The sequence below is a fragment of the Synechococcus sp. CCY 9618 genome, from assembly GCF_019038415.1.
GTDB lineage: Bacteria > Cyanobacteriota > Cyanobacteriia > PCC-6307 > Cyanobiaceae > Cyanobium.
Genome location: NZ_JAFKRG010000047.1, coordinates 1 through 56,270 on the forward strand (window position 1 = coordinate 1; position 56,270 = coordinate 56,270).

Here is a 56,270-nt window from a genome sequence, read left to right on the forward strand (position 1 = left end):
CCGGCGGGATCGAGGGACGGCCAGCCTCGGGGTAGAGCTTGCAGAAGGATGGATTCAGCCGATCCAGCGCTTGGTCGGCCAGCCGCCTTACGTGACGCAGCGGATGGGCCTTGGGAATCCGCTCCTCCGTGGAGATGTAGGAGAACAGGGGACCGGTCCGCTCCTGCCGGCCGCGCATGCACTCAGTGCCGTTGCGCCATTCTCCCGTAGCTGGATGGGTTTTTCAGCGGCCTCCTAAACGCTGCTTGATGTAGAGCGACCCGAACGCTAGTCGCACGGGCTTGGCAGGAGCACCTACATTTGCACTGAACTGAGGGGCATAAGCCTTCTCAAGCTCTTGCCAGGGGATAAGATCAGCGAGCAGCACCCAGCGGTTGTCAGGGTCAAGTGTGCCGCAAAACGGCACGTGGAAGTCATTGATTGAAAGCTGACCGTTATGCTGCTGTCGGTACATGTGCGGCCATCGTCAGTGGCGACAATCCGCGATTGCCGCGTTCCCTGCCAGTTTATCGGCTTCCAAGCGCTGAGACCAGCTGCGGCGCAGTTGATTTGCCTTTTTCATGAGTCCCCATGTAGAGATCTGCAATGAATAAAGGCACCAATAAAAACAACGCAGGCGATAATCCTACAAAAAGGATGTAGCTAGATTATTGTAAAGCTGCAGGAAATATGAATCGATCATCTGATCTGCCGATCTGATGATTGGCGCACTTGAGGAGAGTGGTCCGTTATGTTTGCTGGGAATTGAGCTGCCAACCTCCAGAGCTAGAGACAGAGACTTTGCAGAGATTGAATCACTATGGAGCTCAACGGTTCCATACTGATTTAACAAATAGAACTGGATAAGGTAGCTACATAATTCATGCAGTGCATACACTGAGGCAGCATCATTCGTAAGCAGTTGCTCAAGATCTGCGATCGTCTTTGGGGCCGCCTCAGCATGATCCTTGATCCAATAGTTCATTATGCCCTTATCCCGTGCCAGCACGATCGGCTTTATTCCCAGCAGAGAGACTTCAAGGGCCATCGTACCTCGGAATGAAATGACCTTATCTCCGATAATTGCAAGCTCATAGGAATTGACGCGTTCCCAAGGCTCGACAATCGTAATAACCCCAGGATACTTAAGTTGCTGTTCTTGAAGCACTCGAGACAAGAACGCATAAGTAGATGAGACAAATTGAGAACGCTGCTCACACCAAAGACGGGGATGCTGTCTCACAACAAGACATGCATTCAATTTATGGGCCAACTGGGTGATAATCGTTAATGCCTCGACTTCGTCTCGCAAGAAGCCTGAATCATACCAAGGAATTAAGCCTGACATCCCAGAAGAGCGGTAGGCGTGGGCGATGCTAACCAGTTCATCAGGCGAATTCGTATAATATATCCAGAGGGGCCTTCCAGAAGCAATCTGAGATCCCGCAAAAAGTGCCGCTAAATCCCCAGCCTCTGTCTTAAGCGGCGAATAAGTATGATTAGAAGAGAGAGAAAGCCGCGCATGAATGTACTTTTCAGCGTATTGGATTGAGGCCGGCAGTAGCGCATAGTCGCTAGCACAACATGCTTGGACTTGTCTTCTCAAAAACAAGTCTTCGGGCACTGATCTATAGATCTTACAGGAGGGTTGAGCTCCATTACTTAGCATCTGAACAAACACATGGCGGCAGCCGTGATCAAGGATAAATTGCCTGCTAAGCCAATCCAATGAATAGACACTTGTACTGATGAATTGGATGGGTGTATTCTTATGTCTCTGAAAAAAGCATCGCAGGGCCTCCAAAACGAGCAAGGAATGAAATGCAAGACTTCTGAGAATGGCATCTTGCGGTGTATTAGCACAGATATCATCCAGTAGAGTCTTGCAATCTAGTGAGAGATCAACCGACCAATGGGACGCAAGCTTGGTTCCATATAGCTCTTTCTCTAGGATTTCAGTCAGGTCAGCTAATTCGACCTGCTCTCTGATAGTGGACAAAAACCCCTTTGCAACCAATGCATACGCAGAGATAAACTGAATCTGGGGATAGTGCTTAAGCAGGCTAGGAAGAGTAGCGCGTGAAGGCGCAGTTATCTGATTAACAACATGCCGAAACGAGTAATAGATCCGCTTGCGGCGGGAAAGGCGAGGTTCACCTTTCATTTGATCAAAAGTGACCTGAGACAAGATATGATGCTTCTCTTGATAGTAAGTTGGACAAGTCAGCACTATAATCTGCTCATTTTCTACTGCAAGGGTTTTGAGAAATGCAAGATTGGCTGCAAGGTGGGGCCTGTAGTATGCGTCCCAGAGTAATACGATTATAAGTTTGTTCATCTGGCAGTTCTCGTGATTACAAAAGCAAAATGTGCAGGAGATCTAATGGCCGCAGAAGAAAAGTCCAATATTGTTGAATTTGTTAGGTACCTTTTCAAAGACCCCCGATTGACATCTTAAGATCATGTTATCTTCCAGAGTTTGATTGAAGATCATAGCATTGGCTCCTACGCAGGAGTTTGTACCCAACTCACACGAGCCTATAGCCAAGGAGTGGGCATACATAACCACGCCTTCATGTAAGGTGGGATAGCGATATTGGCGATCGCCACCAATAGTTACCGCTTGGTAGCAGACAAAATAGTTTCCATAAACAGCGTTGCCCAACACAGCCCCAAGCGGGTGCTCAAGGTGAAATATGTCAGGCATACTTCTTGTGTAAAAACAATCAAATCCGTTCATGCGGCGATTGATCAAGTAGGCGCTCTCCGCCAGATCAAGCTGATTCTCTGAGTATGCCGCAGCGGCCAGAAATACCAAAAAACTCGTATACTCATCTGCAGACGCGATAAGATCAGAAGGATGATGCTTGAGCTTTTTATGGCGCAGGCAATTCATGTATCGATCTGTAGCCATGCCATAAATTGGCGCAAAGTCTTGTAGCTCAATCTCCAAACTTCCAAACAGTGATGAGTGTCGCCTAAAAGCTGGAATAACATTGTCAAACAGACTGGAGGACAACATCTGCTGAGGGGTGGGAGTTGTTAACCTTTGTAGTTCCATCAACAGTCCACAAAAGCGAGTGTTGAATGTTCAATGCATGAATGTGGAAAGATTAAGCCTGCGAAAGTGAGGATCTCAACAGACTCGAACGCCTCTGACAAGATTACGTCTCCAACAAAAGAATACGAAAGATTTGCTTTGATGGACTGGGATAGTCCCATTTACTGAGAGTCGGCTCATTAGAGGACTTTTCCGCAAGAAAGTCATTAAGCACGCGACCTATATCCGTCTCTACTGGTGCAACATCATAGACTTGTCCGAAGCGCATACGCCCCCTCTGGCGATCACCAATATTCAAGACTTTAGTGCCAATCAAAGGCGCTTCAATAACTCCACTAGAAGAATTACCAACCAAAGCATCAAACCAATGCAAGGCCGCAATGTATCGCTGTTGACCTAATGAAGGAACAAACCAACATTGAGATGAATATTTCTCACAAAAAGACTGAATTAAGGACGCGATTTCGTTTCCACCCTCGTCGGCATTGGGATGGGTGAACAACAGATGAGGTGGACTGGGATGTTGTTGAAAGATTGTTTCCAAAGCCTCAAGCAAGGCCACAAGACCAAGTTTACCAAGATCGGCAGCCAATGTCTCTGGGTGATAAGTCAAAAGGATATTGAACGAACCAAACTCAAAACCTGTAGACGCCTCAAACTCTTCACGAGTAAGAGTCAGTGGCTCCTGAAGTGCGTCAAGAATCAGAGGCCCAACACAATGGCACAGCATAGGATTGGCACCCATTGCCAATATCCGCTGAAGATAAGGCTCAGCTGCAGTGAAATGCCACGACGCCATCTGTGTAATGGAATGGCGCAAAGCATCATCAATTGCACCTTCGGTAGTTTCGCCCCCATGAAGGTGAGCTATGGGAATCCGGGCGAAATGAGCCGCAACTGCAGCCGCAAATACTTCATAGCGATCACCGAGGAGAATGACAGCATCTGGATGCAGCTTCTCAAAAGACTTGGCAAATCCGATCAAGGCTTGAGCAGTAAGTTCAGCGATGCCAAGATTTTGCTCAAAATCCAAGGATACATAGTCAGCAATCTGAAATCCATCGGATTCAATTTCTTCGATTGTATAGCCATGCCTTGGGCTCAAATGAGTTCCAGTAACCAGAATGAGAAGCTCATGCTGAGAAGATTCAAGGATTAATCTCAGCAGATTACGAAGCAACCCATACTCTGCTCGGCTTCCTGTTACAACAAGAATGCGGCGAAGACGAGGATTCATTGCAGAGACTCCTCAATCATGTCATCAGCGCGATAGGAGTAGCTTGCCCTACGGCCAAGAAGCTGATCCCAATGCATCGGAGAAATGCCATGGCCTGGCCGCTTACAAGCCAAGTTTATAGGCGTTAAGAGTTCTCCAGGTTTAATGCATTGTGCCGCCACTATTGAACGGCGAGCAGCAACTCTCGTTTCAAGTTCCTCCTTGGAGGGTTTCTTGATGCCATCACCCATGGCGAGTTCAACGGCCCGGATTGATCGAACCATGGCTTTTAGTTGATCTGGTTCAAGACTGGCCCGATGATCAGGGCCTGGAAGATCTCTGCTGATGGTGATATGCTTCTCAATCACCGTTGCGCCAAGAGCAACGGCTGCAATCGTGATTTCGTCTCCGAGGGTATGGTCTGAATAGCCAATGGCCACCCGGCATGCTTCCTGGATGGACAGCATGGCTCTGAGGTTGACAGTCATCGCAGGAGCTGGATAGAGGCTGGTGCAATGAAGCGCTGTGATTCGATCCGGGGGGCATCCAGCTTCCTCAAGAGCGTTCAGGCTGGCCTTCACTTCATCGAGATCGGCCATTCCTGTTGACAGCAAAATCGGCAGACCAGAACGGGCAGCAACCTTCAATAGTGGCAGATTCGTGAGATCTCCCGATGGTATCTTAATTCGCTGCACTCCGATACTGATTAAAAACTCCATATCCTCGATGCTAAAACCAGTGGACAAGAATTCAATTCCGTGATTCGCACAATCGCCCTTTAGGATTTTATGCTGCTCCCAGTTTAGCTCCAAACGTTTGAGCATCTCAAACTGGCTACCAGCCCCATCATTGATTTCCTGATAAGCTGCTTTAGCCGCATCTTTGGTAACCAATGCCTCTGCAGAAAACGTCTGGAACTTAACGGCATCACAACCTGCCTCAGCAGCGGAAACGATCAGCTGCTTTGCCAACTCCATATCTCCGTTATGGTTGACACCAGCTTCGGCAATGATAAAAACGGGCATCATTTTGATTCTTTGGATAAAGGCCATCCCATCACCCGCTTGCCAGCGCCAACTATTGTTTCAGATGGCAACACAAGACCCTCCCGAACGATAGAACCGCTACCAATAAAGCTAGCAGCACCGATGCTAACTCCTCCATTGATAAGTACGCCAGTGCTGATGTGACAATGATCACCAATAATCGCATCATGCTCAATCAATGCCTTGCTATTGATGATGCAATGACTTCCCACGCTTGCACCGGCATTGACAATCGCTCCATGCCCAACCGTCGTGCCGGGTCCCAGCGATGCATGACGACTGACAAAGCCATGCGCTGATACGATTACTGGCGTGATGAAGTCAAGCGCTTGAAGACGTAACGCCAGATCTTGTCTCTTCGTTGCTGACCCTAGATGCCCCATTGCAAGGATTGCCCCATCCGCAAAGCCGCGAAGATGGTCCAGATTTTCGTCGGATCCAAGGACCGGATATCCGAAAATTTTGGCTCCAATCTCAGTTGACTGACCCACAAGACCGACAATCCGCCAATCAGAAGCAGACTCAATGATGTCAATCAAAGCGCGAGCATGACCGCCGGAACCGATCAGCAAAAGCCGATTTGAGTTTCTCTCTTTCAAGCTTAAAGTGGCCAACTTGGCAATCATCCGACTCTAGCTTCGCTGGGGGCATTGAGAATGGGTGAACAAAATTAACTTCATTACTTTGCCTGGGATCCAATCGCTTCCGCTGTATTCCAGCTCTTGCAATCGACAAGAATAAGATCTGCCTGGACTGAGCAGGCGTGCGGTCCAAGCGCGAATCACAGATCGATTACAAGCACATTGACCTGCACCCCGAACACCACCCAGGGCATCGAAACGGATCTTGCCGCCCGTCGCAAAGCCTGCCTCAGCCATGGCTGATCAGCAGCTGCGGACTGCTGGGCAGATTGATCAGGCGCTCCGCTGCCTCGAGGGCCCGATCCAGGGGGCCAGCCGGGGCTTCGCGATACATCGGCAGCGTGGAGAGCGGCTGCCATACCGGCCGTAGCAGCAAACCCTCGGCATGGGCACGTTCGAGCAGAGCCAGACGCTGGCGGGAGGCCAGCGCAACATCCTCGGCGGTGAAGCGAAGCGTGGCCAGCCAGTGATTGACCCTGCAACCGGCGGGGGCCTCCAGCAGCTCCACGCCCTCCAGGCCCCTGAAGGCCTCCCGATAGCGCTCCTGGAGCAGCCGTTTGCGCTCCAGGCGACTGGCCAGCACCTCGAGCTGGGCAACGCCGAGGGCCGCATTGAGGTTGGGCAGGCGATCGTTCCAGCCGACCGCATCGTGCTGAAACTCCCAAGGATGGGGCAGCTTGGCTGTGGTGGAGAGGTGGCGGGCCCGCTGGGCCAGGGCTTCGTCGTGGGTGAGCAGGGCGCCGCCGCCCCCTGTGGTGATCAGCTTGTTGCCGTTGAAGCTCAGAGTTCCCACGCTGCCGAAGAGCCCGCAGTGGGTGCCGCCCCGCCAGCTTCCCAAGGCCTCGGCCGCGTCCTCGATCACCGGCAGCTCCCAGGCCCTGGCGATGGCCAGGATCGGCTCGATCTCGGCCGGCATTCCGAACACATGCACCGGCAGGATCGCGGCGATGCGGCGGCCGCTCTGGCAGTTGATGACCGTGGAGCCCCGGCGTTCCGCCAGCTCCTCCAGGCGGATCCGGAGGGCCTGGGGCGAGAGGCCCAGGCTTTCGGGCTCAATGTCCACGAAGTGGGGAATGGCCCCCAAGTGCGCTGCGGCGTTGGCGGTGGCCACGAAGCTGATCGGTGGCATCAGCACCTCATCGCCCGGACCCACCCCCACCAGATTGAGCGCGAGCCGCAGGGCCACGGTGCCGTTGGCAACGGCCACCACATGGGACGCGCCGGTGGCGGCAGAAAGCTCCCGCTCGAACACCTCCACCCAGCGGCCGGCCGTGCTCACCCAGCCCGTGTTGATGCAGTCCTGCACGAGCTCCGCAGCGCGCGTATCGCTGAAGTCCGGTTCATGGAGGGCAACCACCGCTTTCCTGCTGAAGGGTCCGATCACCGTGCGGATGCGCTCCAGCACCATCACGGCAATGGTCTGGGGATCGCTGGTCATGGTCTTGCTCCCATTGCCGCGGCCTCAAATGGCATAACGACCCGGCCGATAGCGGCCCAAATGGCCAGGATCGGCAAACCAGGCCGCGGTGGCCGCCAGGCCCCGACGGAAACCCTCGGGCCCGCCATAGGCCGGCTCCCAACCGGTGAGCTGGCGCAGCCGGGTGCTGTCGCCGAAGAGGCGATTCACCTCGGATCCCTCCGGCCGGAGCCGCTCCCCTTCGGTGGCGATGGTGATCTCCACCCCCATCACCTCGGCGATCAGGGCGGCGGTGTCGCCGATCGAGATCTCGAAGCTGCTGGCCGCATTGAGCACCTGACCCACCACACCGCCCGAGCGCTCAACCGCCAGAAAGGCGGCGCAGGTGTCGCTCACGAAGTTGAAATCCCTGGTGGGGGTGAGGGCCCCCAAGCGGATGCTGCGCTGACCGGCGACAATCTGGGTGATGATCGTGGGGATCACGGCCCGGGCGCTCTGGCGTGGTCCGTAGGTGTTGAAGGGACGCAGCACCACCACGGGGGTTTCAAAACTTCGCCAGTAGCTGAGGGCCAGCTGGTCGGCCCCGATCTTGCTGGCGGCGTAGGGCGACTGGCCCACCATGGGATGGTCTTCCGTGATCGGAACGAACTGGGCGGTGCCGTAGGTCTCGCTGGTGGAGGTGTGGATCACCCTTTCCAGGCCAAGATCCCGGGCGGCCTGCACCACGTTCAGGGTGCCATGGATGTTGGTGTCGACATAGCTGGAGGGCGCCACATAGCTGTAGGGAATCGCGATCAGGGCCGCCAGGTGGAACACCGTGCCGCAGCCCCGCATCGCCTCCCGCACGCAGAGCGGGTCCCGGATGTCACCCAGCACCAGCTCCAGGTCTGCCCCGGGATCGGCCGGAAGCGTGTCGAGCCAGCCGTGGCTCCCGATCGAGTTGTACTGGCAGAACGCCCTCACGGGTCTCCCCTCGGCCAGCAGGGCTTCCACCAGATGGGAACCGATGAACCCATCGGCTCCGGTGACCAGGGCCCGTGGGGTCATGGTGATCAGAGGGTCCAGCCATCATCCACGATCAGGTTCTGCCCGTTGATGGCCCTGGCCCCCTCCGAGAGCAGGAACACGATGGTGGCAGCGACATCAGCCCCCTCGAGCATGCCGATGTTGGTGCAGTCGGCCCGGTAGCGCTCCAGAAAACCAGCCGGCTGCTGGTCGAGGATGCCGCCGGGGCTCACGCAATTGACCCGGATCCCCTGGTCGCGGTGGTACTTCGCCAGCCAACGGCTGATCGCGATCACTCCGGCCTTGATGGCGGCGTATTCCACCGGGGAGCCCATGGCGGTACCGGCGTAGTGATGAAACTTCGGGGCCGCAACCCCCTGGATCGAGGCCACGTGGATGAGGTCGCCGCCGCCGCAGGCGGCGAAATGGCGCAACAGACATTGGGAGAAAAGGATGGCCCCCCCCAGCTGGGCCTGCAGATCCTCGGCCAGATGCACCTCAGAAAGCTGCTCGAAGCAGGCCCCCCACCCCGCGGAGCGTGGATAGGCCGCATGGACGGCCGCCTCGACCCCGCCAGCGGCCGCAAGGGCCGCATCCAGACACGCCTGGATGCCGGCAGCCCCCCGCAGATCCGCCACGATCCGGTGGTGCGGCCAGCCCGCCAGGCATTCGCCCACCCGTTCCAGGGCGGCCGGATCCAAATCGGCCACCAGGGGGATGCCGCCGGCCCGGGCCACCGCCAGCGCCGTTGCGGCGCCGATCCGACCGGCGCCGCCGCTGATCAGCACCCTTCGGCCGGCCAGCAGGGATCCGTCGGAAGCGCCAAGGGGCGGTTCGGGCATGGTCATGGCCGTGGCCGCTGTGGTGAGGCGAGGAGGTGTGGCGCCTGCTCCATAAGGAAGGTGGCAATGCTGAAATCCAGGGCATCATCGATGTCGATGGCCCGGGCCACCGGCACCTCCACCCCCCGCACCACCCCAGCCCAGAGTCCGGTGGCCTCGCGGATGTAGGTCGGTCTGGTCGCGTAGGCCACCGTGGCCAGATCGAACACCGCCGAGGCATCCTGACGGCGGCTGACCCCATCGCCGGCATTCACGGGCCTCACACACCCCTCAGGATCGGCAACAACCATGTTGAACCAGGGGTTGCGGCGGGCTGCCGACATCGTGAGCACCAGATCCGTGGAAGCCGTGAGGGCCGCCAGGCAGCGCTGCGCATCGACCGCCGAGCGGAGCGGAGCCGTGGCCGGCAGGCTCAGGAAGCGCTCAAAGGGCCCCACCTCCGCCTCCACCCAGGCCACGGCATGGCGCCAGGCCAGCCACTCCGGCGCGGTATCGGTGGCCAGCTCCGCGGGGCGCTCGATCACCCGGGCCCCATACTCTCTGGCCACGGCAGCGATCTCACCATCCTCGGTGGACACGAAGATGCGATCGATCTCCTCGAGGGCTGCCGCCACCCGGATGCTGTGGGCCACCAGGGGCAGCCCGGCCATCGGCAGCAGGTTCTTGCGCGGCAGGCCCTTGGAGCCACCCCGGGCGAAGACAAACGCATGGGTGGTCATCGGCGGGAAGCCCGGGCCTGACGCACGAGCTCCAGAACGGCCAGCCCATCCTCCACGCTGACCAGCGGCTCGGCTTCTCCCCGGCAGCAGGCCAGAAAATGCTGGAGCTGCCGCCGGTAGCGGTCCTCACCCCCATGGGGGAAAGACTCCTCGTGCACCACACCGTGCCGATCCACCCAGCTCAGGCAGCCCCTGATCAGATCCCAGTGGATCTCCCCCTCACTGCCCCGCAACACCAGCGACCGCGCTGAAGGGCGCGTGCAGAAATCCAGATGAAGACTCGCCGGTTCCCCGGCGCCCGTACGGAGCAGCAGAAGCGCCCGATCTTCCACATCGATCTCCAGCAGGCCCGAGCAGGACAGATCAGCCGCCGTGACGGTGAGCGGGCCCAGCAAGGACCGCAGCAGGTCGAGGTCATGGCTGAGTTCGAGCAGCACCCCTCCGCCCAGCTCGCGCCGGGCCGACACGCCCCTGCAGTAGTCAGTCCCAGGGCGCCAGTCGGGCAGCCAGGTGCCGCAGCGACCATGGGCACTCACCCAGGTGCCGATCCTTCCGGAAGCCAACCAGGCCTGGAGCACCGCCAAGGCCGGATCGTGGCGCAGCACGTAGCCCACCAGGATGGGGAGGCCGTTCTCCGCAGCGGACTGCAGTGGCAACCAGGCCGCCAGGGGTTCCTCCCCCGTGCCCAGCGGCTTCTCGATCAGGAGCGCCACTCCGGCGGCGGCCAGCTGCACGGCCTGGGCGCAGTGAAGCGGAGCCGGGCTGGCCACGATGGCCGCCTCCGGCTGCCAGGCCAGAGCCTCCGCCAGGCTGCTGAACTGGGCAACGAGAAGGTCCTCCTCGGGGCAGCCAGGTCCATGGCCGGAACGCCACGCGGCCAGCTCAGGCGATGGATCCAGCTCGTGCAGGAGCCGCAGGTGCCGCCGTCCGATGCTGCCGAGGCCGCAGACGAGGATGCGCCTCGGCGGGGCCATGGTCAGGACAGCTCCTCGATGCGGGCCCAGTCCTCATGGGCCTGCTGCAGGGTTTCGGGCCGGCCGATGTCGCACCAGTACTCATGGATCGGGCAGACCGCCACGCGTTGGTGGGCGGCGCGGGCTGCCAGCAATAGGGAGGGCATGTCCATCGCTTCCCCGGGGGGAATGAGATCCAGGAGTGAGGGCTCCAGCACATAGATGCCGGCGTTCACCTGATGGCGCAGCACGGGCTTCTCTCGGATCCCCACCAGATCCACCCCTTCGGCCTCCACCACCCCGAAGGGAATCACCACGTCATGGCTGCGGACGCACATGGTGGCCGCAGCGCCATGGCTGGCGTGAAACTCCAGAAGTTGGGCCAGGTTCAGGCGGGTGAGCACATCACCGTTCATCACCAGCAGAGGACTCCCCCGGCGGGCTTCCTCGGGCAGCAGTTGGAGGGCACCGGCCGTGCCGAGGGGCGTGGTCTCCTCAATGTACTGAATTCGGACCCCCCACCCGGATCCGTCCCCGAAATGGTCGCGGATCTGTTCCTTGAGGTGGTTCACGGCGAGATGGAAATCCTGCAGGCCCGAGGCGATGCACTGCTCCAGAATCGACTCGAGAATCGGCTTGCCCGCCACCCTCAGCATCGGCTTGGGACAGTGATCCGTGAGTGGGCGCAACCTGGTGCCCCGCCCCCCCGCCATCAGCACCACGGGATTGGGCAGCCCTGCGGCCTGCTGGTCCAAAAAGTCGTCGAGCAGATAGAGGCCGACGAGGTGGCCGCCCCCATCGATGACCGGGAGCTGATCGATCGAATGGCGCCGCAGCAGGGCCATCGCCTCTGTGTGAAGCATCGATCCCCTGGCCGCCTGAAACTGGCGCTGCACGGCTCCGCTGGCGGGGCTGGCGAGATCCATACCCCGCAGCAGGCAACGGCGGATGTCGCCATCGGTGAGGGTGCCGACCAGGCGCCCCTTGCCATCCACCATCAGGGCGATCCGCACCCCACCCCTGTCGATGGCCTTGATGGCTTCGCGCAGACTGGCCCCGGTGGCAATGCGGCAGGCGTCGAGCTGGGTTCTCATCGCCGATCAGCCCTCCACAGGGTTCGATTCTCCAGCCTGGGAGGCCCCTGCCATTCGTCGGAATCCGGGGCTTGTGACCTGCAGTTCGGCATAGGTGCCGATGCCATGGATCTGGCCTCCCTGAAGCTCGATGATCCTGTGGCAACGCTCCAGCGTGCTCAGGCGATGGGCCACCATCACCAAGGTATGGTCCTGGCCGAGCTGCCAGAGCGAATCGATCACCGCCTGCTCCGTAAGGGTGTCGAGGGCACTGGTGGCCTCATCGAGGATCAGCACATCCGCCTGCTTGTAAAGAGCCCTGGCGATGCCCAGGCGCTGGCGCTGGCCGCCGCTGAGGCGCACGCCCCGCTCTCCTATCGGAGTGTCGAATCCCTGGGGCAGGGCGGTGATGAAGTCTTCTGTCTGGGCCGAGGCCGCCGCCCAGGCCAGGCGGTCGCGGTTGATCGTCTCCGGGGCGACACCAAAAGCGATGTTTGCGGCGATCGAGGCATCGGCCAGAAAGATGGTCTGGGGCACGTGGGCCAGGTGACGCTGCCAGGCAGGTCGCCGATCGATCGAACCAACCCGTTCCTCCAGGGGCAGCCCATCCACCAGAATCTCACCCCGGCTGGGAGACAGCAGCCCCATCAGCAGATCCAGCAGGGTGCTCTTGCCACTGCCCGTGGCCCCCACCAGGCCGATCCACTCCCCGGGACGGATGGTGAGATCGATCCCTTGGAGCACGGCAACGCCGCCCTGGTGGCAGAAATCCACCTGGCTGAACTCCAGACTCTGCTCAAACGGCAGGGCTTCGGGCAGGACAAGGGGGCAGGCTGGTCTCGAAAACTCCTGGGGGAGTCGAGTCTGCTCCAGCAGCTCAAGCCCGCCGGCCAGCGCATCTCGGTAGGCCCCCAGATAGGTGGAGGCCCCATACATCTGCTGCACTGCCGGCAGCAGCCGCTGGAAGCCCAGGGCGATGACCCCCACCGCCGGCAGGGCCGCCACCAACCCGCCGCGGGGCAGGAGCCAAAGCACCGATCCGGCGATCGCCACCACACCTAACGCTTCAAGCGCAAACCGGGGCAGGCCGGCAACGGTGTCGGCTTCGGCCTGCAGCAGCATCATGGGGCGCTGGACCCGGCGGTAGGTGTCCACAAACAGCGGCTGGCTGCGATCCAGGAGCACATCGCGGATGGCGCCGAGGCCCTCCTGCTGGGTCTTGAGCGAGCGCTGGCTGTAGTGGTCCGAAAGTACGCTGATGCGATGCAGACGGCGGCGATTCAGCCCGGCTATGGCCCCATAGGTGGCCAGGAACACGGCCGCCAGTCCCAGGGCCAGGGTTGGCTGGAACGCCAGCAGTCCCGCCACCAGCACCACCGCCACGATCAGGCCCGAGAGGCCCTGCATCAGAGGAGCCAGCACACCCCGGCTGATCGCCCCCAGATACCCGAGACGCGTGATCACCTCGCTGCTGTTGCGCGCCAGATGCACGGCATAGGGCTGCTCCAGGGTGCGGCGATAGCCCTCCACCCCTAGGTCGCTTCCGATCAGTGCGGAAAGGCGGGCATTCACGTAAAGGTTGGCGGCACGGATCGCTGCGCTGCTCACGCCCGCCGCCATCAGCAGCAGGGTGATGGGCAGGATCAGCTGCTGAGGGCCACTGAAGCCCAGGGCCTCGGCCACGCTGCGCACCCAGGGCTGGCGCCAGAGCCCGGACGGATCGGAGAGCACCACCAGGAAGGGCACCAGGCTGGCCACGGTGAGCAACTCGGCGAAGCTGCTCAGCAGCATCAGCGCCACCAGCAGGGCCAGCTGGACCCTGCGCCGGGGCTGCACATGGCCCCAGAGCAGGCGCAGCAGAGTGGGGTAGCGCGTCTGGCTGAGGTCGGGGGGGCTCACAGGGCCAGGGCCTTCATCAGGCTGCCCACTTGAAGGGCCTGCCAGTGATCACTCCAGCCAGGATTGGTGCTGATCCCGACCACCAAGGCTTGGATCACCTGCGTTCTATCGATGCTGCAAGAGACGAAAGGACTGTTCATCCCGCTGCACTTGCCTACTAAGTCGAGATTTTGCTGGCACCGAGAAAGCACCCAACAGCGGTGCCCTTGACCAGATCGTTGTACGAGATGCCTGGCGTGGCCATAGGTATTCCAGCAAGGGTCGGCGGTGCTCCGTTCAAAAACCGCCAAGACCTCACACCACCAGCAGGCTCATCCCCCAGTTGACCAGCACCAGAGCCACCCAGGCGGCGCCGCCGAGCAGGATCAGCCGGTTGGAGCGGCCGCTGTCCTCGCTGCTGGCGTAGAGCACCGGCACCGCCACGATCAGGGCGAAGGAGAGCACCACCAGGGCCAGAACGGTGAGGGTGTTGAGGATCTGCATGGGCGGGGAGGCTCGAGGCCGGATCAGGCAGCGTGGGGGATCCTGCCACGCGGGGCGGGGACTGACCCGGTGCCGCTGGCATCCTTCACACGTTGTGGGGTGACGGATCGTGGGCACTGAACAGATCCCCGGCCGCCTCCAGGGCCTCCAGGCCTAGGGCCCCGGCGTCCTTGGGGGCCAGCAGGGGTTCGTAGGGAGCCGGAAGCTCCTGGAGGGGCCAGTCGATGCCGAGGGCCGGATCATTCCAGGCCAGAGTGCGTTCGCACTCCCGGCTCCAGTACCCGGCGGTCTTGTACTGCACCTCCGCCACCGCGCTGAGGGTCAGAAATCCATGGGCGAAGCCCACCGGAACCCAGAGCTGGCGGCTGTTCTCGGCGCTGAGCCGCTCCCCGACCCACTGGCCCAGGGTGGGGGAGCTCTGGCGCAGGTCCACCACCACGTCGAAGACCTCCCCCAGGGTGCAGCGCACGAGCTTCCCCTGGGGATGGGGCTGCCGCTGGAAATGGAGACCCCGCAGCACCCCCTGAATCGAACGGGAGTGGTTGTCCTGGACGAAGTCGGGGGCGTGGGCCTCCTCACACCCAAGCACCTCGGCGAAACGGCGCCGGTTCCAGCTCTCGCTGAACCAGCCCCGGTCGTCGGCATACACCGCCGGCGTGAGCAGCAGGGGACCCTCGATGGCCAGGAACTGCACGTTCATCGTTGGGGCTCCAGGGCCAGGTGGTCGCTGGCGGCTTCCTGCAGCAGCCGCAGCAGGTAGTCGCCGTACCCGGACTTCTTCAGGGGCAGGGCCAGCCGCTCCAGCTGGTCGTCCTCGATCCAGCCCAGCCGCCAGGCCACCTCCTCCGGGCAGCCCACCTTCAGGCCCTGGCGCTTCTCCAGGGTGAGGATGTAGCTGGCGGCCTCGTGCAGGGAATCGGGGGTGCCGGTGTCCAGCCAGGCCATGCCGCGGCCCATCAGTTCCACCCGCAGCAGGCCGTCATCGAGATAGAGCTGGTTGAGATCGGTGATCTCGAGTTCCCCCCGGGGGGAGGGCCGCACCTGGCGGGCCCGCTCCACCACGGTGTGGTCGTAGAAGTACAGCCCCGTGACGGCATAGCGGCTGCGTGGCGCCGCCGGCTTCTCCTCGATGCTCAGCACCCGGCCGTCCTCGCTGAACTCCACGACCCCGTAACGCTCGGGATCGCGCACCGGGTAGGCGAACACCGTGGCACCGGGCCGTTCGCCGTTGGCCCCCTGCAGCTGGGGGATCAGGTCGTGGCCATGGAACAGGTTGTCGCCCAGCACCAGGGCCGCCGGGGCCCCATCGAGGAAATCGGCCCCGATCAGGAACGCCTGGGCCAGCCCGTCGGGGCTGGGCTGCACCGCGTAGCGGATCGTCATGCCCCAGCCGGAACCGTCGCCCAGCAGCCGCTCGAAGCAGGGCCGGTCGGTGGGGGTGGTGATGATCAGCACCTCGCGGATCCCCGCCAGCATCAGGGTGCTGAGCGGGTAGTAGATCATCGGCTTGTCGTACACCGGCACCAGCTGCTTGCTGACAGCGGTGGTGAGGGGCGCCAGCCGGGTGCCGCTGCCACCCGCGAGGATGATGCCGCGTCGGTTCATGACTGCGGCGGCAACGAGCCCATCAGGCTGCCCATCTCCAGGGCCTGTAGGCCGTAGCTCCAGCCCAGGTTGCTCTTGATGCCGGCCCGCTCCAGAGCCTGCTGCAGGGTGTCAGTGGTGAGCACCCCGAAGATCACCGGAACGCCCGTCTCGCGAGCGACGGCGGCCACCCCCTTGCTCACCTCGGCGACCACCACGTCGAAGTGGGGTGTGTCGCCGCGGATCACCGCCCCCAGGGTGATCACCACCTGGTAGCGGCCGCTGGCCGCCAGCCGCTGGGCCACCAGGGGGATCTCGAAGCTGCCCGGCACCCAGGCCACGTCGAGCTGGGCGCTCTCAGGGGTGACGTCAATGCCGTGGCGGGAGAGGGAATCCAGGCAGCCGCTGAGCAGCTTGCCGGTCACCAGATCGTTGAACCGGGCCACCACCAACGCGATGCGCAGACCCGCGACATCGGTGAAGCGACCTTCGAAAACCGTCAAGGGGTCAGACCACGAACAAGCTCATACCCCAGTTGAGCAGCACCAGGGCCACCCAGACCAGCCCCCCGAGCAGGATCAGTCGGTTGGAGCGGCCGCTGTCCTCGCTGCTGGCGTACAGCACAGGCACCGCCACGATCAGCGCGAAGGACATCACCACCAGGGCCAGCACCGTCAGGGTGTTGAGGATCTGCATGGGAGGAAGTGCAGGCTCAGACTGGGCTGGACCCATCTTCCCATGGGGGATTGAGGCCAAGGCGAGGCCCCTTACGATCAGCAGGCCCCGGTGGACGGTCCGATGGCCAGGGAAGTCCAGCAGCAGCTGACGCTCGCGGACGACCCGGGCCTGCAGGGGGACCTGTTCGGGGACGAGGTCTCCGGGGTCGCCGTCGAACCGGCGGCGCCGGAAGGCCCTGAAGGCAGCGCCCTGGACGAGCAGGCGCTGCTGGCCGACGCCAGCGCCCGGCCCCGGCGGCGCCGGCCCAGTGGCAAGAACGGGCTGGAGGGCGACCCGGCCTCCAGGCCGCCGGCCGAATCGGTGGCGGAGGCGCCCATTGGTCCCGGGGAGAGCAGCGAGGACGACCTGCCCCGCTGGCACCACCATTCCCTGGTGGATCCGGCTGCCCTCACCCCGGTGCTGCGCCACTACGTGGAGCTCAAGGCGGCCCATCCCGACCGGGTGCTGCTGTATCGCCTGGGCGACTTCTTCGAGTTCTTCTTTGAGGACGCGATCCTGCTCTCGCGCCTGCTGGAGCTCACCCTCACCGGCAAGGACGCCGGCAAGGCCCTGGGACGGGTGCCGATGGCCGGCATCCCCCACCACGCCGCCGAGCGCTACTGCGCCGACCTGGTGCGCCGCGGCCTGAGCGTGGCCCTCTGCGACCAGCTGGAGGCCACCCCCGCCAAGGGGGCCCTGCTGCGCCGGGGCATCACCCGGGTGCTGACGCCCGGCACCGTGCTGGAGGAGGGCATGCTGGCCGCCCGCCGCAACAACTGGCTCTGCGCCGTGGTGCTCGAAGGGGACGGCAGCCACGCGGGCCGCTGGGGGCTGGCCGTCGCCGATGTGAGCACCGGCGAGTTCCGGCTGACCGAACGCGGCGGCAGCGGCGCCCTGCACCAGGAGCTGCTGCAGCTGGAGCCCGCCGAGGTGGTGTGGCCGGGCCACGCGGAGCCGCCCCCCTGGTGCCCCGAGGGCCTGCGGCTCACCCCCCTGGCCCGCACCCCCTTCGAGGCACCGGAGGCAGGCGCCCTGCTGCGCCGCCGCTTCCGCCTGGCCAGCCTCGACGGCCTGGGGCTGGGGGAGGCCCCTCTGGCGCTGCGGGCCGCCGGGGGCCTGCTGGCCTACCTGGACACCACCCAGGCCGAACCTGCGGCGATCCCGCTGGAGATGCCGAAGCTCTGGCACGCGGGCGACCAGCTGGTGCTCGACGCCCAGACCCGCCGCAACCTGGAACTCACCCGCACCCAGCTGGGCGGCTCCCTGCAGGGCTCCCTGCTGTGGGCCCTCGACCGCACCGCCACCGCCATGGGCGGCCGCTGCCTGCGGCGCTGGATCGAGGCGCCCCTGGTGGAGCGCGCGGCGATCCTGGAGCGGCAGGAGGCCGTGAGCGAGCTGGTGGCCCGGCGGCCCCTGCGGCTGGGCCTGCGCCGGCTGCTGCGACCCATGGGCGACCTGGAGCGGCTGGCGGGCCGGGCCGGCGCCGGCAGCGCCTCGGCCCGCGACCTGGTGGCCCTGGCCGACGGCCTTGAGCGGCTGCCCCGGCTGGCGGCTCTGGTGGCCCCCTGCCACAGCGCTCCACTGGTGGCCCTCAAGGGTCCCTGGCCCGAGCTGGCCGCCCTGGCGGAAACGGTGCGCCACCAGCTGGTGGAGACGCCGCCCCTGTCCCTGAGCGAGGGGGGGCTGCTGCACGACGGGGTCGACCCGGTGCTGGACGGGCTGCGCAACCAGCTCGACGACCAGGAGCAGTGGCTGGCCCGCCAGGAGGCGATCGAGCGGCGGGCCAGCGGCAACCCCAACCTGCGCCTGCAGTACCACCGCACCTTCGGCTATTTCCTGGCCGTGAGCCGGGCCCGGGCCGCCGCCGTGCCGGACCACTGGATCCGGCGCCAGACCCTGGCCAACGAGGAACGCTTCGTCACCCCCGAACTCAAGGGCCGCGAAGGGCGCATCCTGCAGCTGCGGGCCCGGGCCTGCCAGCGGGAATACGACCTGTTCTGCAGCCTGCGACACACGGTGGGGGAAGCGGCCGGGGCGATCCGGGCCGCCGCCCGACGGGTGGCGGAACTGGATGCCCTGGCCTCCCTGGCGGAGGTGGCGGCCACCGGCGGCTACTGCCGGCCCGAGCTGGGCGAAGGGCGGGAGCTGGTGATCGAGGCCGGGCGCCATCCGGTGGTGGAGCAACTGCTGGTGGAGGCGAGCTTCACCGCCAACGATCTGCACCTGGCGGCTCCCGGCCCGGACGGGGAACCGGCACCGGACCTGCTCGTGCTCACCGGGCCCAATGCCAGCGGCAAGAGCTGCTATCTGCGCCAGAGCGGCCTGCTGCAGCTGATGGCCCAGATCGGCAGCTGGATTCCGGCCCGTTCGGCCCGCCTGGGCATCGCCGACCGCATCTTCACGCGGGTGGGGGCAGTGGACGACCTGGCCAGCGGCCAGTCCACCTTCATGGTGGAGATGGCCGAAACCGCGAACATCCTCCACCACGCAACCCCCCGCTCCCTGGTGCTGCTCGACGAGATCGGCCGCGGCACGGCCACCTTCGACGGCCTCTCAATCGCCTGGGCCGTGGCGGAGCACCTGGCCGACGGCATCGGCGCCCGCACCATCTTCGCCACCCATTACCACGAGCTCAACGAACTGGCCGAGCTGCTGCCCAACGTGGGCAACGCCCAGGTGCTGGTGGAGGAGACCGGCGACGACCTGGTGTTCCTGCACCGGGTCTGCCGGGGCGGCGCCAGCCGCAGCTATGGCATCGAGGCGGCCCGGCTGGCGGGGGTGCCGGCCTCGGTGGTGCTGCGGGCCCGCCAGGTGCTGGGCCGCATCGAGGCCAACAGCCATGTGGCGGTGGGCCTTCAGGGAGGGGCGAGGGCGGCCTGATCCAGCCAGGCCCGGCGCAGCAGGGCGTTGGCCGCCGCAGCCACCAGGCCGGCGCCCCCCTTGCTCCCCTCCAGCCGGATCTGCATCAGGGGGCTGGCAGCCAGATGGCGCTTGCTCTCGGCCACCCCCACAAAGCCCACGGGCATGCCGATCACCAGCGCCGGTGGGGTGATGGCTCCGGCCGCGCTCAGCTGCAGCAGCCGCTCCAGGGCGGTGGGGGCGCTGCCCACCAGCACCACCGCCCCCGGGTGTTCCGCCAGGGCCCGGGCCATGCCCGCCGCCGCCCGGGTGCCGCCGGGGGGGGCGACGGACGGGGCCAGGCTGAGCACCGAATGGACCGGATTGGCGAAGGTGCGCCCGGCCATCGGGGCCACGGCGGCCGCCGCCATGGCCGTGTCGGTGAGGATCGGCGCCCCGGCCGCCAGGGCCGCCATACCCGCGGCGCAGGCGCCGGGGCCCAGGCGCAGATCGGCGGCGATGGCCAGGTCGCCGCTGCTGTGCACCAGCCGCTCCAGCAGCTCCTGCTCCACCCCCACCAGACCTGTGGGCCCCAGCCAGCCGCGGATGCGCCCCACGCTTTCGCGGAAAATCGGGTGGTCAAGGGAGGAATCGAAGCCGTCCATCGCCCGCGGCGCGTCCAGAGCTGGCCCTTCCCCGGCCCGGCCTGCGGGCCCGCCGAGGAGCGCGTGGAGGCTAGACGATGGTCCGACGGCCCCTGCTGGGCTGGACGGATGGACTGGTCGGATGGACTGGACTGAGTGGGCAAGGGGCGGTGGTCAAGGGGGCGGTGGGCGCAGGCGGGTGGCGTAAGGGTGGCTGGCGGCAGATAACTGGTGGCCGGTGGCTGGTGGCAGGCGGCAGGTGGCAGGTGGCAGGTGGCAGGACGATCGCCGGCGGCAGCCCTCTGGCAGCCAGAAACCGGATCTGTACATTGTGTACAGACTCCTGTTCAGCGCCGCTAGCCATGGAAACCCTCGGCGTCCTCGAAGCGCGGCGGCGCTTCCCCGAACTGCTCGACCGGGCCCGCGGGGGCGAGGAGACCCTGATCTCCCGCCACGGCCACCCGGTGGCCGCCCTGGTTCCCCTCTCCCGGCGCCACCGCCCCCAGCGGCAGGCCCTGCTCTCCCTCAAGGGCTCAGGGCGGGCCTGCTGGCCAGAGGTGCCCGTGCAGCGGGCCGGCAGGGCCGGGCTGGTGCAGTCCCTCGGGAGCGGCGCCACCCTGACCCTCGGTGCAGCCGTGGCGATCGACGCCACGGTGCTGATCGCTTACTTGCGCGGCGAAGCCTCCCGCCGCCACGAGGAACCCCTGATTGAGGCGATTGCAGCCGGCCAGTGGCGGGGTGTGCTGAGCATGCACACCCTGATGACGCTCGTTCAGGGGCCGCTCCGGCAGGGGGACGGGGCCCTGGCGGCCCGCTATGAGGCCGTGTTCAGCGATCCGGCGGCCTGGACCCTGGTGAGCCTCACTCCCCAGGTGGCCCTGGCGGCGGCCCGGCTGCACGGACCTGACCCGGCGTCGGCCCTGGAGTCCGCTACGGCCCTGGAGCTGGCCGCAGCCCTGCAGGGGGGCGCCACGGCGATGATCAGCCGGGACCCGCGCCTGCTGGCCGCCCTGCCCCTGCCGGCGCACCCGCTGCACCCACCCCTGTCCTGATGCCCATCCACCTCTACTGGGGCGACGACGAAGCGGCCCGCAACCGGGCCCTGGCCACCCGGATCGAGGCCCTGGTGGATCCGGCCTGGGCCTCGATCAACCTCAGCCGCCTGGATGGCAGCGACCCGGCCCAGGCGGTCCGGGCCCTGGAGGAGGCCCGCACGGCTCCCTTCGGCGCCGGCGCCCGCGTGGTGGTGCTGCAGCGCAGCCCCTTCTGCCAGGCCTGCCCCGCCGAGCTGGCCGCCCAGCTGGAGGCCTCCCTCGAGCTGATCCCCGCCGACGGCCACCTGTTCCTGATCAGCGACGGCAAACCCGATGCCCGCCTGCGCAGCACCAAGCGGCTGCGGGCCATTGCGGAGGAACACAGCTTTCCCCTGCCCGCCATCTGGGACGGGGCGGGCCAGATCGAGCGCGTGGAGGCCGCCGCCCGGGAGCGGGGGCTGACCCTGGCGCCGGCGGCGGCCGAGGCCCTGGCGGAAGCGATCGGCAGCGACGGGATGCGGCTGGCCAGCGAGCTGGAGAAGCTGGCCCTCCATGCCGGCCCCGGCGGCGGAGCGATCACCGCCGAGGCGGTGGCCGCCCTGATCGGCGGCCAGGTCACCAGCAGCCTGGCGGTGGGCGAGGCCCTGCTGGCCCAGCGTCCGGCCGAGGCCATCGCCCTGGTGGACGCCCTGCTGGCCGCCAACGAGCCGGCCCTGCGGATCGTGGCGGCCCTGGCCAGCCAGATCCGGGGCTGGCTGTGGGTGAGCCTGCTGGAGCGCAGCGGCGAACAGGACGTGGCCGTGATCGCCAAGGCGGCGGGGATCGGCAATCCCAAGCGGATCTATGTGATGCGCAAGCAGATCCGCGGCCGCTCCCCGGACCAGCTCCTGGCCCTGCTGCGGCGCCTGCTGGACGTGGAGGCCGCCCTCAAGCGCGGGGCAGCGCCCGGCGAGGCCTTCCGGGACGGCTTCCTGCTGGCCGCCCTGGCCCGGGGCGGCACCGCCACCCGTCGATAATCGGGCCCGACGCGCCGGCGACGAGGGAATGGCCCTGCTGATTCAGAAGTTCGGGGGAACCTCGGTGGCCGACACCGAGAGGATCCGGGCGGTGGCCCGCCGCATCGCCGCCAGTCGGGAGGAGGGCCACGAACTGGTGGTGGTGGTGTCGGCCATGGGGCACACCACCGACCAGCTCACGGCCATGGCCGCCAGCCTCTGCAGCGATCCCCCCCGCCGGGAGATGGACATGCTGCTGGCCACCGGCGAGCAGGTGTCGATCGCCCTGCTGTCGATGGCCCTCCATACCGAAGGGGTTCCCGCCGTGTCGATGACCGGCACCCAGGCGGGCATCATCACCGAATCGGCCTACGGCCGGGCCCGGATCCTGGAGGTGCGGACCGAGCGGTTGCGCCGTCTTCTCGAGGACGGCTACGTCGTCGTCGTCGCCGGTTTCCAGGGCACCAGCAGTGGCCAGGCCGGCACCCCGGAGATCACCACCCTGGGGCGGGGCGGCTCCGACACCTCCGCCGTGGCCCTGGCGGCCGCCCTCGGCGCCGACGGCTGCGAGATCTACACCGACGTGCCCGGGGTCCTGACCACCGATCCCCGCAAGGTGAGCGACGCCCAGCTGATGGCGAGCGTCAGCTGCGACGAGATGCTGGAACTGGCCAGCCTCGGCGCCGCGGTGCTCCACCCCCGGGCCGTGGAGATCGCCCGCAACTACGGCGTGCCGCTCACGGTGCGCTCCAGCTGGAGCCAGGCCCCCGGCACCCTGCTCACCAGTGGTCCGGCCCGCCCGATCGGCAACGAAGGTCTGGAACTGGGCCGACCCGTGGATGGGGCGGAACTGGAGCAGGACCAGGCGGTCCTGGCCCTCTCCCACGTGCCCGACCGGCCGGGGGTGGCCGCCATCCTGTTCGAGGCCCTCGGCGCCGCCGGACTGAACGTGGATCTGATCGTGCAGGCCATCCACGAGGGAGCCAGCAACGACATCGCCTTCACCCTGGCGGCCACGGAGATGGACATCGCTCGGCGGGTGTGCCGCGAGGTGCTCGCCGCCATGGGGGCGGAGGCGGCCCAGCTCACTGCGGAGGCGGGCATGGCCAAGCTGAGCATCGCCGGGGCCGGCATCCTGGGCCGCCCCGGCGTGGCCGCCCGCCTGTTTGACACCATGGCGCGCCTGGGCATCAACCTGCGCCTGATCGCCACCAGCGAGGTGAAGGTGAGCTGCGTGGTGGACGGCTCCCAGGGAGCCAAGGCCCTGCGGGCCGCCGGGGAGGCCTTCGAGCTCTCCGATGAGCAGCTGCGCCACGATCCACAGCCCTGCCACGCGGGCGATCCAGCGGTGCGGGGCGTCGCCCTCGACCTGGACCAGGTGCAGGTGTCGGTGCGGCGGGTGCCTGACCGGCCCGGCGCCGCCGCGGCCATCTGCCGGGCCCTGGCGGACGCCGGCATCAGCCTCGACGCCATCGTCCAGTCGGAGCGCACCCACGGCGGTCCCGACGACCGCCGCCGTGACATGAGCTTCACCCTGCGGCGCGACGACCGTCCGGGGGCGGAGCGGGCCCTGGCGCCCGTGCTGCGGCACTGGGAGGGCGCCTGTTTCGAGGAGGGCGCGGCCATCGCCAGGGTGAGCGCCGTGGGCGCCGGCATGGCCTGCACCGCCGGCACGGCAGCCCGCATGTTCCGCTCCCTGGCCGATGCGGGCATCAACATCGCCCTGATCGCCACCAGCGAGATCCGCACCAGCTGTGTGGTGGCTGAGGCTGACGGGATTCCCGCCCTGCAGGCGGTGCACCGGGCCTTCGGCCTGGGTGGCACGGCGCGCCACGCGGCCCAGGGCACGGAAGCCCCGGTCTGAGCGGCCCCTCTCGCCAGGGCAGGACGGGAGCGATCCCGCTCCCTAGGCTGGGCTGAGCGCCGGGGTCGCGGCATGTTGGTTCGGTTCTGGGGCACCCGGGGGTCGATCGCCAAACCCGGCCGGGACACCTTCCGCTTCGGCGGCAACACCTCCTGTGTGGAGGTCCGCTCCGACGGCGGCACCCTGCTGGTCATCGACTGCGGCACCGGAGCCCATGGTCTGGGCCAGGCCCTGATGCGGGAGCGCCCTGAGGGCATGGAAGGGTCCCTGCTGATCAGCCACACCCACTGGGACCACATCCAGGGCTTTCCCTTCTTCGCCCCCTTCTTCGCCCCCGGCCACTCCTGGGACGTCTTCGGACCCAGCGGCCTCTCGGGGAGCATCCGCGGCGTGCTCTCCGGCCAGATGCAGCACACCTACTTCCCGGTCACCCTCGACCAGTTTGCGGCCACAGTCCAATACCACGACCTGCTCGAAGGCACCTTCCGCATCAGGGAGGTGACGATCACGACCCACTACCTCAACCATCCCGCCCTGACCCTGGCCTACCGGCTCCAGGCCGACGGAGCCACGGTCGTCTACTGCTGCGACCACGAACCCCATGCAGCCGAGCTGGCCAGCGGCATCGGGCCCGTGGCCGGCCAGGACCGGCGCTATGCGGAGTTCATCGAAGGCGCCGATCTGGTCATCCACGACGCCCAGTACACCGCCACAGACTTTCCGGCCAAGCTCGGCTGGGGCCACAGTTCGGTCGAATACGCCGTGCGCATCTGCGAGGAAGCGGGGGTGGCCCGGCTGGTGCTCACCCACCATGACCCGCTGCGCAACGACGCGGCCATCGACCTCATCCTGGCGGGCGTGCGCGCCGACCTGCGGGACCGGGGCTCCCCCCTCGAGGTGATGGCCGCCTCGGAGGGGCTGACCGTGAGGGTCTGCGGTGCACAGGCCGCCGAAGGCCGCAGCACCGACACGGAGGCCGGCTCCGCCCGTGCGGCCCTCACGAACGATCACGCCGCCCTTCCGGTGCTGGTGCGGGTGGCGGATCATGATCTGGAGGCCGCTCTCACCACGGCTCTGCGCCTGGAGGGCCTGCCCTGCGCGGTGGCCGACAGCGAAGCCGCGCTCACGGACCTGCTCGCGCGCGGGGGCGCCTCCCTGCTGCTGCTGGAGCAGGCTCCCCCCGGGTGCGACGGGACCCAGCTCGCCCGTCGCCTGCGGGAGGGCGCCGGTGCGGCCGCGGCCGGCATTCCCATCCTGATGCTGGCGCGGCAGGAGAGGCTGGCCCGGAGAGAGGATCCCCTGGTGGGGGAGTGGCTGGTGCTGCCCGCCTCGGAGAGCTACCTGCGCGCCAGGATCCGGGCCTGGGCCCTGCGCAGCGCCTGCCGCTGGGAGCGGGCCCGGCCGCCGGAGGATGAGGAACGACGGTTGCAGCGGCTGCGGCGACTGGGCCTGCTGGATACGGAACGGGAGGAACGCTTCGACCGTCTGACCCGCATCGCCGCTGCCGCCTTCGACGTGCCGATCGTGCTGATCAGCCTGATCGACGCGGAACGGCAGTGGTTCAAATCGTGTCAGGGCCTGGCCCGCCGCGAGACCTCCCGTGATCTGGCCTTCTGCTCCCATGCCGTGCGCCGCAAGGCCGACCTGGTGGTGGCGGACACCTGGCTCGACGACCGCTTCGCCGACAACCCCCTGGTGCTCGGCGAACCCCGGATCCGGTTCTACGCCGGCGCACCGCTGATCCTCGACGACGGCACCTGCCTGGGCACCCTCTGCCTGATCGACACCCGTCCGCGCCAGCTCAGTGCCGAAGAGCTCACCCTGCTGCACGATCTGCGCGATCTGGTGCTGCTGGAGATCAGCCGCCGGCCCGCTGAGCCGGAGCGGCAGGCCCTGGCCATAAAGGGCTGAAACCGGAGTGTGTCGTCCATGCCCCTGTACCTACGCACGATCCTGAGCTGCCTGGCCCTGACCGCCCTGGTCCCTCTCCTTGGCGGCTGCCGGGACGCCGCAGGGCCCTCCCCGGGCAGCACGCTGCCGGTCCAGGTGGCCCCTTCCACCCCGGCGGTGAGGGTGCGTGCCGTGCCGGTGGTGCAGGGGCTGGAGCACCCCTGGTCAGTGGCCTGGTTGCCGGGGGGCGACCTGCTGATCACGGAACGGCCGGGAAGGCTTCGCCTGGTGCGCAGCGGTGTGCTGGAGGCGCAGCCGATCCCGGGGGTGCCGGAGGTGTTCGCCGTGGGCCAGGGAGGGCTGCTGGATGTGGCTCCCCATCCCGATTTCGCCAGCAACAGGCTCCTCTACCTCACCTACTCCGCCGGCAGCGGTACCGCCAATCACACACGGCTGGCCCGGGCCCGCTTCGAGGGACGGACCCTGTCGGACCTGAAGGTGCTCTACGCGGTTCCCCAGCTGAAGGGGGGCGCCCAGCACTTCGGCTCCCGGCTGCTGTGGCTGCCTGACACCACCCTGCTGATGGCCATCGGCGATGGCGGCAACCCCCCGATCCGGCTGGGGGGCGAACTGATCCGCAACCAGGCCCAGAATCCGGCCAGCGCCTTCGGCAAGATCCTGCGCTTCAACGCCGACGGCACCCCCGCCGCGGACGGCCCCTTCGCCGCCACCCCCGGTGCCCTGCCCGGACTGTGGAGCCTCGGCCACCGCAACATCCAGGGCCTGGCGCTGGACCCGCTCCATCTCCGGGTGTGGGCAAGCGAACACGGCGCCCGGGGCGGCGACGAGCTCAACCGCATCGAAGAGGGGGAGAACTACGGCTGGCCGAAGGTGACCCACAGCCGCGAATACTTCGGTCCCGCCATTGCCGAAGCCACCAGCGCGCCGGGTCTGCGGGATCCGGAGGTGGTCTGGACCCCAGCCATCGCTCCCTCCGGACTGACGCTGTACACCGGCGATCGCTACCCCGGCTGGCGGGGCGACCTCTTCGCCGGAGGGCTGGTGTCGCGGCAGGTGCACCGCCTCGTGCTGGATCAGCAGGGAGCCGTGCGGGACCAGCAGACGATCCCCATCGGTGCCCGGGTGCGGGACGTGCGCCAGGGTCCGGATGGTTTTCTCTATGTGCTCACCGATGGGGCTGGCGATGGTGCACTCCTGCGCCTTGAGCCCCTGCCGGAGGGAACCGCCCCCTCTAACGCCTCCCCGTGAGGAGGATCTGCTGCAGTGAGGCCCTGGCTGGGGTGGCACCTGATGGCTATTCGCTATCGGCGTGACAGCGCTCATTAACCTGACCCAGCGACGTCAGCCCGTGATCCTGATCGTGCAGCGGCGGTTTCGATGATCCAACCCGAGGAGATCGCGGAGGGCCTGGCTCGAGGGGAGTTCTTTCTGGAATACCTGCCGATCCTTTCCCTCGATGACCTGCGCTGCATCGGTGCGGAGGCGCTGATTCGCTGGCGGCGACCGTCCGGCCTGGTCAACCCCGCCGATTTCATTCCGTTGATCGAGAACACGCCCGCCTCCGGGGTGCTCACCTACTGGGTGATCGAGACAGCGGCAGAGGAACTGAGGGCCTGGCTGCTGGCTCACCGTGAGTGTCATCTCGCCATCAATGTGCCTCCGGAGATCCCCGGGCGGGGCGGGCTCTACTACGCGGCGGTGAAGGCCGGGCTCCTGGACCTGGCGAGCCAGATCATCCTGGAGCTCACCGAGCGGGGGCTGCCGGATGGCCTGGCTCTGCAGGGACTCGCCGGAGCCATGCAGCTGGGCACCAGGGTCGCCCTCGACGACGTGACCCTCAGGGGGGGCGCCAATCTGGCCGTGCTCAGCCGCTGCCCGTTCGACACCATCAAGCTGGACCGGAGCCTGATCGCCCAGATCACACCGGATGAGCCGCGGCCGGAGTGGCTCGAAGGGATTGCCGCTCTGATCTGGTCGTCCCAGCTCACGGTGATCGCCGAAGGTGTCGAGACGGCGCACCAGCTGCAGGTTCTGTTCGATGCCGGCGTCCAGGCGGGCCAGGGGTTCCATTTCTCCCGCCCCGTGGCCGCCGCCGGACTGATCGCCTTTCACCGCCAGGCCAACGGGCTGAACAACGCCGAAGAGCCCCTGGCCAGCGGCTGAGCGGCTGGCCGGAGAAACGGTCGGCTTCGATCAAGAACGGCCATCCGGGGCTGCCATGGCCCGCGGGCATTATTAGCAATGGAATCCTTTCCCCAACGAAACCGATGGCCCGAAGCGGTAAAGCGTCCTTTCTGAGCGACTTCAAGGCGTTCATCAACAAGGGCAACGTGGTCGATCTGGCGGTGGCCGTGATCATCGGCGGCGCCTTCGGGAAAGTGGTTGATGCGGTCGTCAGCCTGGTGATGACGACGGCGCTGGAGCCGGCCCTGAAGGCGGCGAACGTGGATTCGATCAACGCCTGGCCCGCCGGTGCCGTGATCGTGGCCCTGATCAACTTCCTGGTGATCGCCTTCGTGGTGTTCCTGATCGTGCGGGCGATCGAATCGATGAAGCGCCAGGAGGAAGCCAAGGCCGCCGATGCGGGCCCCGATCCCCAGGCCGAACTGGCGGCCGCGGCCAACCGGCTGGCCGAGGCCCTCGACAAGCGCGGGCTGTAGAACTCAGGGCCTGCCCACCAGCTTCTGGCGCAGGGTCTTGATGCGATCGCGCAGGTTGGCGGCCTCCTCGAACTCCAGGCTCTTCGCCGCCGCCTTCATCTTCTCCTCCAGCTGGGTGATCAGCTCGGGCAGGGCATCGAGGGACACCTCGTTGTGCTCGGCCTGGTCGACCGCCACCTCCAGCTGGTCGTCAGTGAGCCGGCGCGAGAGCTCGAGGAAGGTGAGGATCGAGTTGCCCGCCCGCTTGCCGGCTGGGGTGGGGGTGATGCCGTGGCGTTCGTTGTAGGCATGCTGGATCACCCGACGACGTTCGGTCTCGGAGATCGCCCTGGCCATGGAGTCGGTGAGGTTGTCGGCATAGAGGAGCGCCACCCCGTCGATGTGGCGTGCCGCCCGGCCGATGGTCTGGATGAGGGAGCGTTCCGCCCGCAGGAAGCCCTCCTTATCGGCATCGAGAATCGCCACAAGCGACACCTCGGGCAGGTCGAGGCCCTCCCGCAGCAGGTTGACCCCAACAAGCACGTCGTAGACGCCGTTGCGCAGATCCTGGAGAATCTCGATCCGTTCGATCGAATGGATCTCTGAGTGCAGGTAGCGCACCCGCACCCCGTTCTCGGCCAGATAGTCACTGAGGTCCTCCGCCATGCGCTTGGTGAGGGTGGTGACCAGCACCCGCTCCTGGCGATCGGCCCGCACACGGATTTCGCCGAGCAGATCGTCGACCTGACCCTCGGAGGGGCGCACCTCCACGATCGGATCGAGCACGCCGGTGGGGCGGATCACCTGCTCCACCACCTGGCCCTGGCTCTGGGCCAGCTCCCAGGCGCCCGGGGTCGCCGAGACGAAGATGGTCTGACGCGCCTTGGTCCAGAACTCGTCTCCCTTGAGAGGCCGGTTATCGGCGGCGCTGGGCAGACGGAAGCCGTGCTCGATCAGCACCTGCTTGCGGCTCTGATCGCCGTTGTACATGGCCTGCAGCTGGGAGCAGGTGACGTGGCTCTCATCCACCACCAGCAGCCAGTCGTCAGGGAAGTAGTCAATCAGGCATTCAGGCGGGGTGCCGGCCTCCCGGCCCGCCAGGTGGCGGGCGTAGTTCTCGACCCCGTTGCAGTAGCCCACCTGCTCCAGCATCTCCAGGTCGTAGGTGGTGCGCTGCTCCAGGCGCTGGGCCTCCAGCAGGCGACCCTGGCCGTTGAGCACGTCGAGCCGTTCCCGCATTTCGGCCCGGATCGCCTGAATCGCCCCCTGCAGCCGCTCCTTGGGGGTCACGAAGTGCTTGGCCGGGTAGATGTTGATGGTCTCCATGCTCTGGAGAATCTCACCGGTGGTGGGGTCGACATAGCGGATCGCCTCCACCTCGTCGCCGAACAGCTCGATCCGCACCAGCCGGTCCTCATAGGCCGGACCGATCTCCAGGACATCGCCCCGCACCCGGAACCGGCCCCGGCTGATCTCGATGTCGTTGCGGGAGTACTGGTTGTTGACCAGGTCCCGCAGGGAGCCGCGCAGGTCGAGCTTCTCTCCCACCTCGAACTTGACGGCGGCCTTGAGGTATTCCGAAGGGATGCCCAGGCCGTAGATGCAGCTGATCGAGGCCACCACGATCACGTCCCGGCGCTCGAACAGCGAACGGGTGGCCGAGTGCCGCAGCATGTCGATCTCCTCGTTGATCGAGGCGGTCTTGGCGATGTAGGTGTCCGAGACCGGCACATAGGCCTCGGGCTGGTAGTAGTCGTAATAAGAGATGAAATATTCGACGGCGTTGTGGGGAAAGAACTCCCGCAGCTCGTTGCAGAGCTGGGCCGCCAGGGTCTTGTTGTGGGCCAGCACCAGGGTGGGGCGGCCCGTCTGGGCGATGACGTTGGCGATCGAGAAGGTCTTGCCCGTGCCGGTGGCGCCAAGGAGGGTCTGGAAGCGCTCCCCGCCCTTGACGCCTTTCACCATCGCTTCGATGGCGGTGGGCTGGTCACCCTTGGGTTCGTAGGGGGCGTGAAGCTGGAAAGGCATCCGACCATTCTGGCGCCGAAGCCGGGGCAGCGTCCTGGCGGAGCGAGCCGCTCAGCCCAGGCCTGCCGCCGCCCCCATGGCGCGGGTGAGCGGGATTTCAAGGCCGATGAAGCGCAGCACGACACTGCTCAAGATGCTGTAGGCGAGACCCCCGAGGATGGCGCTGACCAGCCCGTTCTGCAGGCGGAAGCCATCAATGAGCCAGGCGGCAAGGCCGAACAGGACGATGGTGATCAGCCAGTTGAACAGGAACGACACCGGGCTGATCAGCCCGCCCAGGGAGCTCACGAACCAGACGGGGCCGAGCAGGAGCTTGAGTGGAACGATCAGCAGGGTGCCCAGCAGACCGATGACGATGGCCGACAGCAGGGCGACGGGGAAACTCGCCATCTGCATCCCCACGGGCAGCTTGGCCACCAGCAGCAGGATCAGGGCCCGGACGGGCCATTGCAACAGCCAGGCGAACGAGCCCATGGGGAAGGATGCGGCAGCAGCACCACCCTACTGAGGTCGATCGCCATGAACCATCGCAATCCGCGGCATCGCTTCCCGCAGGGCACGGACCACCGCCACCATGGCGAGCTCGTCATCGAGCCGATTGACCGCGGAGCCGACGCCCACCCCGGCGGCACCGGCGGCGAGGGCCATGGGCAGCGTGACGGCCGACAGGCCAGAAGCACAGAGCACGGGCACCGCCACCGCCCGGCTGATGGCATGGGCAGCCGCAAGGGTGGGCGCTGCCTTCTCGATCAGGCCCAGGGCACCGGCACTGAAGGGCCGGGCGCTGGTGCCGCCTTCGGTCTGGATCAGGTCGGCGCCGTCGGCCACCAGATCCACGGCCAGCCGCTCCTGGCCATCGAGGGGAAGGGTATAGGGCACGGTGACCGACAGCACCGTTTCCGGCAGCAGCTCCCGGGTGCGGCGGGTGAGCTCCCTCACCTCGGCGGCCCCGAAGACCCGGCCCCGGGGGTAGAAGCTGTCGTAATTGCCGATCTCCACCATGGCCGCGCCGGCGGCCACCGCCGCCGGGAACAGGGCGGGATCCACCGCCGAAACGCAGATGGCCAGGCCCGGCGCCGTCGCCGCCACCAGGCGCACCAGGGACGGATCACAGGCGATGTCGACCAGATCGGCGGCGCCGGCGGCCGCGGCCTTTGCCACCCGCGCCACGCAGGCCGGATCGAAAGTGTCGAGGCCTGCGATGACCTTCAGCAGCCGCCGCTGGCCGATGGCCTGCTGCAGGGCGGTGGGCAGGCTGGAGAGGCGGGTCATCGGCGGGCGCAGGCAATCGTGACGTGATTCTCCCATCCGGCCACGGACACCAGCGGCGTCCCTGGGGCGCCGACCAGGACCGGCTGCACCGGCACCTGCTGCGGCGGCCCTGCCTGCTGCCTGCGGGGGGCTCCCTGCTGCTGGCGGTGTCCGGGGGGCAGGATTCGATGGTCCTGACCACCCTGCTGCAGGATCTGCAGCCCCTGCATGGCTGGCGCCTGCAGCTCTGGCACGGGGATCACGGCTGGCGAGAGGAGTCGGCGCACCAGGCCGCGACGCTGGCCCTCTGGGCCCGAAGCCAGGGGCTGCCTCTGGGGCTCGATCGGGCCGAGCCGATCCCCGCCAGCGAAGCCGCTGCCCGCCGCTGGCGCTACGACCGGCTGGCCGAGGCGGCGCTCCGGCTGCGGTGCAGCCGGGTGATCACCGGTCACACGGCCAGCGACCGGGCCGAGACCGTGCTGCTCAACCTGGCCCGCGGCAGTCACCTGCGCGGCCTGGCCAGCCTCGGGGCCAGCCGGCCCCTGTCCAGGGGGGAAGGCTGCGGCCAGGGCCCCGGGGGAGGAGCCCCCCACCTGTTGCTGGTGCGGCCCCTGCTGGTCTTCGACCGGGAGGACACCGGCCGCATCTGCCGGGAACGGGACCTGCCCGTCTGGCACGACAGCAGCAACGAGGATCCCCGCTTTGCCCGCAACCGCCTGCGGGCCGAGGTGATCCCGGTGCTGGAGGCCCTGCATCCGGGCGCCAGCCGAAGGATCAGTGCCCAGGCCGAACGGCTGGAACGGCAGTCAGAAGCGGAAGCGGAGGTGCTGGAACTGGCCCTGGAGGGACTGCTGCTGGAGGGGGCCCGGGATCGGCTGCAACGGGGGCGCCTGGTCAGGCTCGCCGCGGCCAGCCAGCGCCGGCTGCTGCAGCACTGGCTGCGCGGATGGCTGGGCAGGGATCCGGGATCACGCACGCTGGAGACGCTGGTGGGCCGGCTGGCGGGCAGCGCGGATCCCGGACGTCTGGATCTGGCCGGAGGATGGCAACTGCACTGGGATCGCCGCACACTGTGGGTCCGATCCCCCGACGTGCTTCATGGCTGAGCCCGCCGCCTCCGATACCGCCCAGCGCTACGCGGTCATCGAACAGGCCTACTCCCGGGAGGACTGGGCCACGGTCCGCCGCGACGGCGAAGGGTTGCTGCGGCAACTGCGCCAGGCGGGCAACCCCCAGTTTCTGGGACTGCGGATGCGGTTGCAGCTGCTGCTGGGCCACACCCAGCTCTACGGCTTCGCCGACAAGGCCGAGGCGGCCCGGTATTACGAAGCCGTGGCCAGAGACAGCGGTGAAGCCGCCCTGGCCAAGATCGCGGAGCAGGGTCTCAAGCAGTGCGTCGAGAACGAGCCTGCCGCCCCTGTGCCCGCCCCCGAACCGCAGGTGAGCCCCCCGGAGGCCGTCGGTCAGGTGGTAGCCCCGACGAGCGCGCCGCCGTTCAGCGGTGCCGCCGGCGGATCACCGTTCGCCGCACCGGCTCCGGCTGCGGCAGCCGCTGCGCCCCCTCCGACTGCGGTCAACCAGGCAGCCCCCTGGCTGAGCGCAGCCGCAGCAGCATCCCCACAGACTCCGGCTCCGGCTGTGACACCGGTGGCCCCGACGGGGGAGGAACCTGCCGCCCCCTGGAGCCAGGAATCCCTGATCCCGGAAGTGGTCGAGGAGCCCGAACTGATCGAACTGCACCAGGCCGACCCTGCCCTGGCCGAGGAGCTGGAGCTCACCTGGAAGGAGCCGGCCCCGGGCCCCACCGTGGCCAAGGAACCACTCAAAGCGGACGACGAGGAACTGCTCAGCGGCCTGATGCTGGTGCGGATCGGCTGAGGCCCTCCGGGGGCCTCAGCCGGCGGAGGCGGCGGAGCGCCGGCGACGGGTGCGACCGGTCGGTTCCTGCTCCTCGGGGGCGGTACTGACCGGGGCAGTCACAGGAGCTGGGGCCGGCGCGGCGGAGGCGGCCGGCGCCTGGGAGGCCACCGTCACCAGCTGGCGCTGGGGCACGACGGCGGCAGCCTGACGGCCACCACCGTCCCGACCGCCATCGCGACGGCCACCGCGGGGAGCCGGACGGGTGTCGGGTTCGGCATCGGCCCGGCCCTTGTAGGCCGGCGTGCCGGCGGGGGCGGGCTGCACCAGACAGATGATCAGCGGATCCACCTGCAGTTCCCGGCGCAGGCGGCGCTGCAGGCCCAGCTCCACCTCCCGCTGCACACCCACCCAGTCGACGTCGGGGGCCTTGCCGCCCGTGTTGCGGGCCAGCTGGTTCCAGCGGTTCTCCAGCACCCAGCCGATCTCCCGTTCCGCCCAGACCGAGAGCTTGCGGGCATCGGCGGCGGTGACCACTCCACGCAGGTTCACCCGCGGCGGCGCCGCCATCACGCCGTCGGTGGTGATCACCGCCAGCAGGGTGATGACACCGTCCTCGGCCAGCTGCTGGCGCTCCTTGAGCACCCGGGCGTCGACGATGCCGTTGCGGGAGGCATCGAGCAGTTCGATGCCGGCCTTCACAGGCTCACCTTTGTTGATGGTGTCCGGGGTGAGTTCCACCACGTCGCCGTTGTCGATGATCAGAATGTGATCGGCCGGCACACCCATCGACTGGGCCGTCTTGGAATGGCAAACCAGCATGCGGTGCTCGCCGTGCACGGGCACGAAGAATTTCGGCTTGGCCAGCGCCAGCATCAGCTTGTGGTCCTCCTGGCAACCGTGGCCGGAGACGTGGATGCCCTCGCCCTTGCCGTAGACAACCTTGGCGCCCATCATCATCAGCCGGTCGATGGTGTTCACCACCGAGATGGTGTTGCCAGGGATCGGGCTGGCGGAAAAAATGATCGTGTCTGAGGACTTCACCTGAACCTGAGGGTGCTCGCCGCGGGAGATGCGACTGAGAGCAGCCAGGGGCTCGCCCTGGCTTCCGGTCATCAGCAGGAGAGTTTCACGATCGGGAAGATCACGGATCTGCTTGATGGGAACGAACAGATCATCGGGGGCACGCATGTAGCCGAGCTCCCGGGCCTTGGCGATCACGTTGAGCATGGAACGGCCCAGCAGCCCAACCTTGCGACCGTTCTTCATCGCCAGTTCGAGAATCATCGAGACACGATGAATCGAGCTGGCGAAAGTGGTGATGATCACCCGGCCTTCCGCCTGGCTGATGTGGCGATCCAGGTTTGGGAACACGGACCGTTCCGGAGGGGTGAAACCGGGGATCTCGGCGTTGGTGGAATCGCTGAACAGGCACAGGACGCCCTGCTCGCCGTAGTGAGCCAGACGCTGGATGTCGAAGGTTTCACCATCCACCGGGGTGTGGTCGAACTTGAAGTCACCGGTGAAGATGATCACGCCGACCGGCGTGGTGATGGCCAGCGTGAAGCTGTCGGCCATCGAGTGGGTGTTGCGGATGAACTCCACCTTGAAGTGCTGGCCGACGTGGACCACATCGCGGGGGCCGACCGTCTGGATGGTGGTGCGGTCGGTGACACCGGCCTCCTCCATCTTGCCCTGCAGCATCGACATGGCCAGCCTGGGGCCGTAGATGATCGGGATGTTGAAGTTCTTGAGGTGGTGGGGGATACCACCGATGTGATCCTCGTGGCCGTGGGTGACGACCATGCCGCGGATGCGCTTCTGATTCTCGCGCAGGTAGCTGGTGTCGGGCATCACCACATTGACGCCGTGCATGCCGTCGCTGGGGAAGGCCAGGCCCGCATCCACCAGCATCAGCTCATCGCCGTACTCGAAGACGCAGGTGTTCTTGCCGATCTCGTGGAGGCCGCCGAGGGGAATGACTTTCAGGCCCTGGTGGCTGGTTTTGGCACCCTGGCCGTTGCGGACGATGGGATTGGCGTTCTGACTTGTCATGAAGGGGGAAAGATGGGTGGGAAAAGGACGGTTGAAAGGGTCCGGTGGAGCTGGTCGCGGTGAAACGGAGTCGTGAAGCGGAGTCGTGAGGCGGAGGTGACTCTGGACATCAGCCTTGGCGTCAGGTGGGACGCAGGGCGGCCAGGATCGAGGAGAGGCGTTGTCGCACGGATGTGTCGGCGGAAAGCAGGGGAAGACGGGGGGCGCCCACGGGCCAGCCGCTGATCTCCAGGGCGGCTTTGACGGGGATGGGGTTGGTGGTGCAGAACAGGGCCTTGCACAGGGGCAGCAGCTGCTGGTGCTCGTCCAGAGCGGCGGCGACGTCGCCGATCAGGAAGGACTGGAGCATGGTCCGGATCCTGGGACCCACCAGGTGGCTGGCCACGCTCACCACACCCACGGCACCCACGGCCAGCATCGGCAGGGTGAGGGCGTCGTCGCCGCTGTAGATGGCCAGACGGTCGCCGCAGAGGGCCCGCAGCTGGCTGACCTCGTCGGTGCTGCCGCTGGCGGCCTTGAAGCCCACCACGTTGGGCACGTCGAGCAGCCGGGCTGTGGTGTCCGGCGCCAGGCTGCAGCCGGTACGACCAGGAATGTTGTAGAGCATCAGAGGCAGCTCCGGCGCGGCCTTGGCCACCGCCCGGAAATGGGCCTCCAGCCCGTCCTGGGGCGGCTTGTTGTAGTACGGCACCACCACCAGGGCGCCATTGGCGCCGAGGGCCGCCGCCTCATGGGTGGCCTCCACCGCTTCAGCGGTGCAGTTGCTGCCGCTGCCGGCCACCAGGCTGGCCCGGTTTCCCACCGCTCCCTTGACAGCGGCGAACAGCTCGTGCTGCTCCTGCCAGGTGAGGGTGGGGGATTCGCCGGTGGTGCCGCACAGCACCAGCCCATCGGACCCATTGGCCACCAGGTGGTCGGCCAGGCGGGCGGCCAGGTCCAGATCGATGGCCCCGTCCTGGCGGAAGGGGGTGACCATCGCGGTGAGCAGCCGTCCGAACGGGGCCTCCGGAGAGGGAGCGGTGCTCGGTGCCGGCAGAGTGGCTGTGCTCAAGCGGCACCTCCAGGAGCGGGGGCCGACGGCTCCTGAAGCAGTTCGGCGATCTGGATGGCGTTGAGGGCGGCTCCCTTGCGGATCTGATCGCCGCAGAGCCAGAGCTCAAGGGCGTTGGGGTCGCTGAGATCCTGGCGGATGCGGCCCACGGCCACCGCATCGCGGCCTGTGACGTCGGTGGGCATGGGAAACCGGTTGGCCCGGAAGTCCTCGATCAGCTCGACCCCGGGCGCCGACGCCAGCAGGGTGCGGGCCTCCTCCACGGGGAAGGGTGCTTCGAATTCGATGTTGACGGCTTCGGAATGGGCCCGCAGGACCGGTACCCGCACACAGGTGGCCGAGAGGCGCAGCTCCGGCAGACCCATGATCTTGCGGGTTTCATGAAGCATCTTCAGCTCCTCCTCGCAGTAGCCGTTGGGCTGCAGCGGCGAGTTGTGCAGGAAGAGGTTGAAGGCCAGGGAGTGGGGCAGCACCTCACTCACCGGCTCGCCCCCCTCGAGCACGGTGCGGCTGAGGCTGCGCAGTTCCTCCATGGCCCGGGCGCCAGCACCGCTGGCCGACTGGTAGGTGCTGAGCACCACGCGGCGGATCGGCCGACGGGCGGCCAGGGGTGCCAGGACCACCGTCAGCAGGATGGTGGTGCAGTTGGGATTGGCGATGATCCCGCCGTGGTCGAAGGCGGCCTCGGGGTTGACCTCGGGCACCACCAGGGGCACGGCGGGATCCATCCGGAAGGCGCTGGAGTTGTCGATCACCACCGCTCCGGCGGCGACGGCCACCGGGGCCCACTGTTTCGAGACGGAGCCCCCGGCGGAGGCCAGGACAAGATCGACGCCTTCGAAGGACTCGGGCCCGACAGGCAGCACCTCAAGCGGTTCTCCCTGCCAGGCCAGCTCCTGGCCGGCCGAGCGGGGCGACGCCATCGGCAGCAGCTCGGCGACGGGAAACGCCCGCTCCTGGAGCAGGGCGATGAGCTCCTGGCCCACGGCACCGGTGGCGCCGAGGATGGCGATGCGCAGGGGCCGCCGCGGCAGATGGCGCGGAGGGGAGGAGAGGGTCGCTGAGACGGTCAACGGGGGGAGAAGGGACAGGTGGCGGGTCGGGAGAGGGGCGGCGATCTGGAGACTGGGCCCGGAACGAAGCCTTGCGCAGGGATCCGGAGAAGGAGCGGGAAGCTGAGAGGTGGGTGGAGCTCGGGAGAAACGCTGAATCAGAAAGGATGGCTGACCCGAACCTCCGGCTCGCTGGCCGGAAAGGACGGATCTGATTGGGAATATGGGCGCGCCGGTGCGTCGATCGCACAATACGTGGTGGAAGCCCGGAACGGCCAGTTTCTAGGATGGGGGACTGTCCCGCGCGAGCCCTGTTTCATGAGTCCTGCCGCCAGCACCGCCAGCGCCGATGCCAACCTCCGGGTGACCACCTCCCCGCGGCCAGGAAGTCGTGTGGCGGTGGAGGTCGCCGTGCCGGCTGGACGCAGCCAGAAGAGCTACGACACCGCCCTGGAGAAGCTCAGCCGCAGCGTCAAGCTGCCCGGCTTCCGCAAGGGCCGGGTGCCCCGCCCGGTGCTGCTCCAGCAGATCGGAACGCTGCGGATCCGTGCCACAGCGCTTGAGGACCTGGTCGACGCGGTGGTGCGGGAGGCGATGCAGCAGGAGGCCATCGAAGCCATCGGCCGCCCCGTGCTGAGCGAGGCCTTCGAGCTGGTTCTCGAGCGCTACACCCCGGGGGAGGAACTCACCATCACCCTGGAGATGGACGTGGAGCCGTGCCCCAGCCTGCGCAGCACCAGGGGGCTCACGGCGGAGGCCGAACCCGTGCCCTTCGACCCCGCCCGGGTGGATGAGCTGATCGAGCAGTCCCGCCGTCAGCTGGCCACCCTGGTGCCGGTGGAGGACCGGACCGCAGCCGAGGGCGACGTGGCCCAGATCGCCTTCAGCGGCACCTTCGTGGACAGCGGCGAAGCCATCGAGGGCGGCAGCAGCGAGGGGATGGAAGTGGAACTGGAGGAGGGCCGCATGATCCCCGGCTTCGTCGCCGGCATCCTCGGCATGGCCGTCGGCGAGACCCGCGAGGTGTCCTGCCGTTTCCCGGACTCCTACCCCCAGGAGACGGCAGCGGGGCGGGAGGCCCGCTTCTCCATCACCCTGCTCGAACTCAAGACCCGGGAACTGCCCGCCCTGGACGATGGCTTCGCCCAGCAGGCCAGCGACAAGTCGACCCTGGCCGAGCTTCGCGCCGACCTGGAGGAGCGCCTGCGGGAGGAGGCCGAGCGTCGCCATCGCTCCAACCGCCACGAAGCCCTGCTGACGGTCCTGGTGGAGCAACTGGAGGTGGAACTGCCCGAAACCCTGATCCAGCAGGAGGTGCGCAACCTGATCGAGCAGACCGCCGGCCAGATCTCCCAGCAGGGCATGGATGTCAAGAAACTGTTCACCCCCGATCTGGTGCGCAGCCTGATGGACACCTCCCGGCCCGAAGCCGAACAGCGGCTGCGGCGCACCCTGGCCCTCAAGGCCCTGGCTGCGGCCGAGAACATCGAGGTGGCCGCAGCCGATCTGGAGGCCAGGCTGAGCGAGATCCGCCAGGGCCTGAGCGACAGCGCCGCCATCGACCCTGAGCGCCTGCGGCTGGCCGTGGCCGAGGATCTGCTCAAGGAGACGCTGCTGGAGTGGCTGGAGGCCAACAGCACGATCACCGAGAAGGCACCGGACGACAGCGAAGCGGAGGCGGCCGGCGCCGGGGAGCAGTCGGAGGCGACCCAGCCGGCGGCGAAGACCAAGGCGAAGACGAAGAAGGCGGCCGCGGAGGAGGGAGACGCCGGCGCTCAGGAGGAAGCCGCCCAGCCATAGATTGAGGCCACTCCCTGTCCGCCTGCGAGACCGCGTGATCGATGCCCGACCGCCCCTGACCCCCCCCGGGGTGCCCCCAGCCGTGGCGGGCCCCGGAGGATCCCGGCGCCACCCCGTCAGCAACCTCTGGCAGGGACCTCGCCCCTGGAACGCCATGGAGGGCCACGGTCCGTCGGCCGCTCCGGGGGTGCTTCCCACGGTGGTGGAGCAGTCCGGCCGCGGCGACCGCGCCTTCGACATCTACTCCCGCCTGCTGCGGGAGCGGATCATCTTCCTGGGCACCGGCATCGACGATCAGGTGGCCGATTCCCTGGTGGCCCAGCTGCTCTTCCTGGAGGCCGAGGATCCCGAGAAGGACATCCAGATCTACATCAACTCCCCTGGGGGGTCGGTGACCAGCGGCCTGGCCATCTACGACACCATGCAGCAGGTGTCTCCGGACGTGGTCACCATCTGCTATGGCCTGGCCGCCAGCATGGGAGCGTTCCTGCTCACCGGCGGGGCCCACGGCAAGCGCCTGGCCCTGCCCAACGCCCGGATCATGATCCACCAACCCCTGGGGGGTGCCCAGGGGCAGGCGGTGGACATCGAGATCCAGGCCCGGGAAATCCTTTTCCTCAAGGACACGCTCAACGGTCTGATGGCCGAGCACACCGGCCAGCCCCTCGACAAGATCGCTGAAGATACCGACCGCGACTACTTCCTTTCGCCGGCAGAGGCGGTTGAATACGGACTGATCGACCGGGTGGTCGATGACGCTCCCGACCCCGCCGTCACCTAGACGCCGTCCTTCCGCCACCGGTCCGATCCTCCGAGACGACTGACAAAACGGCGGTTGGGGTCGATCCTGGGGGACGGACTCCCGTCCCGATCACGTCCAGGACGCCCAACGCCGCTCCCGCCGCCTCCTCGCCGATGGCCAAGTTCGACGCCCATCTGAAGTGTTCCTTCTGCGGCAAGTCCCAGGAACAGGTGCGGAAGCTGATCGCCGGACCGGGCGTCTACATCTGCGACGAGTGCATCGATCTCTGCAACGAGATCCTCGACGAGGAGCTGGTCGAGCACCACGGCCATGGTCCCCAGAGCCGTCCCACGGCGGATGGAGGTCGCAAGGCGCCGCCGAAGAAATCCCCCAGACCGGCCCCCACCCTGGCCACCATCCCCAGGCCCCAGGAGATCAAGTCCTTCCTCGACCAGCAGGTGGTGGGCCAGGAGGAGGCCAAGAAGGTACTGGCGGTTGCGGTCTACAACCACTACAAGCGGCTGGCCTGGCAGGGGGATGGCAAGGGCGAGACGGACCAGACAGCCACCCGACTGCACAAATCGAACATCCTGCTGATCGGTCCCACCGGCTGCGGCAAGACCCTGCTGGCCCAGTCCCTGGCGGAGATGCTCGATGTGCCCTTCGCCGTGGCCGATGCCACCACCCTGACCGAAGCCGGCTACGTGGGCGAGGACGTGGAGAACATCCTGCTGCGTCTGCTCCAGAAGGCTGACCTCGACGTGGATCAGGCCCAGCGGGGGATCATCTACATCGATGAGATCGACAAGATCGCCCGCAAGAGCGAAAACCCTTCCATCACCCGCGACGTCTCCGGTGAGGGAGTGCAGCAGGCCCTGCTCAAGATGCTCGAGGGCACGGTGGCCAACGTGCCCCCCCAGGGGGGCCGCAAGCACCCCTACCAGGACTGCATCCAGATCGACACCAGCCAGGTGCTGTTCATCTGCGGTGGAGCCTTCGTCGGACTGGAGGACCTGGTGCAGAAACGGATGGGTCGCAACGCGATCGGCTTCCTGCCCACCGATGGCCGGGCCAGGGTGCGGCCCGGCAAGGACCGCCACTCCAGCGAGGTGATGCGCCATCTCGAACCGGAGGACCTGGTGCGCTACGGGCTCATCCCCGAATTCATCGGTCGGCTGCCGGTGAGCGCCGTGCTCGAACCCCTTGACACCTCCGCCCTCGAGGCGATCCTCACCGAACCCAGGGACGCCCTGGTGAAGCAGTTCCAGACCCTCCTGAGCATGGACAACGTGCGGCTCGACTTCGAGCCGGGCGCGGTCGAGGCCATCGCCGCCGAAGCCCATCGCCGCAAGACCGGCGCCCGGGCCCTGCGGGGCATCGTCGAGGAACTGATGCTCGACGTCATGTACGACCTGCCCTCCCGCCGGGACGTGCAGAGCTTCACCATCACCCGGGAACTGGTGGAACAGCGCAGCAAGGCCAAGGTGCTGCCGATCAACGCCGCAGCCGAACTGGACGGCCACCGGGGCGAACAGGCCACGGCCTGAATCCAGCGCCGGGCAGCCCGGCGGGAGCGGCCATCCGTACCGGCATGGGGCTGAAGAGACCGCCCCGGTGGCGCGAGGCTGGAACCCTTGCCTTCTCCCCCGCCTTGTCCGCCGCCGACCACCTGCAGGCGTCCCGCCAGCACGGCCTGTTCCTCCACCACGGCATCGACCTGGGAGACGGGACCGTGGCCCATTACCTGGAGGGCCGGGAGATTCTTCGCAGCAGCCGCGATGACTTCAGCCGGGGGGAGACGATCAGCACCGTGAGCTATCCGGAGGGGAGCTGCTCCCCGGTGGGCGTCACCCTGCGCCGGGCCATGGGACGCATCGGCGAGCAGCGGTACAACCTGCTGTTCAACAACTGCGAGCACTTCGCCCACTGGTGCAAGACCGGGCGCCATCGCAGCGCCCAGGTGGAGGGCTGGCTGCACACCGGCAGCCTCGGCGCCCTGGCCCTCGGCCAGTTCGTACCGGCGGCCCTGCTGAGCGGGGCAAAGGTGCTGCTGCGCCAGGGCCAGGGTCTGGCCGAGACCCTGGCGACGGGCCTCGACCCGGAGCAGATTGCCCGGGGCCGGGCGCTCGCCCTGCAGACCCTGGAGCAGCTTGATGGCCTCCGGCAGCGACTGATGGAGCGGCTGGAGGAGGAACTGGCCAGGGCAGAACGGCGCTGGGGGGACGGAACCGGAGTGATCACAGTGGCCAGCGATCCGCTCACAAAGGCGCGGCTGGCGGCCCAGAACCTGGCTGACCAGCTGACGGCGGTGGAGGAGATGGAAGAGCGGCTGCAGCGGCTGCTGGAGCCGGGGGATGATCCCTAACCAGCTGATCTGCCTTGCCCGCCAGCCATGGTTCTGCGGAGGCGATGCAGCGGCGAGCGCACGATCCGGCTGATCAGAAACAGCGAGGACTTCAGCGGATGCGGACGACAGCGGCATCCCAGGGCCAGACGATCGAGGGACAGAAGCAAGAACGCTCGCCAGCCGTAGTAGTCGATGACATTGGCCTCCTTGTCGGCCATGAAGAGGGCATCGCTATGGTTCGCCGAGAGACCATCACAGCCGAAGCTGGCGATCACCTGTGGAACATACAGAAACGGACCAAGGGCAGACAATCTGAGATTCATGTCCCAGTCGGCGTAGATTCGATACTTCTCATTCAGGCGCAAGCCATGGCGACGAAACGTCTGCAGTCGGTAAAACGCGGCCTGATGACTGAAGTTTTTCAGCATCAGTCTTGACAAGGGAAACGCTCCGCCGAAGACATAGCCAGGCCTTTCGACCCAGATGTCACCATGCACAACATGCTGAGAGGCCTTGATCAGGTGGCCTGAAATCTGCTCCAGCGTGTCGTCCGCCATCAGGCGGTCATCGGAACCGATGAAGTAGACCCAATCACCCCGGGCGAGCTGCAACGCCTCGTTCATGGATGCATAAATGCCGGCTCCTGCTGAAATGATTGCCCGCACCGTCACACCGGCAGAGGCGAGATGCTGGATGGCATGATTCAGCGTTCCATCGGCAGAGCCCCCATCGGCCAGGATCACCTCGAAGTCTCGAAAGGTCTGGGTCAGGATTGACGTCAGAGCCTTATCGATGATGTGGGCACAGTTGAGCGTTGGAAGAATGATGGAAATCAGAGGCTGTCGGCTGATCCCGGAAGTCATGACCATCCTGGCCCAGTTGCGAGAGGAAGAAGGCGATCGACGCTGGAGTCCGCTGGTGGGTGCATCAAAGGTCGCCATCGCAGGTTAGGCGCTTGAGCATCGAAACGAGCTTCGCCCATCATTCGATGTCGGAGAATTCATGGGGATAGGTGTTCAGCCAGAACGCTTTGTCATGCTTTTCCCAGGCATGGCATCCCAATGGTGTGGAGGGACTGATTCGGGCATGGGTAGCACGAGGATTCGTTTCAATCGAGAAGCAGGCTGCCTCCCAAAGCCCTGGAATCAGCATCCATGGATAAACATGAGGTGCATAAATCCCAAAGAAATGATCCTCCTGAACCTGGCAGTTCACGTAATGGCGCAACGTGTTCCTCCAGCCGCAGGACATGGCAAAGAAAGCGCCCAGACGCTTCAGGAACAGAAGCGGTCTACGGCGGACAGGGAAATCCCCATAACGCGTGAAAAGCTTCAGGCGAAAGGCCAGGTCCGACGACCGAAAAACGGGGCTGGAGTGAAAGGCCCGGGAACGGAGGATCCTGATCATTCCATCGACAGCTCGCAGGGAAAGACCTCCATTTCCCACACCCGTATCCGGCGTATCTTCTCCCAATTCACCAGTCCAGGGAGCCCCAACATAAGTGTAACCTTTTACAAGCCAGTCGCAGAGGCTGTCATTGAATATCCAGGCATCCAGCTGGAACACAAGAATATAATCCCAGGCGGCGAACATCTCATAGAAGTCCGCTCGCATCAGCAGCTGATTGTAAGCAGCAACGGAAGCCAGATCCCCATCGGGAACCGAACGCGTGCTGACGCGCAACTGGGCGGAGGCTGCGATGGAGAGGTCCTTCAGAAAGCCTGCAGGAGATTGACTGGCTTTGTGTAACAGAATGAACTCAAAGTTCTTCAGCTTCGAAAAGGCATTCAACAGCGCGCGTGTTTCATTGCGCGGAAGCTGGAACGTATGGAGCGGGACGACGACGACACAGGAGGGAATCGGCGTCGACATGGAAGCTGGCCTGGAAGATGCGAATCTGCCCGAGGTGAAGCGAGAAGTTGCCAGGGAATGACTCGTCGGTGATGGCTACCGGCGAGAGCGCAGCTCTGGCCATCACCGTCGGTTACAAGATAGCATTGTTCGGCCACAGACACTGCGGTGGCCCCATGAGCCTGAGCTGGGAAAGCCCGTGGGCCTCGGGTGGTGACCTACCAGTCATTGAACCTCAGAGAGGTGCATTCCCGCCGCATTCTTCTCATTCAACCTCCTCATCATCGCACTCCCTTCATTCATCCAGTCCCCATCTTCCCCTGGCCAGCCCCAGCCCGATTCAGCGGCTGATGCACCGGCCTCCCCTTGTCACAGCGCCTGCTGGCCGATCATGAAAAGCCTGGCGAAAGGATCTCACCCTGCTTCCCGACCAACCGTTTGACCCGGGACCCGAAATCCGAAGACCATGGCACAGCCCTACCAGCCCCTGCATCACAAGTACCGGCCTCAGCGCTTCGACCAGCTGGTGGGGCAGCAGGCCGTCACGGCCACCCTCATCCAGGCCCTGCGTCAGAACCGCATCGCCCCGGCCTACCTGTTCAGCGGCCCAAGGGGCACGGGCAAGACCTCCAGCGCCAGGATCCTGGCCCGCTCGCTGAACTGCCTGGCCAGCACCGGCCCCACCCCCGAACCCTGCGGAATCTGCGAGCTGTGCACGGCCATCGCCGCGGGTAACGCCCTCGACGTGATCGAGATCGACGCCGCCTCCAACACCGGTGTGGACAACATCCGCGAGCTGATCGAGCGCTCCCGCTTCGCCCCGGTCCAGGCCCGTTGGAAGGTGTATGTGGTGGACGAGTGCCACATGCTCTCCACCGCCGCCTTCAACGCCCTGCTCAAGACCCTGGAGGAGCCGCCGCCGCGGGTGGTGTTCGTGCTGGCCACCACCGATCCCCAGCGGGTGCTGCCCACGATCCTGAGCCGCTGCCAGCGCTTCGATTTCCGGCGCATCCCTCTGGAGCCCCTGGAGGGGCACCTGCGCTGGATCGCCACCGAAGAGGGCATCGGCATCACCCCGGAGGCCCTGCAGCTGGTGGCGCAGCGGGCCCAGGGGGGTCTGCGGGACGCCGAAAGCCTGCTCGACCAGCTGAGCCTGCTGCCGGCGCCGATCGGCGCCGGCGCGGTGTGGGACCTGCTGGGGGTGGTGCCGGAGCTGGAGCTGCTGCAGCTGGCCGAGGCCATGGCCGCCGCCGATCCCCTTCAGGTGGTGGAGGGCTGCCGCGAACTGCTGGATCGGGGCCGGGAACCCTCCGCCGTGCTCCAGGGACTGGCGGGCCTGCTGCGGGATCTGCTGCTGGCCGGGGTGGCGCCGGACCGGCTGGAACTCACCGGGGTGTCGCCGGAACTGCGGCCCAGGCTGCCGGAGGTGGCTCGCCGCATCGGCAAGGAACGCCTGCTCCGCTGGCAGGCCCAGCTCAAGGGCAGCGAGCAGCAGCTGCGTCTCAGCGTGCAGCCGCGGCTGTGGCTTGAGGTGCTGGTGCTGGGACTCCTGGCCGAGCCCGCCGCCACCGCTCCGGCAGCGGTGGCCCAGCCCCAGGCCAGGGGGGAGGCCCAGGCTCCCGTTCGCAGATCCGAGCCCGTGGCGGTCGCGGCGGCAGCCCCGGCTCCCTCCGCCGCCTCCGATGCGACCGCTCCTGCGGTGCACGCGGTGCCTTCGCCAGCACCTGCACCAGAGGCCGCCCCGCCCACCGCGATGCCCGCGGCAGAGAATCTGGCGGAGCTGTGGCAACAGATCCTGGCCGGGCTTGAGCTGCCCTCCACCCGGATGCTCCTCTCCCAGCAGGCCCAGCTGATCCGCCTCGACGAACGGCGGGCGGTGGTACGGGTGGCCGGCACCTGGATGGCCATGGTGCAGAGCCGACTGCCCCTGCTGGAGAAGGCGGTGGCGGGCGCCCTCGGCAGCCCCCGCCAGGTGACGCTGGAAGCGGGGGGCGAAGCCCAGCCGGCGCCGATGCCCGCGCCGCCGCCCCCTTCCGTTGAATCCAGGGGGGCCGGGCCGCCGGCCCATGGGTCGGCGGCGCCCAGCGCCGGCCAGCCCCCTGACCCGGTTCAGGCCACTCCGCCCGCGGCACCGCAGCCGCCCGCCGCAGCTCAGCCGGCGGCCCCTGGCCCAGCCGGGCCGGCACGGCCCACCCCCCTTGATGAGCAGGCCCGCCGGCTCGCCGATTTCTTCAATGGCGAGGTAGTCAGTGGCGAGGTGGTCAGTGGCGAGGTGGTCAGCAACGGGGCTCCGGATTCGGTCTGAGCGGATGGCCCTCGGCAGGTCTGGGCCGGGCCTCAGGCCTGGCTGCCCTCGGTGGCCAGATCTCCCGTCTCCGGGTCCGTGCCAAGGGACGCCACCCCCTCGACGACCGGGTCACCGTGATCGGCGCCGAGGTGGAGGGTCTTGACCCAGACGAGGCGCTTGGGCAGCACCGCCATCTTCAGGGTGACCCAGGGGATCACCAGGAACCAGTGCACCAGGTAGAGGATGCCCAGGGCGACGCTGAGCGGATGCATCGCCGGCAGGGCAGGACCTTCGGCGGGCCGGCGACAGCCGGTGACGATGGCCACCCCCGAAAGGGCCAGGGCCACGATCGAGAACGGCCACATGGTGGGAGCCGTGCGGGTGAGCACACTGCCGATCAGATCGGCGCTCGCCACCACCGGCAGCACGTACTGCAGCAGGAAGAAGGCCGCCAGATCCAGCTTCTGACTGAAGCGCAGCCGCCTGGAAAGAAGGCCGGGGGTGTAATCGAAGAAACGTTGCAGGCCTCCCTCGGCCCAGCGCTGGCGCTGGCGCCACAGGGCCCGCAGGGTCAGCACCGCCTCCTCCTGGACAGGGGGATCCCAGAGCACACCGATGGACAGGCCCTCCAGCAGGAGGCGGAAGCTCAGATCGAGGTCGTCGGTGACGGTGTCTTCGTTGAAGCCGCCGGCGCTCAGCAGTGCCTCGCGCCGCAGCAACTGGCCATTGCCCCTCAGCTCGGCCACCCCGCCGCTGGCCAGACGCCCCTCCTGCACCACCGCGTCGAAGGCCATCTCCATCGCCTGGGCGCTGGTGAGCAGGTTCGCCCTGGAATTGACCACGGCCTTGCGCAGCTGAACCGCAGCCCAGCCGCCGGTTTCGGCCAGCGGAACCACACGCTCGAGCACGTCGGGCTGGAGATCGGCATCGGCATCCAGCACCAGCATCCAGCGGCCGGTGAGCTGCTGCAGCACCAGGTTGAGCGCCCCCGACTTTCCCCCGCCCGCATCCCTGGGGCGGCGCAGCACCCGCAGGAAGGGATGGCGGCCCTGGAGTTCGGCCAGCAGCTCGGGGGTGCGGTCGTCGCTGCCGTCGTCGACCACCCAGAGGGTGAGCTGGCCCTCGGGCCAGCGCAGGCCGGCGATGCGGTCCACCAGACGGGCGATCACCGCCTGCTCGTCCCGGGCGGCGACCACCACGTCGACGGCCGGGGAGGGGCCGACCGGGGGGGGTGCCACGGGGGACAGCCCAGGGCGTCTGCGGCGGAAGGCCTGCAGCAGAACCGTCCTCAGGCTGTAGCCCCCGAGCAGGGTCGCCAGGGAAAGAGCGGGCACGAGACTGCGCCCGGGGGGCAGCCAGTGGGGAGCGATCCCGGCCAGGCCGCAGCAGGCAAGGAACAGGGCCGCCTTGGCACGGCGGCGATCGCTGTCACTGCCGCCGGCAGCCATGGAGGTCCTCATGCAGGTGCCGACTCTAAGGGGAATCCCCGGCCGTACCGAGGGGCTTCAGCTCGGTGCCGGGGTAGTAGTGCGAAAGGATCCGGGGACTGCTCCAGCCGCGGCGGGCCAGATCGATGGCCCCCGCCTGGGACAGGCCGGCTCCATGACCGAAGCCGCCGCCCTGCAGCTGCCAGACCCCCGGGCCCGCCGCCTGCACCACGAAGAGGGTGCTGGGCAGGCTGCGCAAGGTGCGGCGGATCCCATCCAGCCGCAGCACGGTGCGGCCCCCGCTTCCCTGCACCTCGAGCGCCAGCACCCGGCCGCTCGGGCCCCGGGAGAGCACCTTCAGGGCCGTGGGACGGCCCACATCCCGCTCTGCTCCAAGGGCGGTGGCGATCTGGGCGGCGGTCAGACGCCGCTGCCAGCGAAAGACAGGGTGGTCGGCCCCCCAGGCCGCCCGACCGTCCCGCAGCAGCTCCGGCAGGGCGGCCGGGGCCAGGGGCACCGGGTAGCGGACCTGGAACGGGGCGGGGCCGTCGCTGAAGGGGCGCAGATAGGGCACCGGCGCGCCGCTCCAGGCCTCCTCGTAGCCGGCGCTGATGCCGCCGTTGCTGGCGTGGTACACGGCGTGGATGGGCCCGCCGCCGGCCATCAGCACGCCGAGACGAGTGGCGACGATGGCCTGGCGCACGGCAGGCCCCGCCTGGCGGGGATCGCTGTACACCTGGCACTGGGTGTCGGCGCAGAGGTGGTAGCCGTCCACGACGAAGCGGTGCTGGTTGCGCACGGCCCAGGTGCGGGCGAGCACGGCCTGGGCCTCCAGCGCCGCCGCCGGGACCCCGGCGCCGATTTCGTGGGGCACCACCCCCTCCAGATAGCGCTCCAGGGGCACCTGCTCCACCAGGCTCCAGCCCCCGTGGGCATCGGCCAGCAGCTGGAAGGGCCCCGCATAGGCCCCCTGCTTCCAGAGCAGACCCCCCGGGGCCTCGATCCGCAGGGGCGAGGGCAGGGGCACCACTCCCTGGGCGCGGCGCAGTTCCAGACCGATGCGCTCGCTCACGGTCTGCTCGAAGCTGCTCAGCCGCACGGTTTCGGGGAGGGGCGAGGGATCGGGGGCATCGACCGGGGCCCAGACCTCCCAGTCCCGGGGCCTGGCGATCTCCGCCGCCACCCCCATGGATCGCCAGAGGCCCGCCGCCTGTTCGGCGCTCTCGAAGCTGGCGAAGGGCCCCAGCACCCGGCGCCGCAACGTGACGGGCTGGGGCAGGGGGACGCGGCGCCAGTGCAGCACCAGTTCCGGAGCCTGAAAGCGCTGGCCGGCGGCGTCGACCAGGGTGAGCAGGCCGCTGCGGCTGCGCAGCCGCAGGGGGGCGGCGTCAGCGGCCTGGCCGGGCGCCGGACCCAGCCGGGCCGCCAGGGCCACCAGCAGCACCGGGTCGTCCGCCGTCAGGGGTGCCGGCCTGGCCACGGGCCAGTGCAGCAGGACCGGAGCGTCGGGGGCCGGCGGCGGGGTCAGGGAAGCCGGTGGAGGCGGTGCCGGCGGGGCAAGGGGCCCCTGATCAGCCCGGCAGCCCGCCGGGAACAGCAGCGCCGTCGCCAGCAGCAGCCGGGGCAGGACAGGGAGACGCAGCGGCATTGCGGAGGAGGGGGTCGAGGGCAGGGGGGTTGGAGGAGGGTGCACCCGCGTCGTAGTGTGCTTGTTTGTGCCTGCGCCTACCGAGATGCCGAAGCTCAAGACCCGCAAAGCGGCCGCCAAGCGGTTCAAGGCCACCGGCACCGGCAAGTTCATGCGCCGCCGGGCCTTTCTCAACCACCTGCTGGATCACAAGAGCCCGAAGCGCAAGCGCTATCTGGGCACGATGGCGGTGGTCGACGAGCGCGACCACGACAACGTGGCCCACATGCTGCCCTACGCCGGCTGAGGGCGGCCGAGCTCTCTCCGCAGTCTCCGCTTCCCTGTTTTCCCACCCCCAGATCACCTCCCATGGCCCGCGTCAAGAGGGGCAACGTCGCCCGCAAACGCCGCAACAAGATCCTTCGCCTCGCCCGAGGCTTCCAGGGGAGCAACGGCAGCCTGTTCCGCACCGCCAACCAGCGGGTGATGAAGGCTCTCTGCAACGCCTACCGCGACCGTCGCCGCCGCAAGCGTGATTTCCGTCGCCTCTGGATCGCCCGCATCAATGCGGCCGCCCGCCTCAACGGCCTCAGCTACAGCAAGCTGATCGGCGGGCTCAAGCAGGCCGACGTGCGCCTGAACCGCAAGATGCTCGCCCAGCTGGCCGTGGCGGATCCCGGCAGCTTCACGGCCGTGGTCACCGCGGCAAGCCGCTGACGCCCCGGTTCCCGCTCCGACCGTACGGCCGGCCCCGATGAACGATCTGCTGCCCCAGGCCTACCTGCTCGGCCTGATCGCGCTCCTGGGTGTGGCCGCCGTTGTGGTCGGCCGCCAGATTCTGCGGGTGCGGAGCGATGAGCTCGCCCTGGCCCGCCTGGGCGGAACCAACGCCGCGACCGCCGGCCCCAGGGACGCCTCCACCCTCTACGAGCTGGCTTCGGTGCAGCTGCGCAAGCGGCTCTACGGCGAGGCCCAGGGAAACCTCAAGCAGGCCCTGAAGCTGGCCGACAACGAGAACGTTCCGGCCGAGGCCCGGGCCCTGATGGAAAACGCCATGGGGTTCACCCTGGCCGCTCAGAACAACTACACAGCGGCCGTGCGTCACTACCGCTCGGCCCTGCGCGCCAAGGCTGACTATCCGGTGGCCCTGAACAACCTGGCCTTCGCCCTGGAGAAGCAGTCCAAACCCGATGAGGCCCGGGCGCTCTACGAGCAGGTGTTGGGGCTGGAGGGCAGCAACAGAACCGCCCGCAAACGGCTCGCGATCCTGCAGCGCCGCCGCGGTGGCGATGCCGATGCAGCCGGCGGCACCGGCAAGGGAATCTGAAACCGGCCTGACGGTGTCACCAGAGACCGCGCACCGGCGTCGGTCCGCCGGTGGGAGCGGTCGTGACGGCCCTGTCAGGGACCAGCTGCAGCCGACCCCCGGGGGTGGTCAGCCGGGGGGCGCTCCAGCCGCTCAGGGACAGGCCCTGCACGCTCTGAAACGCTCCCCCCGGCTCGAGGGCGCCGCCCAGGGGATCCCCCAGCAACAGCAGGTCGAGCTGGTCGGATTTGGCATTCAGGTTGCCCTGCACCGGCGTTTCGACGCCACCGATGGCCATCGAACCGCGCAGGTCCACCATCTGGCCGACCGGGGTGGCCCCGTCGATCCGCAGGGCGACGGGAACCTGGGGGCCGCCACTGAAGGACTGGTAGCGACCGCTCCAGCGCCGCGGCATCTGCTCGGCGATCAGCCGGGCCCGGGCGACCGGATCAAAGGTCTCGACCTCACCGTTGGCGCCCCCGTCCTGGACGATCGACTGCATCCCGGGAGGGGTGAAGGGCACGAACCCTTCGGCCGGCAGAGGACTGGCGGCCAGCACCGGGCCGGCGGCGAGCAGCAGGGGCACGGCGGCCAGAGGCACCGGCATGGCGTGGGTCTCGGAAGCAGAGGGCAGACTAATCGGGATGCGCTCGCCCGCAGCAGGCCCCTGCCCTTGACCACCATCGCCCCCTCCCTCTCCCACGACGATCTGGTGATCGGCGGTCGCCGCTTCCACAGCCGCCTGATGACCGGCACCGGCAAGTACCCCAGCCTGGAGGCCATGCAGGCCAGCCTGGAGGCCAGCGCCTGCGAGATCGTCACGGTGGCGGTGCGCCGGGTGCAGAGCGGCGCCCCCGGCCACGGAGGCCTGATGGAGGCCATCGACTGGGGTCGGATCTGGATGCTGCCCAACACGGCCGGCTGCACCACTGCCGAGGAGGCGGTGCGGGTGGCCCGGCTGGGCCGGGAGCTGGCCCGGCTGGCGGGCCAGGAAGACAACACGTTCGTGAAGCTGGAGGTGATCCCCGATTCCCGCCACCTGCTGCCCGATCCCTTCGGCACGCTCGAGGCGGCCGAAATCCTGGTCAAGGAGGGCTTCACGGTGCTCCCCTACATCAACGCCGATCCCCTGCTGGCCAAACGGCTGGAGGAGGCGGGCTGCGCCACGGTGATGCCGCTGGGATCGCCGATCGGATCGGGCCAGGGCATCCGCAACGCGGCCAACATCGCCCTGATCATCGAGAACGCCCGCATTCCGGTGGTGGTGGACGCGGGCATCGGCGTGCCGAGCGAGGCTGCCCAGGCGATGGAGATGGGGGCCGACGCCCTGCTGATCAACAGCGCCATCGCCCTGGCGGGGGATCCTCCGGCGATGGCGCGGGCCATGGCCCTGGCCACGGAGGCCGGCCGGGCCGCCCTGCTGGCGGGCCGGCTGCCGCAGCGGGCCGAGGCCTGCCCCAGTTCGCCCCTGGAGGGACGTGTGACGAACCGTTGACGATCGGACCGATCCCGGCGCCGCTCCATAGGGTTTGCCGCAAACCGATCCCCCCAGTCATGCAGGTCACCGAAGAAGACGGCGGCAAGCTCAACGCCTTCGCCAAGGAGCCCCGCATGGTGCTGCAGGAGGAGGGAGAAATCAGCGGCAGCAACCGGATGCTGCTGATCGGCGGCCTGGTGCTGGTGGCGGCCCTGGTGGCGGTGGCGGCCGTGATCAGCTGAGCCGGTGGGGCTTATGAGGCCTGTAGTAGCTTGCCCCTCTGAGCAACTGCTCGTTCAGGAGTCTGGGGTGAAGGTTCTCGTTCTCGGCGGCGACGGCTTCTGTGGTTGGCCCTGTGCCGTGAACCTCGCGGAAGCCGGCCACGACGTCGTCATCGTCGACAACCTGAGTCGTCGCAAGATCGACATCGACCTTGGCGTCGAGTCGCTCACGCCCATCGCCACCATCCAGGACCGCCTGCGGGCCTGGGATCAGGTGGGCGGCCGGACGATGCGCTTCGTCCATCTCGACATCGCCGGCGAGTACGACCGCCTGCTGGAGCTGCTGCGCAGCGAGCGTCCCGAGGCCGTCGTCCACTTCGCCGAGCAGCGCGCCGCCCCCTACTCGATGAAGAGCAGCGCCACCAAGCGCTACACCGTCGACAACAACGTCAACGGCACCCACAACCTGCTGGCGGCCATCGTCGACAGCGGCCTGGATGTGCACATCGTGCACCTGGGAACCATGGGGGTGTACGGCTACGGCTCCCATCGGGGCGCCACCATCCCGGAGGGCTACCTCACCGTGGAGGTGCCCCAGCCCGACGGCACCTGCTTCACCGAGAAGATCCTGCATCCCACCGATCCGGGCAGCGTCTACCACATGACGAAGACGCTGGATCAGCTGCTCTTCTTCTATTACAACAAGAACGACGCGATCCGGGTCACCGACCTGCACCAGGGCATCGTCTGGGGCACCAACACCGACCTGACCCAGCGGGACCCCCGGCTCACCAACCGTTTCGACTACGACGGCGACTACGGCACGGTGCTGAACCGCTTCCTGATGCAGGCGGCCATCGGCTATCCCCTCACCGTCCACGGCACCGGCGGCCAGACGAGGGCCTTCATCCACATCCGCGATTCGGTGCGCTGCATCCAGCTGGCCCTGGAACATCCCCCCGAGCCCGGCGAGAAGGTCAAGATCTTCAACCAGATGACCGAGAGCCACCAGGTGGGGGAACTGGCCCGCAAGGTGGCCGTCCTCACCGGCGCCGAGATCAACCACCTGCCCAACCCCCGCAAGGAGGCGATCGAGAACGATCTGATCGTCGACAACCGCTGCTTCATCGAACTGGGACTCAAGCCCACCACCCTCGATGACGGTCTCCTGGCCGAGGTGGTGGATGTGGCCCGCCGCTGGGCCGACCGCTGCGACCGCTCCAAGATCCCCTGCCTCTCCGCCTGGACCCAGCGCCAGGCCGAGGCGATCAAGGCCCTCGCCTGATCTCCCCCCCGTGAAGATCGCCTTTTTCACCGAAACCTTCCTGCCGAAGGTCGACGGCATCGTCACGCGGCTCACCAAGACGGTGCAGCACCTGGTGGCGGCCGGAGATGAGGTGCTGATCTTCTGTCCCGAAGGCGCTCCGGACGCCTACATGGGGGCCCGGGTGGTGGGGGTGCCGGCGATGCCGCTGCCGCTCTATCCGGAACTGAAGCTGGCCCTGCCGCGGCCGGCGGTCTCGGAGGCCCTGGATCGCTTTGCTCCCGACCTGGTCCACGTGGTGAATCCCGCCGTGCTGGGCCTGGGGGGCATCTGGCTGGCCCGCAGCCGTGGCCTGCCCCTGGTGGCCAGCTATCACACCCACCTGCCCAAGTACCTGGAGCACTACGGCATGGGCATGCTGGAGCCGCTGCTGTGGGAACTGCTCAAGGCGGCCCACAACCAGGCCCAGCTCAATCTCTGCACCTCCACCGCCATGGTGGAGGAGCTGGCGGCCAAGGGGATTCAGCACACGGCCCTCTGGCAGCGGGGTGTCGACACCGACCTGTTCCGACCCCAGCTGGCGTCCGCCGCCATGCGTGAACGCCTGCACGGCGGCCACGACGACACGGGCCACCTGCTCCTCTACATCGGCCGGCTGTCGGCGGAGAAGCAGATCGACCGGATCCGGCCTGTGCTGGAGGCCATGCCCCAGACCCGCCTGGCCCTGGTGGGCGACGGCCCCCACCGCCAGCAGCTGGAGCGCCATTTCGAGGGCACCGCCACCACCTTCGTGGGCTACCTGGCCGGCGAGGAGCTGGCCTCGGCCTATGCCAGCGGCGATGCCTTCCTGTTCCCCTCGAGCACCGAAACCCTCGGCCTGGTGCTGCTGGAGGCGATGGCCGCCGGCTGTCCGGTGGTGGGGGCCAACCGGGGCGGCATCCCCGACATCGTCAGTGACGGCGTCAACGGCTGTCTCTACGACCCCGACCAGCCCGCCAGCCTGACCACCGCGGTGACCCGGCTGCTGGGGGATCCGGCGGCCCGGCTGCAGCTGCGCCTGGCCGCCCGCGAGGAGGCGGAACGCTGGGGCTGGCCCAGCGCCACCGCCCAGCTCCAGAGTTACTACCGCCAGGTTCTGGACCGGAACCGCCTGCCCCAGGTGGCCTGAAGCGGCCCCTCAGCCCTGTTTTCTTGCTTCAGCCCTGCTTTGCGGACGCCGGTGCCGGCTTCACGCCCCGGAACCAGGTGGTCATCAGGGCCTTCACCATCGGAGCGGCCACGGTGCCGCCGTAGCCGCCGGTGTTCTCTCCGAAGGCCACGATCACCAGGGTGGGCTTGCCGTTGGCGGGGGCATAGCCCCCGAACCAGGCGTGGTCGGGACGGGGCGGATCCTCGCCGGTGCCCGTCTTTCCCGCCACGGGCGGCAGGCTGGGGTCGTTGAGGATGGTGGCCGTGCCGTTGGTGACCGCCTGGCGCAGGCCGAGATGGAGCACCTTCAGGGTGGCGGGCTTGAGACCCAGCCATTTGCGGGGATAGTCCCGCTCCACCAGGTGCGGCGTCACCAGCCAGCCGCCGTTGGCCACCGCCGCATAGAGCCGGGCCATCTGGATGGGGGTGACGGTGACCGCCCCCTGGCCGATGGAGGAGGTGATCGTATCGACCGGGGTCCAGGGTTCCCCTAGCACCTCCTTCTTCCAGGCAGGATCCCCCAGCAGCCCGGGGGATTCCTCGGCGGCCAGCTCACTGCCGGTGCGGCTGCCGTAGCCCAGACGGCGGGCGGCCTTGAAGAGTTCATCCGGACCCACCATCAGCCCCACCTTGTAGTAGAAGCTGTTGCTGCTCACCGCCAGGGCGAGGGGAAAACCGATGCGGCCGTAGGAGCCGTGGTCGGCGTAGCACTGGCCGTAGTAGCAGAAGGAGCCGACCGTCGGCACGGTGGACGTTTCCCCGAGCTTGCCCGACTCGATGCCGGCAATGGTGGTGACGATCTTGAAGGTGCTGGCCGGCGGGAAGCCCTGGAAGGCCCGGTTCAGCAGCGGCGCCTCCGGGCGGTTGAGGCTGTTCCAC

General features: G+C 67.1%; 53 protein-coding genes and 2 pseudogenes (1 of these 55 running past the window's edge). 22 read left to right on the top strand and 33 right to left on the bottom strand.

Annotated elements, in window-relative coordinates; all coding sequences use genetic code 11:
* From KUG41_RS11375 to psbZ (KUG41_RS11470), 20 genes and pseudogenes are all read right to left on the bottom strand, one after another.
* Window positions 1-178, bottom strand: a pseudogene (locus tag KUG41_RS11375) (IS5/IS1182 family transposase); the annotation flags it as partial.
* 57 nt (window positions 179-235) lie between these two features.
* Window positions 236-454 (bottom strand): annotated as a pseudogene (locus tag KUG41_RS11380) (IS5/IS1182 family transposase); the annotation flags it as partial.
* Window positions 455-625: 171 nt separating this feature from the next.
* The gene (locus KUG41_RS11385; RefSeq protein ID WP_216904182.1) at window positions 626-2,317 is read right to left on the bottom strand and encodes a hypothetical protein; all 1,692 of its coding nucleotides are present in this window, start codon (window positions 2,315-2,317) and stop codon (window positions 626-628) included.
* A gap of 42 nt (window positions 2,318-2,359) precedes the next feature.
* Window positions 2,360-2,998, bottom strand: coding sequence for a hypothetical protein (locus KUG41_RS11390; protein WP_216904184.1), 639 nt, complete (start codon window positions 2,996-2,998; stop codon window positions 2,360-2,362).
* Window positions 2,999-3,143: 145 nt separating this feature from the next.
* Window positions 3,144-4,277, bottom strand: coding sequence for a UDP-N-acetylglucosamine 2-epimerase (neuC, locus tag KUG41_RS11395; protein ID WP_216904185.1), 1,134 nt, complete (start codon window positions 4,275-4,277; stop codon window positions 3,144-3,146).
* A complete protein-coding gene (gene neuB, locus KUG41_RS11400; RefSeq protein WP_254217181.1) occupies window positions 4,274-5,308 on the bottom strand; it encodes an N-acetylneuraminate synthase in 1,035 nt (344 codons plus the stop codon). Before neuB ends, neuC begins: the two co-directional genes overlap by 4 nt.
* Window positions 5,281-5,928, bottom strand: coding sequence for a NeuD/PglB/VioB family sugar acetyltransferase (locus tag KUG41_RS11405; RefSeq protein WP_216904192.1), 648 nt, complete (start codon window positions 5,926-5,928; stop codon window positions 5,281-5,283). Before KUG41_RS11405 ends, neuB begins: the two co-directional genes overlap by 28 nt.
* 244 nt (window positions 5,929-6,172) lie before the next feature.
* On the bottom strand, window positions 6,173-7,381 hold the full coding sequence (locus KUG41_RS11410; protein WP_216904193.1) for a LegC family aminotransferase: 1,209 nt from the start codon (window positions 7,379-7,381) through the stop codon (window positions 6,173-6,175).
* A 24-nt stretch (window positions 7,382-7,405) separates the two neighbouring features.
* Window positions 7,406-8,407 (bottom strand): NAD-dependent 4,6-dehydratase LegB, encoded by a 1,002-nt coding sequence (locus tag KUG41_RS11415; protein WP_216904195.1) that lies wholly within the window; start codon window positions 8,405-8,407, stop codon window positions 7,406-7,408.
* A gap of 5 nt (window positions 8,408-8,412) precedes the next feature.
* Window positions 8,413-9,207 carry an oxidoreductase gene (locus KUG41_RS11420; protein WP_216904197.1) on the bottom strand — a complete coding sequence of 265 codons (795 nt, stop codon included), beginning with the start codon at window positions 9,205-9,207 and terminating at the stop codon, window positions 8,413-8,415.
* 2 nt (window positions 9,208-9,209) lie between these two features.
* Entirely contained in the window at window positions 9,210-9,926 is a 717-nt protein-coding gene (locus KUG41_RS11425; protein ID WP_216904199.1) for a cytidylyltransferase domain-containing protein, read from the bottom strand.
* Window positions 9,923-10,900 carry a Gfo/Idh/MocA family protein gene (locus KUG41_RS11430; protein WP_216904201.1) on the bottom strand — a complete coding sequence of 326 codons (978 nt, stop codon included), beginning with the start codon at window positions 10,898-10,900 and terminating at the stop codon, window positions 9,923-9,925. Before KUG41_RS11430 ends, KUG41_RS11425 begins: the two co-directional genes overlap by 4 nt.
* A gap of 2 nt (window positions 10,901-10,902) precedes the next feature.
* Window positions 10,903-11,973: a nucleotidyltransferase family protein gene (locus KUG41_RS11435; RefSeq protein WP_216904203.1), complete on the bottom strand. Its 1,071-nt coding sequence runs from the start codon at window positions 11,971-11,973 to the stop codon at window positions 10,903-10,905.
* Window positions 11,974-11,979: 6 nt separating this feature from the next.
* Window positions 11,980-13,851 (bottom strand): ABC transporter ATP-binding protein, encoded by a 1,872-nt coding sequence (locus KUG41_RS11440; protein ID WP_371734127.1) that lies wholly within the window; start codon window positions 13,849-13,851, stop codon window positions 11,980-11,982.
* Window positions 13,848-13,991, bottom strand: coding sequence for a hypothetical protein (locus tag KUG41_RS11445; RefSeq protein WP_216904206.1), 144 nt, complete (start codon window positions 13,989-13,991; stop codon window positions 13,848-13,850). Before KUG41_RS11445 ends, KUG41_RS11440 begins: the two co-directional genes overlap by 4 nt.
* Before the next feature lie 154 nt (window positions 13,992-14,145).
* Complete coding sequence (gene psbZ, locus KUG41_RS11450) at window positions 14,146-14,334, bottom strand: photosystem II reaction center protein PsbZ (RefSeq protein WP_216904207.1); 189 nt, start codon at window positions 14,332-14,334, stop codon at window positions 14,146-14,148.
* A gap of 85 nt (window positions 14,335-14,419) precedes the next feature.
* The gene (rfbC, locus tag KUG41_RS11455) at window positions 14,420-15,034 is read right to left on the bottom strand and encodes a dTDP-4-dehydrorhamnose 3,5-epimerase (RefSeq protein ID WP_216904208.1); all 615 of its coding nucleotides are present in this window, start codon (window positions 15,032-15,034) and stop codon (window positions 14,420-14,422) included.
* Window positions 15,031-15,939 carry a glucose-1-phosphate thymidylyltransferase RfbA gene (gene rfbA / locus KUG41_RS11460; protein WP_216904209.1) on the bottom strand — a complete coding sequence of 303 codons (909 nt, stop codon included), beginning with the start codon at window positions 15,937-15,939 and terminating at the stop codon, window positions 15,031-15,033. The genes rfbC and rfbA overlap by 4 nt, the downstream gene beginning before the upstream one ends.
* Window positions 15,936-16,421, bottom strand: coding sequence for a 6,7-dimethyl-8-ribityllumazine synthase (gene ribH / locus KUG41_RS11465; protein ID WP_216904210.1), 486 nt, complete (start codon window positions 16,419-16,421; stop codon window positions 15,936-15,938). Before ribH ends, rfbA begins: the two co-directional genes overlap by 4 nt.
* Window positions 16,422-16,425: 4 nt before the next feature.
* A complete protein-coding gene (psbZ, locus tag KUG41_RS11470; protein ID WP_216904211.1) occupies window positions 16,426-16,614 on the bottom strand; it encodes a photosystem II reaction center protein PsbZ in 189 nt (62 codons plus the stop codon).
* A 102-nt stretch (window positions 16,615-16,716) separates the two neighbouring features.
* On the opposite strand from psbZ (KUG41_RS11470), the gene mutS reads away from it, so the two are divergent.
* The gene (mutS, locus tag KUG41_RS11475; protein ID WP_216904212.1) at window positions 16,717-19,515 is read left to right on the top strand and encodes a DNA mismatch repair protein MutS; all 2,799 of its coding nucleotides are present in this window, start codon (window positions 16,717-16,719) and stop codon (window positions 19,513-19,515) included.
* Here mutS and KUG41_RS11480 read toward each other — a convergent pair.
* Entirely contained in the window at window positions 19,491-20,138 is a 648-nt protein-coding gene (locus KUG41_RS11480; protein WP_216904214.1) for a precorrin-8X methylmutase, read from the bottom strand. The genes mutS and KUG41_RS11480 overlap by 25 nt on opposite strands.
* A 341-nt stretch (window positions 20,139-20,479) precedes the next feature.
* On the opposite strand from KUG41_RS11480, the gene KUG41_RS11485 reads away from it, so the two are divergent.
* The 7 genes from KUG41_RS11485 (at window position 20,480) to mscL (ending at window position 28,581) form a co-directional block, all read left to right on the top strand.
* Window positions 20,480-21,169 carry a type II toxin-antitoxin system prevent-host-death family antitoxin gene (locus tag KUG41_RS11485; RefSeq protein WP_216904216.1) on the top strand — a complete coding sequence of 230 codons (690 nt, stop codon included), beginning with the start codon at window positions 20,480-20,482 and terminating at the stop codon, window positions 21,167-21,169.
* The gene (gene holA, locus KUG41_RS11490) at window positions 21,169-22,167 is read left to right on the top strand and encodes a DNA polymerase III subunit delta (protein WP_216904218.1); all 999 of its coding nucleotides are present in this window, start codon (window positions 21,169-21,171) and stop codon (window positions 22,165-22,167) included. The genes KUG41_RS11485 and holA overlap by 1 nt, the downstream gene beginning before the upstream one ends.
* 28 nt (window positions 22,168-22,195) lie before the next feature.
* Window positions 22,196-24,010 carry an aspartate kinase gene (locus KUG41_RS11495; RefSeq protein WP_216904220.1) on the top strand — a complete coding sequence of 605 codons (1,815 nt, stop codon included), beginning with the start codon at window positions 22,196-22,198 and terminating at the stop codon, window positions 24,008-24,010.
* Between the two features lie 72 nt (window positions 24,011-24,082).
* A complete protein-coding gene (locus tag KUG41_RS11500; RefSeq protein WP_216904222.1) occupies window positions 24,083-25,921 on the top strand; it encodes a GAF domain-containing protein in 1,839 nt (612 codons plus the stop codon).
* An 18-nt stretch (window positions 25,922-25,939) separates the two neighbouring features.
* Window positions 25,940-27,169: a PQQ-dependent sugar dehydrogenase gene (locus KUG41_RS11505; protein WP_216904224.1), complete on the top strand. Its 1,230-nt coding sequence runs from the start codon at window positions 25,940-25,942 to the stop codon at window positions 27,167-27,169.
* A gap of 129 nt (window positions 27,170-27,298) precedes the next feature.
* Window positions 27,299-28,084 carry an EAL domain-containing protein gene (locus tag KUG41_RS11510; RefSeq protein ID WP_216904226.1) on the top strand — a complete coding sequence of 262 codons (786 nt, stop codon included), beginning with the start codon at window positions 27,299-27,301 and terminating at the stop codon, window positions 28,082-28,084.
* A gap of 104 nt (window positions 28,085-28,188) precedes the next feature.
* Window positions 28,189-28,581: a large conductance mechanosensitive channel protein MscL gene (gene mscL, locus KUG41_RS11515; RefSeq protein WP_216904228.1), complete on the top strand. Its 393-nt coding sequence runs from the start codon at window positions 28,189-28,191 to the stop codon at window positions 28,579-28,581.
* A gap of 3 nt (window positions 28,582-28,584) precedes the next feature.
* Here mscL and uvrB read toward each other — a convergent pair whose 3' ends face one another.
* From uvrB to KUG41_RS11530, 3 genes are read right to left on the bottom strand one after another with little or no spacing between them, the layout of a single operon-like run.
* Entirely contained in the window at window positions 28,585-30,588 is a 2,004-nt protein-coding gene (uvrB, locus tag KUG41_RS11520) for an excinuclease ABC subunit UvrB (RefSeq protein WP_216904230.1), read from the bottom strand.
* A gap of 51 nt (window positions 30,589-30,639) precedes the next feature.
* Window positions 30,640-31,062, bottom strand: a complete 423-nt coding sequence (locus KUG41_RS11525; protein WP_216904232.1) for a phage holin family protein — start codon at window positions 31,060-31,062, stop codon at window positions 30,640-30,642.
* A 27-nt stretch (window positions 31,063-31,089) separates the two neighbouring features.
* Window positions 31,090-31,860 (bottom strand): DUF561 domain-containing protein, encoded by a 771-nt coding sequence (locus tag KUG41_RS11530; protein WP_216904234.1) that lies wholly within the window; start codon window positions 31,858-31,860, stop codon window positions 31,090-31,092.
* A 23-nt stretch (window positions 31,861-31,883) separates the two neighbouring features.
* On the opposite strand from KUG41_RS11530, the gene tilS reads away from it, so the two are divergent.
* Complete coding sequence (gene tilS / locus KUG41_RS11535) at window positions 31,884-32,945, top strand: tRNA lysidine(34) synthetase TilS (protein WP_371734128.1); 1,062 nt, start codon at window positions 31,884-31,886, stop codon at window positions 32,943-32,945.
* Complete coding sequence (locus KUG41_RS11540; protein WP_216904235.1) at window positions 32,938-33,717, top strand: hypothetical protein; 780 nt, start codon at window positions 32,938-32,940, stop codon at window positions 33,715-33,717. Before tilS ends, KUG41_RS11540 begins: the two co-directional genes overlap by 8 nt.
* Window positions 33,718-33,732: 15 nt before the next feature.
* Here KUG41_RS11540 and KUG41_RS11545 read toward each other — a convergent pair whose 3' ends face one another.
* The 3 genes from KUG41_RS11545 to KUG41_RS11555 form a co-directional block, all read right to left on the bottom strand.
* The gene (locus KUG41_RS11545) at window positions 33,733-35,751 is read right to left on the bottom strand and encodes a ribonuclease J (protein WP_254217182.1); all 2,019 of its coding nucleotides are present in this window, start codon (window positions 35,749-35,751) and stop codon (window positions 33,733-33,735) included.
* A 121-nt stretch (window positions 35,752-35,872) separates the two neighbouring features.
* Window positions 35,873-36,802 (bottom strand): 4-hydroxy-tetrahydrodipicolinate synthase, encoded by a 930-nt coding sequence (dapA, locus tag KUG41_RS11550; protein WP_216904237.1) that lies wholly within the window; start codon window positions 36,800-36,802, stop codon window positions 35,873-35,875.
* The gene (locus tag KUG41_RS11555; protein ID WP_216904242.1) at window positions 36,799-37,875 is read right to left on the bottom strand and encodes an aspartate-semialdehyde dehydrogenase; all 1,077 of its coding nucleotides are present in this window, start codon (window positions 37,873-37,875) and stop codon (window positions 36,799-36,801) included. Before KUG41_RS11555 ends, dapA begins: the two co-directional genes overlap by 4 nt.
* 297 nt (window positions 37,876-38,172) lie before the next feature.
* Between KUG41_RS11555 and tig the strand changes: the two genes are divergently transcribed.
* The 4 genes from tig to KUG41_RS11575 all read left to right on the top strand — a co-directional run bounded on the left by tig (window position 38,173) and on the right by KUG41_RS11575 (window position 42,761).
* Window positions 38,173-39,654, top strand: a complete 1,482-nt coding sequence (gene tig / locus KUG41_RS11560; RefSeq protein WP_216904243.1) for a trigger factor — start codon at window positions 38,173-38,175, stop codon at window positions 39,652-39,654.
* 154 nt (window positions 39,655-39,808) lie between these two features.
* Window positions 39,809-40,435: an ATP-dependent Clp endopeptidase proteolytic subunit ClpP gene (gene clpP / locus KUG41_RS11565; RefSeq protein WP_216904354.1), complete on the top strand. Its 627-nt coding sequence runs from the start codon at window positions 39,809-39,811 to the stop codon at window positions 40,433-40,435.
* Window positions 40,436-40,569: 134 nt separating this feature from the next.
* Complete coding sequence (gene clpX / locus KUG41_RS11570; protein ID WP_216904244.1) at window positions 40,570-41,943, top strand: ATP-dependent protease ATP-binding subunit ClpX; 1,374 nt, start codon at window positions 40,570-40,572, stop codon at window positions 41,941-41,943.
* Between the two features lie 104 nt (window positions 41,944-42,047).
* On the top strand, window positions 42,048-42,761 hold the full coding sequence (locus tag KUG41_RS11575) for a lecithin retinol acyltransferase family protein (protein ID WP_216904245.1): 714 nt from the start codon (window positions 42,048-42,050) through the stop codon (window positions 42,759-42,761).
* On the opposite strand, the gene KUG41_RS11580 is transcribed toward KUG41_RS11575, so the two are convergent.
* Window positions 42,758-43,684, bottom strand: a complete 927-nt coding sequence (locus tag KUG41_RS11580; RefSeq protein ID WP_216904246.1) for a glycosyltransferase — start codon at window positions 43,682-43,684, stop codon at window positions 42,758-42,760. The two genes, KUG41_RS11575 and KUG41_RS11580, sit on opposite strands and share 4 nt — an antisense overlap.
* A 40-nt stretch (window positions 43,685-43,724) precedes the next feature.
* The gene (locus KUG41_RS11585) at window positions 43,725-44,615 is read right to left on the bottom strand and encodes a DUF5672 family protein (RefSeq protein WP_216904247.1); all 891 of its coding nucleotides are present in this window, start codon (window positions 44,613-44,615) and stop codon (window positions 43,725-43,727) included.
* A 445-nt stretch (window positions 44,616-45,060) separates the two neighbouring features.
* Here KUG41_RS11585 and KUG41_RS11590 point away from each other — a divergent pair, with 445 nt between their 5' ends.
* The gene (locus tag KUG41_RS11590; RefSeq protein ID WP_216904249.1) at window positions 45,061-46,899 is read left to right on the top strand and encodes a DNA polymerase III subunit gamma/tau; all 1,839 of its coding nucleotides are present in this window, start codon (window positions 45,061-45,063) and stop codon (window positions 46,897-46,899) included.
* Window positions 46,900-46,931: 32 nt separating this feature from the next.
* Here the strand turns inward: KUG41_RS11590 and KUG41_RS11595 are convergent, their stop codons facing one another.
* Both KUG41_RS11595 and KUG41_RS11600 read right to left on the bottom strand, forming a co-directional pair.
* Window positions 46,932-48,329, bottom strand: a complete 1,398-nt coding sequence (locus KUG41_RS11595) for a glycosyltransferase family 2 protein (protein ID WP_216904251.1) — start codon at window positions 48,327-48,329, stop codon at window positions 46,932-46,934.
* Between the two features lie 25 nt (window positions 48,330-48,354).
* Window positions 48,355-49,956, bottom strand: coding sequence for a SpoIID/LytB domain-containing protein (locus tag KUG41_RS11600; RefSeq protein ID WP_216904252.1), 1,602 nt, complete (start codon window positions 49,954-49,956; stop codon window positions 48,355-48,357).
* Between the two features lie 85 nt (window positions 49,957-50,041).
* On the opposite strand from KUG41_RS11600, the gene rpmI reads away from it, so the two are divergent.
* The 3 genes from rpmI to KUG41_RS11615 all read left to right on the top strand — a co-directional run bounded on the left by rpmI (window position 50,042) and on the right by KUG41_RS11615 (window position 51,262).
* A complete protein-coding gene (gene rpmI, locus KUG41_RS11605) occupies window positions 50,042-50,242 on the top strand; it encodes a 50S ribosomal protein L35 (RefSeq protein ID WP_216904254.1) in 201 nt (66 codons plus the stop codon).
* A 62-nt stretch (window positions 50,243-50,304) separates the two neighbouring features.
* Window positions 50,305-50,652 (top strand): 50S ribosomal protein L20, encoded by a 348-nt coding sequence (gene rplT / locus KUG41_RS11610; RefSeq protein ID WP_216904256.1) that lies wholly within the window; start codon window positions 50,305-50,307, stop codon window positions 50,650-50,652.
* Between the two features lie 37 nt (window positions 50,653-50,689).
* On the top strand, window positions 50,690-51,262 hold the full coding sequence (locus KUG41_RS11615; RefSeq protein WP_216904258.1) for a tetratricopeptide repeat protein: 573 nt from the start codon (window positions 50,690-50,692) through the stop codon (window positions 51,260-51,262).
* Between the two features lie 16 nt (window positions 51,263-51,278).
* On the opposite strand, the gene KUG41_RS11620 is transcribed toward KUG41_RS11615, so the two are convergent.
* Complete coding sequence (locus KUG41_RS11620; protein ID WP_216904259.1) at window positions 51,279-51,848, bottom strand: hypothetical protein; 570 nt, start codon at window positions 51,846-51,848, stop codon at window positions 51,279-51,281.
* A gap of 138 nt (window positions 51,849-51,986) precedes the next feature.
* On the opposite strand from KUG41_RS11620, the gene KUG41_RS11625 reads away from it, so the two are divergent.
* The 4 genes from KUG41_RS11625 to KUG41_RS11640 all read left to right on the top strand — a co-directional run bounded on the left by KUG41_RS11625 (window position 51,987) and on the right by KUG41_RS11640 (window position 55,371).
* Window positions 51,987-52,736, top strand: coding sequence for a thiazole synthase (locus tag KUG41_RS11625; RefSeq protein WP_254217191.1), 750 nt, complete (start codon window positions 51,987-51,989; stop codon window positions 52,734-52,736).
* A gap of 59 nt (window positions 52,737-52,795) precedes the next feature.
* On the top strand, window positions 52,796-52,960 hold the full coding sequence (gene psb34, locus KUG41_RS11630; protein ID WP_216904261.1) for a photosystem II assembly protein Psb34: 165 nt from the start codon (window positions 52,796-52,798) through the stop codon (window positions 52,958-52,960).
* A 67-nt stretch (window positions 52,961-53,027) separates the two neighbouring features.
* Window positions 53,028-54,224, top strand: a complete 1,197-nt coding sequence (locus KUG41_RS11635; protein WP_216904262.1) for an NAD-dependent epimerase/dehydratase family protein — start codon at window positions 53,028-53,030, stop codon at window positions 54,222-54,224.
* A 10-nt stretch (window positions 54,225-54,234) separates the two neighbouring features.
* A complete protein-coding gene (locus KUG41_RS11640; protein ID WP_216904263.1) occupies window positions 54,235-55,371 on the top strand; it encodes a glycosyltransferase family 1 protein in 1,137 nt (378 codons plus the stop codon).
* A gap of 28 nt (window positions 55,372-55,399) precedes the next feature.
* Here KUG41_RS11640 and mrdA read toward each other — a convergent pair whose 3' ends face one another.
* Window positions 55,400-56,270 carry the end of a penicillin-binding protein 2 gene (gene mrdA, locus KUG41_RS11645; RefSeq protein WP_216904265.1) on the bottom strand. The gene runs 914 nt beyond the window's last position, so the window shows 871 of its 1,785 coding nt (coding positions 915-1,785); its start codon lies beyond the right edge, outside the window — the gene reads right to left on this strand; the stop codon is at window positions 55,400-55,402.

Coding starts and splice junctions, on each gene's coding strand:
- neuC (WP_216904185.1), bottom strand. CDS start 4,277: ATGAATCCTCGTCTTCGCCGCATTCTTGTTGTAACAGGAAGCCGAGCA.
- KUG41_RS11590 (WP_216904249.1), top strand. CDS start 45,061: ATGGCACAGCCCTACCAGCCCCTGCATCACAAGTACCGGCCTCAGCGC.
- KUG41_RS11495 (WP_216904220.1), top strand. CDS start 22,196: ATGGCCCTGCTGATTCAGAAGTTCGGGGGAACCTCGGTGGCCGACACC.
- KUG41_RS11445 (WP_216904206.1), bottom strand. CDS start 13,991: ATGAACAGTCCTTTCGTCTCTTGCAGCATCGATAGAACGCAGGTGATC.
- psbZ (WP_216904211.1), bottom strand. CDS start 16,614: ATGCAGATCCTCAACACCCTGACGGTGCTGGCCCTGGTGGTGATGTCC.
- KUG41_RS11405 (WP_216904192.1), bottom strand. CDS start 5,928: ATGATTGCCAAGTTGGCCACTTTAAGCTTGAAAGAGAGAAACTCAAAT.
- KUG41_RS11540 (WP_216904235.1), top strand. CDS start 32,938: ATGGCTGAGCCCGCCGCCTCCGATACCGCCCAGCGCTACGCGGTCATC.
- KUG41_RS11530 (WP_216904234.1), bottom strand. CDS start 31,860: ATGACCCGCCTCTCCAGCCTGCCCACCGCCCTGCAGCAGGCCATCGGC.
- KUG41_RS11410 (WP_216904193.1), bottom strand. CDS start 7,381: ATGACCAGCGATCCCCAGACCATTGCCGTGATGGTGCTGGAGCGCATC.
- KUG41_RS11545 (WP_254217182.1), bottom strand. CDS start 35,751: ATGACAAGTCAGAACGCCAATCCCATCGTCCGCAACGGCCAGGGTGCC.
- rfbC (WP_216904208.1), bottom strand. CDS start 15,034: ATGAACGTGCAGTTCCTGGCCATCGAGGGTCCCCTGCTGCTCACGCCG.
- rpmI (WP_216904254.1), top strand. CDS start 50,042: ATGCCGAAGCTCAAGACCCGCAAAGCGGCCGCCAAGCGGTTCAAGGCC.
- KUG41_RS11580 (WP_216904246.1), bottom strand. CDS start 43,684: ATGGCGACCTTTGATGCACCCACCAGCGGACTCCAGCGTCGATCGCCT.
- uvrB (WP_216904230.1), bottom strand. CDS start 30,588: ATGCCTTTCCAGCTTCACGCCCCCTACGAACCCAAGGGTGACCAGCCC.
- KUG41_RS11435 (WP_216904203.1), bottom strand. CDS start 11,973: ATGAGAACCCAGCTCGACGCCTGCCGCATTGCCACCGGGGCCAGTCTG.
- holA (WP_216904218.1), top strand. CDS start 21,169: ATGCCCATCCACCTCTACTGGGGCGACGACGAAGCGGCCCGCAACCGG.
- KUG41_RS11585 (WP_216904247.1), bottom strand. CDS start 44,615: ATGTCGACGCCGATTCCCTCCTGTGTCGTCGTCGTCCCGCTCCATACG.
- KUG41_RS11505 (WP_216904224.1), top strand. CDS start 25,940: ATGCCCCTGTACCTACGCACGATCCTGAGCTGCCTGGCCCTGACCGCC.
- tig (WP_216904243.1), top strand. CDS start 38,173: ATGAGTCCTGCCGCCAGCACCGCCAGCGCCGATGCCAACCTCCGGGTG.
- KUG41_RS11480 (WP_216904214.1), bottom strand. CDS start 20,138: ATGGACGGCTTCGATTCCTCCCTTGACCACCCGATTTTCCGCGAAAGC.
- clpX (WP_216904244.1), top strand. CDS start 40,570: ATGGCCAAGTTCGACGCCCATCTGAAGTGTTCCTTCTGCGGCAAGTCC.
- KUG41_RS11415 (WP_216904195.1), bottom strand. CDS start 8,407: ATGACCCCACGGGCCCTGGTCACCGGAGCCGATGGGTTCATCGGTTCC.
- KUG41_RS11500 (WP_216904222.1), top strand. CDS start 24,083: ATGTTGGTTCGGTTCTGGGGCACCCGGGGGTCGATCGCCAAACCCGGC.
- KUG41_RS11420 (WP_216904197.1), bottom strand. CDS start 9,207: ATGCCCGAACCGCCCCTTGGCGCTTCCGACGGATCCCTGCTGGCCGGC.
- rfbA (WP_216904209.1), bottom strand. CDS start 15,939: ATGAACCGACGCGGCATCATCCTCGCGGGTGGCAGCGGCACCCGGCTG.
- mutS (WP_216904212.1), top strand. CDS start 16,717: ATGGCCAGGGAAGTCCAGCAGCAGCTGACGCTCGCGGACGACCCGGGC.
- KUG41_RS11430 (WP_216904201.1), bottom strand. CDS start 10,900: ATGGCCCCGCCGAGGCGCATCCTCGTCTGCGGCCTCGGCAGCATCGGA.
- rplT (WP_216904256.1), top strand. CDS start 50,305: ATGGCCCGCGTCAAGAGGGGCAACGTCGCCCGCAAACGCCGCAACAAG.
- KUG41_RS11425 (WP_216904199.1), bottom strand. CDS start 9,926: ATGACCACCCATGCGTTTGTCTTCGCCCGGGGTGGCTCCAAGGGCCTG.
- KUG41_RS11625 (WP_254217191.1), top strand. CDS start 51,987: ATGACCGGCACCGGCAAGTACCCCAGCCTGGAGGCCATGCAGGCCAGC.
- neuB (WP_254217181.1), bottom strand. CDS start 5,308: ATGGCCTTTATCCAAAGAATCAAAATGATGCCCGTTTTTATCATTGCC.
- psbZ (WP_216904207.1), bottom strand. CDS start 14,334: ATGCAGATCCTCAACACCCTCACCGTTCTGGCCCTGGTGGTGCTCTCC.
- KUG41_RS11525 (WP_216904232.1), bottom strand. CDS start 31,062: ATGGGCTCGTTCGCCTGGCTGTTGCAATGGCCCGTCCGGGCCCTGATC.
- psb34 (WP_216904261.1), top strand. CDS start 52,796: ATGCAGGTCACCGAAGAAGACGGCGGCAAGCTCAACGCCTTCGCCAAG.
- KUG41_RS11485 (WP_216904216.1), top strand. CDS start 20,480: ATGGAAACCCTCGGCGTCCTCGAAGCGCGGCGGCGCTTCCCCGAACTG.
- KUG41_RS11385 (WP_216904182.1), bottom strand. CDS start 2,317: ATGAACAAACTTATAATCGTATTACTCTGGGACGCATACTACAGGCCC.
- KUG41_RS11620 (WP_216904259.1), bottom strand. CDS start 51,848: ATGCCGGTGCCTCTGGCCGCCGTGCCCCTGCTGCTCGCCGCCGGCCCG.
- KUG41_RS11510 (WP_216904226.1), top strand. CDS start 27,299: ATGATCCAACCCGAGGAGATCGCGGAGGGCCTGGCTCGAGGGGAGTTC.
- KUG41_RS11595 (WP_216904251.1), bottom strand. CDS start 48,329: ATGGCTGCCGGCGGCAGTGACAGCGATCGCCGCCGTGCCAAGGCGGCC.
- KUG41_RS11600 (WP_216904252.1), bottom strand. CDS start 49,956: ATGCCGCTGCGTCTCCCTGTCCTGCCCCGGCTGCTGCTGGCGACGGCG.
- KUG41_RS11615 (WP_216904258.1), top strand. CDS start 50,690: ATGAACGATCTGCTGCCCCAGGCCTACCTGCTCGGCCTGATCGCGCTC.
- clpP (WP_216904354.1), top strand. CDS start 39,809: ATGGAGGGCCACGGTCCGTCGGCCGCTCCGGGGGTGCTTCCCACGGTG.
- mscL (WP_216904228.1), top strand. CDS start 28,189: ATGGCCCGAAGCGGTAAAGCGTCCTTTCTGAGCGACTTCAAGGCGTTC.